Source organism: Candidatus Falkowbacteria bacterium (genome assembly GCA_026396835.1).
In the GTDB taxonomy this organism is placed as follows: Bacteria; Patescibacteriota; Patescibacteriia; order Patescibacteriales; family Patescibacteriaceae; genus Patescibacterium.
The window spans coordinates 1-57,671 of the sequence record JAPLWA010000001.1; the positions used below are offsets into that span (position 1 = coordinate 1).

The 57,671-nt window shown below is 37.6% G+C and carries 47 protein-coding genes, 7 tRNA genes and 1 rRNA gene; 15 read left to right on the plus strand and 40 right to left on the minus strand.

The genetic code is table 11. The features are described 5' to 3' along the window. Positions 1 to 311: 311 nt before the first annotated feature. The 10 genes from nrdR to NTY12_00050 all read right to left on the minus strand — a co-directional run bounded on the left by nrdR (position 312) and on the right by NTY12_00050 (position 16,149). Positions 312 to 773 (minus strand): transcriptional regulator NrdR, encoded by a 462-nt coding sequence (gene nrdR / locus NTY12_00005; GenBank protein MCX6792400.1) that lies wholly within the window; start codon positions 771 to 773, stop codon positions 312 to 314. A gap of 204 nt (positions 774 to 977) precedes the next feature. After that, positions 978 to 1,445 (minus strand): hypothetical protein, encoded by a 468-nt coding sequence (locus NTY12_00010; protein MCX6792401.1) that lies wholly within the window; start codon positions 1,443 to 1,445, stop codon positions 978 to 980. Positions 1,446 to 1,892: 447 nt separating this feature from the next. Then, positions 1,893 to 3,065 (minus strand): cell division protein FtsZ, encoded by a 1,173-nt coding sequence (gene ftsZ / locus NTY12_00015; GenBank protein ID MCX6792402.1) that lies wholly within the window; start codon positions 3,063 to 3,065, stop codon positions 1,893 to 1,895. A 144-nt stretch (positions 3,066 to 3,209) separates the two neighbouring features. Next, positions 3,210 to 4,469 (minus strand): cell division protein FtsA, encoded by a 1,260-nt coding sequence (ftsA, locus tag NTY12_00020; protein ID MCX6792403.1) that lies wholly within the window; start codon positions 4,467 to 4,469, stop codon positions 3,210 to 3,212. A 62-nt stretch (positions 4,470 to 4,531) separates the two neighbouring features. Then, positions 4,532 to 4,903: a diacylglycerol kinase gene (locus NTY12_00025; GenBank protein ID MCX6792404.1), complete on the minus strand. Its 372-nt coding sequence runs from the start codon at positions 4,901 to 4,903 to the stop codon at positions 4,532 to 4,534. Further along, entirely contained in the window at positions 4,900 to 5,322 is a 423-nt protein-coding gene (gene ybeY, locus NTY12_00030; GenBank protein ID MCX6792405.1) for an rRNA maturation RNase YbeY, read from the minus strand. The genes NTY12_00025 and ybeY overlap by 4 nt, the downstream gene beginning before the upstream one ends. A 3-nt stretch (positions 5,323 to 5,325) precedes the next feature. Next, complete coding sequence (locus tag NTY12_00035) at positions 5,326 to 6,657, minus strand: hypothetical protein (GenBank protein MCX6792406.1); 1,332 nt, start codon at positions 6,655 to 6,657, stop codon at positions 5,326 to 5,328. A 17-nt stretch (positions 6,658 to 6,674) separates the two neighbouring features. Continuing rightward, the gene (locus tag NTY12_00040; GenBank protein MCX6792407.1) at positions 6,675 to 7,193 is read right to left on the minus strand and encodes a hypothetical protein; all 519 of its coding nucleotides are present in this window, start codon (positions 7,191 to 7,193) and stop codon (positions 6,675 to 6,677) included. Between the two features lie 20 nt (positions 7,194 to 7,213). After that, a complete protein-coding gene (locus NTY12_00045; GenBank protein ID MCX6792408.1) occupies positions 7,214 to 13,459 on the minus strand; it encodes an IPT/TIG domain-containing protein in 6,246 nt (2,081 codons plus the stop codon). A gap of 5 nt (positions 13,460 to 13,464) precedes the next feature. Further along, positions 13,465 to 16,149, minus strand: coding sequence for an Ig-like domain-containing protein (locus tag NTY12_00050; protein MCX6792409.1), 2,685 nt, complete (start codon positions 16,147 to 16,149; stop codon positions 13,465 to 13,467). Between the two features lie 73 nt (positions 16,150 to 16,222). Here NTY12_00050 and NTY12_00055 point away from each other — a divergent pair, with 73 nt between their 5' ends. Next, positions 16,223 to 17,686 (plus strand): RelA/SpoT family protein, encoded by a 1,464-nt coding sequence (locus tag NTY12_00055; GenBank protein ID MCX6792410.1) that lies wholly within the window; start codon positions 16,223 to 16,225, stop codon positions 17,684 to 17,686. Positions 17,687 to 17,733: 47 nt separating this feature from the next. Here NTY12_00055 and NTY12_00060 read toward each other — a convergent pair whose 3' ends face one another. From NTY12_00060 to NTY12_00085, 6 genes are all read right to left on the minus strand, one after another. Continuing rightward, positions 17,734 to 17,970: a 30S ribosomal protein S21 gene (locus NTY12_00060; protein MCX6792411.1), complete on the minus strand. Its 237-nt coding sequence runs from the start codon at positions 17,968 to 17,970 to the stop codon at positions 17,734 to 17,736. A gap of 86 nt (positions 17,971 to 18,056) precedes the next feature. Beyond that, positions 18,057 to 19,403 (minus strand): histidine--tRNA ligase, encoded by a 1,347-nt coding sequence (gene hisS, locus NTY12_00065; GenBank protein MCX6792412.1) that lies wholly within the window; start codon positions 19,401 to 19,403, stop codon positions 18,057 to 18,059. Between the two features lie 10 nt (positions 19,404 to 19,413). Beyond that, positions 19,414 to 19,977 (minus strand): signal peptidase I, encoded by a 564-nt coding sequence (gene lepB / locus NTY12_00070; GenBank protein MCX6792413.1) that lies wholly within the window; start codon positions 19,975 to 19,977, stop codon positions 19,414 to 19,416. Positions 19,978 to 19,997: 20 nt separating this feature from the next. Continuing rightward, positions 19,998 to 22,370: a phosphoenolpyruvate synthase gene (gene ppsA / locus NTY12_00075; GenBank protein ID MCX6792414.1), complete on the minus strand. Its 2,373-nt coding sequence runs from the start codon at positions 22,368 to 22,370 to the stop codon at positions 19,998 to 20,000. A gap of 83 nt (positions 22,371 to 22,453) precedes the next feature. After that, positions 22,454 to 22,771, minus strand: a complete 318-nt coding sequence (locus NTY12_00080; GenBank protein MCX6792415.1) for a DUF4870 domain-containing protein — start codon at positions 22,769 to 22,771, stop codon at positions 22,454 to 22,456. Positions 22,772 to 22,859: 88 nt separating this feature from the next. Continuing rightward, positions 22,860 to 22,944: transfer RNA gene (locus NTY12_00085), tRNA-Leu, on the minus strand. Between the two features lie 107 nt (positions 22,945 to 23,051). Between NTY12_00085 and tsaD the strand changes: the two genes are divergently transcribed. After that, positions 23,052 to 24,077, plus strand: a complete 1,026-nt coding sequence (tsaD, locus tag NTY12_00090) for a tRNA (adenosine(37)-N6)-threonylcarbamoyltransferase complex transferase subunit TsaD (GenBank protein MCX6792416.1) — start codon at positions 23,052 to 23,054, stop codon at positions 24,075 to 24,077. 40 nt (positions 24,078 to 24,117) lie between these two features. Here tsaD and NTY12_00095 read toward each other — a convergent pair whose 3' ends face one another. Next, positions 24,118 to 24,990 (minus strand): hypothetical protein, encoded by an 873-nt coding sequence (locus tag NTY12_00095; protein ID MCX6792417.1) that lies wholly within the window; start codon positions 24,988 to 24,990, stop codon positions 24,118 to 24,120. Between the two features lie 248 nt (positions 24,991 to 25,238). Here NTY12_00095 and trpS point away from each other — a divergent pair, with 248 nt between their 5' ends. The 3 genes from trpS (at position 25,239) to NTY12_00110 (ending at position 27,880) form a co-directional block, all read left to right on the plus strand. Beyond that, complete coding sequence (gene trpS / locus NTY12_00100; protein ID MCX6792418.1) at positions 25,239 to 26,219, plus strand: tryptophan--tRNA ligase; 981 nt, start codon at positions 25,239 to 25,241, stop codon at positions 26,217 to 26,219. 119 nt (positions 26,220 to 26,338) lie between these two features. After that, positions 26,339 to 27,574 carry a Glu/Leu/Phe/Val dehydrogenase gene (locus NTY12_00105; protein MCX6792419.1) on the plus strand — a complete coding sequence of 412 codons (1,236 nt, stop codon included), beginning with the start codon at positions 26,339 to 26,341 and terminating at the stop codon, positions 27,572 to 27,574. A 9-nt stretch (positions 27,575 to 27,583) separates the two neighbouring features. Continuing rightward, the gene (locus tag NTY12_00110; protein ID MCX6792420.1) at positions 27,584 to 27,880 is read left to right on the plus strand and encodes a hypothetical protein; all 297 of its coding nucleotides are present in this window, start codon (positions 27,584 to 27,586) and stop codon (positions 27,878 to 27,880) included. Positions 27,881 to 27,910: 30 nt separating this feature from the next. On the opposite strand, the gene NTY12_00115 is transcribed toward NTY12_00110, so the two are convergent. From NTY12_00115 to NTY12_00165, 11 genes are all read right to left on the minus strand, one after another. Then, on the minus strand, positions 27,911 to 28,540 hold the full coding sequence (locus tag NTY12_00115) for a CDP-alcohol phosphatidyltransferase family protein (GenBank protein ID MCX6792421.1): 630 nt from the start codon (positions 28,538 to 28,540) through the stop codon (positions 27,911 to 27,913). Between the two features lie 69 nt (positions 28,541 to 28,609). Continuing rightward, a complete protein-coding gene (locus NTY12_00120; GenBank protein ID MCX6792422.1) occupies positions 28,610 to 29,977 on the minus strand; it encodes a phosphomannomutase/phosphoglucomutase in 1,368 nt (455 codons plus the stop codon). A 6-nt stretch (positions 29,978 to 29,983) separates the two neighbouring features. Then, positions 29,984 to 30,622, minus strand: coding sequence for a hypothetical protein (locus NTY12_00125; GenBank protein MCX6792423.1), 639 nt, complete (start codon positions 30,620 to 30,622; stop codon positions 29,984 to 29,986). 39 nt (positions 30,623 to 30,661) lie between these two features. Next, positions 30,662 to 30,734 (minus strand) — tRNA-Val (locus tag NTY12_00130). Next, entirely contained in the window at positions 30,735 to 31,136 is a 402-nt protein-coding gene (locus NTY12_00135; GenBank protein ID MCX6792424.1) for a ribonuclease HI family protein, read from the minus strand. 2 nt (positions 31,137 to 31,138) lie between these two features. Then, positions 31,139 to 32,863 carry a single-stranded-DNA-specific exonuclease RecJ gene (gene recJ / locus NTY12_00140; GenBank protein ID MCX6792425.1) on the minus strand — a complete coding sequence of 575 codons (1,725 nt, stop codon included), beginning with the start codon at positions 32,861 to 32,863 and terminating at the stop codon, positions 31,139 to 31,141. 231 nt (positions 32,864 to 33,094) lie between these two features. Next, a complete protein-coding gene (locus NTY12_00145; protein MCX6792426.1) occupies positions 33,095 to 33,400 on the minus strand; it encodes a GIY-YIG nuclease family protein in 306 nt (101 codons plus the stop codon). Between the two features lie 130 nt (positions 33,401 to 33,530). Then, a complete protein-coding gene (lepA, locus tag NTY12_00150) occupies positions 33,531 to 35,309 on the minus strand; it encodes a translation elongation factor 4 (protein MCX6792427.1) in 1,779 nt (592 codons plus the stop codon). 166 nt (positions 35,310 to 35,475) lie between these two features. Then, entirely contained in the window at positions 35,476 to 35,934 is a 459-nt protein-coding gene (locus NTY12_00155) for a hypothetical protein (GenBank protein ID MCX6792428.1), read from the minus strand. A 71-nt stretch (positions 35,935 to 36,005) separates the two neighbouring features. Beyond that, positions 36,006 to 36,248 carry a hypothetical protein gene (locus NTY12_00160; GenBank protein MCX6792429.1) on the minus strand — a complete coding sequence of 81 codons (243 nt, stop codon included), beginning with the start codon at positions 36,246 to 36,248 and terminating at the stop codon, positions 36,006 to 36,008. 213 nt (positions 36,249 to 36,461) lie between these two features. After that, entirely contained in the window at positions 36,462 to 37,646 is a 1,185-nt protein-coding gene (locus tag NTY12_00165; GenBank protein MCX6792430.1) for a polymer-forming cytoskeletal protein, read from the minus strand. A gap of 59 nt (positions 37,647 to 37,705) precedes the next feature. Here NTY12_00165 and NTY12_00170 point away from each other — a divergent pair, with 59 nt between their 5' ends. The 5 genes from NTY12_00170 to NTY12_00190 all read left to right on the plus strand — a co-directional run bounded on the left by NTY12_00170 (position 37,706) and on the right by NTY12_00190 (position 43,016). Beyond that, complete coding sequence (locus NTY12_00170; GenBank protein ID MCX6792431.1) at positions 37,706 to 38,947, plus strand: serine hydroxymethyltransferase; 1,242 nt, start codon at positions 37,706 to 37,708, stop codon at positions 38,945 to 38,947. A gap of 2 nt (positions 38,948 to 38,949) precedes the next feature. Then, on the plus strand, positions 38,950 to 39,768 hold the full coding sequence (locus NTY12_00175; protein ID MCX6792432.1) for a bifunctional 5,10-methylenetetrahydrofolate dehydrogenase/5,10-methenyltetrahydrofolate cyclohydrolase: 819 nt from the start codon (positions 38,950 to 38,952) through the stop codon (positions 39,766 to 39,768). Between the two features lie 228 nt (positions 39,769 to 39,996). Continuing rightward, complete coding sequence (locus tag NTY12_00180) at positions 39,997 to 40,434, plus strand: hypothetical protein (GenBank protein MCX6792433.1); 438 nt, start codon at positions 39,997 to 39,999, stop codon at positions 40,432 to 40,434. 146 nt (positions 40,435 to 40,580) lie between these two features. Then, positions 40,581 to 40,973 carry a CPBP family intramembrane metalloprotease gene (locus tag NTY12_00185; GenBank protein ID MCX6792434.1) on the plus strand — a complete coding sequence of 131 codons (393 nt, stop codon included), beginning with the start codon at positions 40,581 to 40,583 and terminating at the stop codon, positions 40,971 to 40,973. 102 nt (positions 40,974 to 41,075) lie between these two features. Then, a complete protein-coding gene (locus NTY12_00190) occupies positions 41,076 to 43,016 on the plus strand; it encodes a RecQ family ATP-dependent DNA helicase (GenBank protein MCX6792435.1) in 1,941 nt (646 codons plus the stop codon). 284 nt (positions 43,017 to 43,300) lie between these two features. Here NTY12_00190 and NTY12_00195 read toward each other — a convergent pair whose 3' ends face one another. From NTY12_00195 to murI, 4 genes are all read right to left on the minus strand, one after another. Beyond that, positions 43,301 to 44,740 (minus strand): hypothetical protein, encoded by a 1,440-nt coding sequence (locus NTY12_00195; GenBank protein ID MCX6792436.1) that lies wholly within the window; start codon positions 44,738 to 44,740, stop codon positions 43,301 to 43,303. A gap of 14 nt (positions 44,741 to 44,754) precedes the next feature. Continuing rightward, positions 44,755 to 45,435 carry a hypothetical protein gene (locus NTY12_00200; GenBank protein MCX6792437.1) on the minus strand — a complete coding sequence of 227 codons (681 nt, stop codon included), beginning with the start codon at positions 45,433 to 45,435 and terminating at the stop codon, positions 44,755 to 44,757. 130 nt (positions 45,436 to 45,565) lie between these two features. Then, positions 45,566 to 45,856, minus strand: a complete 291-nt coding sequence (rpsP, locus tag NTY12_00205; GenBank protein MCX6792438.1) for a 30S ribosomal protein S16 — start codon at positions 45,854 to 45,856, stop codon at positions 45,566 to 45,568. Positions 45,857 to 45,948: 92 nt separating this feature from the next. After that, the gene (gene murI / locus NTY12_00210; protein ID MCX6792439.1) at positions 45,949 to 46,752 is read right to left on the minus strand and encodes a glutamate racemase; all 804 of its coding nucleotides are present in this window, start codon (positions 46,750 to 46,752) and stop codon (positions 45,949 to 45,951) included. A 102-nt stretch (positions 46,753 to 46,854) separates the two neighbouring features. Here murI and NTY12_00215 point away from each other — a divergent pair, with 102 nt between their 5' ends. The 5 genes from NTY12_00215 to NTY12_00235 all read left to right on the plus strand — a co-directional run bounded on the left by NTY12_00215 (position 46,855) and on the right by NTY12_00235 (position 50,574). Beyond that, complete coding sequence (locus tag NTY12_00215; protein MCX6792440.1) at positions 46,855 to 48,222, plus strand: divalent metal cation transporter; 1,368 nt, start codon at positions 46,855 to 46,857, stop codon at positions 48,220 to 48,222. Positions 48,223 to 48,508: 286 nt separating this feature from the next. After that, positions 48,509 to 48,844: a hypothetical protein gene (locus tag NTY12_00220; protein ID MCX6792441.1), complete on the plus strand. Its 336-nt coding sequence runs from the start codon at positions 48,509 to 48,511 to the stop codon at positions 48,842 to 48,844. Between the two features lie 202 nt (positions 48,845 to 49,046). Next, the gene (locus NTY12_00225) at positions 49,047 to 49,259 is read left to right on the plus strand and encodes a hypothetical protein (protein MCX6792442.1); all 213 of its coding nucleotides are present in this window, start codon (positions 49,047 to 49,049) and stop codon (positions 49,257 to 49,259) included. Between the two features lie 34 nt (positions 49,260 to 49,293). Further along, on the plus strand, positions 49,294 to 50,244 hold the full coding sequence (locus NTY12_00230; protein MCX6792443.1) for a radical SAM protein: 951 nt from the start codon (positions 49,294 to 49,296) through the stop codon (positions 50,242 to 50,244). 18 nt (positions 50,245 to 50,262) lie between these two features. Then, a complete protein-coding gene (locus NTY12_00235) occupies positions 50,263 to 50,574 on the plus strand; it encodes a hypothetical protein (protein MCX6792444.1) in 312 nt (103 codons plus the stop codon). A gap of 64 nt (positions 50,575 to 50,638) precedes the next feature. On the opposite strand, the gene NTY12_00240 is transcribed toward NTY12_00235, so the two are convergent. The 8 genes from NTY12_00240 to NTY12_00275 form a co-directional block, all read right to left on the minus strand. Beyond that, positions 50,639 to 50,713: transfer RNA gene (locus NTY12_00240), tRNA-Gly, on the minus strand. A 118-nt stretch (positions 50,714 to 50,831) separates the two neighbouring features. Then, positions 50,832 to 50,902, minus strand: a tRNA-Pro gene (locus NTY12_00245). 77 nt (positions 50,903 to 50,979) lie between these two features. Then, positions 50,980 to 51,053: transfer RNA gene (locus NTY12_00250), tRNA-Ile, on the minus strand. A 205-nt stretch (positions 51,054 to 51,258) separates the two neighbouring features. Beyond that, positions 51,259 to 51,330: transfer RNA gene (locus NTY12_00255), tRNA-Phe, on the minus strand. Positions 51,331 to 51,355: 25 nt separating this feature from the next. Beyond that, positions 51,356 to 51,428: transfer RNA gene (locus NTY12_00260), tRNA-Met, on the minus strand. A gap of 223 nt (positions 51,429 to 51,651) precedes the next feature. Further along, positions 51,652 to 53,137 (minus strand): 16S ribosomal RNA (locus NTY12_00265). A 447-nt stretch (positions 53,138 to 53,584) separates the two neighbouring features. Further along, positions 53,585 to 54,511, minus strand: coding sequence for a DUF4931 domain-containing protein (locus tag NTY12_00270; GenBank protein MCX6792445.1), 927 nt, complete (start codon positions 54,509 to 54,511; stop codon positions 53,585 to 53,587). Positions 54,512 to 54,520: 9 nt separating this feature from the next. After that, a complete protein-coding gene (locus NTY12_00275; protein MCX6792446.1) occupies positions 54,521 to 57,127 on the minus strand; it encodes a chromosome segregation SMC family protein in 2,607 nt (868 codons plus the stop codon). Positions 57,128 to 57,671: the final 544 nt, after the last annotated feature.

Sequence of the window (57,671 nt, forward strand, 5' to 3'; positions counted from 1 at the left end):
CATCGTGGGAATTATGAAGGGTAAATCTTCGCACTGGTTAAAAAAGAAAACCAAGAAAATACCACCTGGTAGTTTCTGGTGCCGTGGCTACTATGTTTCTACCGTGGGTTTAGATGAAATGACTATTCAACGCTATGTTCTCAACCAACAACATCACCAAGTAGAAATGCCAAGACTTCCACTACCGACTTAGCCCGCGTAGCGGGCAAGAAAGAAACCGCCAGCTTATTGCTGGCGGTTTTCATACTAACCGCGAAAAACGGCTAGACAAGCATTGGGGCAAAATTAGTGAACTCGTCGCTGAATTTCCGTTACTTCTTTTTGGAATTTATTAATTTGTTTAACTCTCTCTTAAAAGTCTGAGCATCCTTAAATGACTGGTACACGCTAGCGAAACGAATGTAAGCTACTTGATCAATTTTCTTTAACTGTTTCATAACGATTTGACCAACCTGTTCAGAAATTATTTCGCTCTTACGCAAGGCCTGAATATCTCTTTCAATCAAACTAACTAACTTTTTAAAACGCTCATCAGTAATAGGTCTTTTCTCAAAAGCTCGGCGTAAACCTTTAATCAACTTTTCTCGATTATAACTTTCTTTACGACCATCTCTTTTAATAACTGTTAAATCAAGAATTTCCACTTCTTCATAAGTAGAAAAACGAAAACTGCATTTCAAGCATTCTCGGCGACGCCTAATAGACAAACCATCAGCGGCGGCTCGTGAATCAACTACTTTAGTATCAGCAAAATAACAAACCGGGCATTTCATAAATCTTTATAACAAAAAACATCCGCAACAAGCCGCTAGGCTTGAGACAGGATGTTTTGTTTTAGACAATATTTTTTTATCACAGTAGTAGTAAGTAACCCTTAATTTATAAATGAATCCTATCAGATATAGAATAAAAGTCAAGAAAAAATAGCGTTCCCTCAATTTACTGAGTTAACGCTATTAATATTAAAACAGAGAACTTTAGATAATAGAACCTGCAGCAGTAAAACATCTGACCGCTACCCCTGGCATTATACTATAATGCCTAATCTTAGGTACTCCCTCGAAATAATAATATGAAAAGCTAAAAATTTCGCCTTCTTTTGAAAAAAAATTTACAGAAAAAACTATGCTATGATTTTCAGCTTTCAGACCATCAGTCACCGGCCCACTACAAAAAATAACCGTTTCCAATCTCACCAGCTCCTCTAATAAAAATTCCCAATTTTTTCGAGGAAGAAGTTTTATAACTTCATTTTCTAAAAGATTATTACCGACTTTCTCATTTGAGCCTAGTTTTAAAACTAGTGCTGAATTTTCTATTATTTTTATAGGGATAAGATATCTTTCTATGCATTTGCATATTTCTACCTTTAATTTCTTTGATTCTAAACCTTTTAACCTATTATTTAAAGATTTATCCCAAAAAATTGTGCTTTTCTTTAACATGGCGTGATTTCTCCTTTCAGAGTGGGTTCATTATGACCCTTTTAAATTTTGAAAAAACTATTTATTACAAGGCTAAATTAGCATAATTTACTACCAAAGTCAACGATCCCACCCCCACTCAGAGGGACAACTAAATAAAACACTTTTGTTTTAAATTTTATAACTTAATAGTTGCTAGGATCTTTAACGAACCAAGGGGTTTGGGGGCTGAATTGAGCGCCATGATTGGCGATATAAAAGGTGAACAATGATAATAGCGAATTGAAGACCCCAAAACTTTTGTTGCTTTTGGTTACAAAAGCAAGCCCCGCGGCAGCGTTAGAGATAAATATGTTTTAATTATTTAACTAATGCAAAAAAATACAACCAGTAAAAAACTTACTAGTAGCATTAAATATTTCTAAGTAATAATGGATCCTGAAACAAGTTCAGGATGACACTTGCGTGTCACATCATCTTCTTTCTAATAAAAGTAGGAATCGATAGCTCATCATCATCTTCTTCTTCAGAACTAGCCTTTTTAATAGCTGGCTCAGCCTGAGCAATCTTTAAAGCCGAAGCTTTTGATTTACTGACTGGCTGACGATGTTCCTCTGTTTCTTCAATAAATGGTGTTGGGCTATAGCTTCTATCAGGAGCAACCGAAGAAGTTCCGATCGGACGCTTACTGCCATTAAAGCCGGTTGCTACAACCGTAATCTTAATCTCATCCTTAAACTTAGGATCAATAACAGCTCCGAAAATAATCTTGGCATCTTCGTCAGCGGATGAAGTAATAATCTTAGCGGCTTCATTTACTTCATGCATAGTTAAACCAGCACCACCAACAATAGTAAAGAGAATTCCACGAGCGCCTTCGATCGACATTTCAAGTAATGGAGAATTGATAGCCATCTTAGCAGCTTCAATTGCTTTATTTTCACCGCTAGCTTGACCAATACCCATCAAAGCAGAACCAGCACCAGACATAACAGCTTTAACATCGTTAAAGTCGACGTTGATCAAACCTGGAATAGTAATTAATTCTGAAATACCCTGAACACCCTGACGCAAAACTTCATCAACTACCATAAAGGCATCAAGGATAGAAGTTTTCTTTTCAATCACCTGCAAAATTTTATCGTTTGGAATAGTAATAATCGTATCAACCTTGTCAGTTAATTCAGCAAGTCCACGATCAGCTACTTGTCTTCGTTGTGCACCTTCAAAAGCAAAGGGACGAGTTACAACCGCCACAGTTAAAGCACCAATGTCGCGAGCTAGTTCAGCTACGATTGGTGAAGCACCTGTTCCAGTACCACCGCCCAAACCACAAGTTACAAAAACCATATGAGCATCTTTCAAAGCATCACGAATTTCATTCTGTGCTTCTTCAGCTGCTTGACGACCGAGGTCAGGATTCATACCGGCACCTAAACCGCGAGTAATATTTTTACCAATATGAATTTTCTTAGTTGCCTTATTGTAATGCAAGGCTTGGACATCAGTATTAATTGCAATAAACTCAACGCCTTTAATACCAGAATCAATCATCCGGTTTAAAGCGCTACCACCAGATCCACCAACACCAATGACTTTTATTTTGGCAAAACTCTCAACTAATGGTTTAACTTCGGCCATATGAATAATGTTTAAATTATGTAATCCCGAGACAAGCTCGGGATGATTTTGCTTTTGCAAAATCAAAAAACTGCTTACTATTATTATAGTTCGCGAAAAACTAAATAGCAAGCAGTTAGTACAAGATTTGTGTACAGCAAAAACTTATGGCTTTAAGGCAGAGAAAATATTTCTAATTTTATCCATAGTTTTTTGCAAAGGTAATTTACTCAAGAAATTACCACTAGGCTGGAACTTGGTCAACTGTTCTCCCCAAGAGATTAAACCAAGAGCTGTTAAATATTCAAGATCATTAACTTTATCAACGACCGTAGCGACGGTGCGATTAGTCCCAACTGAGGCCGGCAAACGTAATTTCTTTTTGGCAACTTCAACAATATCAGATAGTTTTGAACCACCACCAATCAAACAAACACCAGCTGGTAGCATTCCACTGCGGTCAATCTTTTTAAGCTCAGCATCAATCTTCTCAAATATTTCTTCAACGCGAGCTTCAATAATTTCAGAAACGTAACGTTGAGAAATAACAGTAATTTCATCAGTCAAATTCTCTTCCTGAACCAAATCAGAAATATCGATTTCATCTTTCTTGGAGAATTGATCAGAGCGAGCACTGCCGTAGCGAACTTTTATTTTTTCAGCCAAATTAATTGGGCAACGAAGACCAATCGCGATGTCAGAAGTGATGTGAGCTGAACCAATTGGCAAAACTGCGGCGTGTAACAACTCACCCTCTTCAAAAACAGCTAAGCTAGTAGTAGCCGAGCCAATATTAACAATAGCCACGCCTAGTTCTTTTTGCTTGCTTGTTACAACCACGTTAGAAGCGGCTAGAGGCGAGAAAACTAAATCATCAATACTTAGACCAGTATGGTAAATTGCTTTTGTTAGGTTCTTGATTTGACTAGAAAGGTTTTGAATAATCAAAGCCACAACCTCTAACCTAATACCAGTCATACCTACGGGATTTTTTATGTCTTCCTGAGAGTCAACAATAAACTTAGAAGGAATAACATGAAGAATCTCATAGTTCGGTGGAACAGCTAAAGCTTGTGCGGCCTCAATAACGCGCTGCACATCTTCTTGATTTATTTCACTATCCGAACGGCTCACGGCAACGACGCCGCGGCTAGACTGACATTTTAGATTTGGTCCATTAATACCAACCCAAACATTAGAAATCGGAGCTCCCAAAAGGCGTTCAGTTTTTTCAAGTACGGCGGAGATGGATGCCGTAGTATCTTCAATGCTGTTTATAATACCTTTGCTAACACCTTCAGAAGGCATTGCAACGGCACCAATAATTTGAATTTTTTGTCCTGCATCTGTATCAACTCGCTGACCAACGACTAATCTGATCTCAGAGGAGCCAATATCAAGTCCGGCAATTAATTTTTCGTTCATAAAATATCAAAGACTGAAGTAATAAAATAAAAAAGCTACTTTATTATACCAAGAATCATTAATTACTGCCATAGTAAATTAATGATTGGCGGTAATAGCAAGAAAAGTGCCACGCCAATCGAGCCCACAGCAGCTACGGCGACCGCCGCCGCGGTTAAATCCTTAATGTATTTCACATACTGATCCAATCGAGGCTTTAAAACATCACTAATCAATTCAATCATGGTGTTAATCAGCTCTAAAGCAATAACCATTGAACAAGTCAATATTATTACAGCCACGCCAATAAAATCTACCTTTAGCAACAAGGCTGATAAAATTACAATAAAGGCCGTAATAATTTCCCAACGAAAATTAGGCTCATCATGCCAAGCCTTAGCTATGCCACGACCTGCAAAATTAACACTTTTTAGAAAACGTTGGGCGGAATTCATATAGTAATTTTTTTAATTAAATTATTACCTAAACGCTCCATCTCTAAGGCACCCCTTTTTGTTTCGTCTTCATAACCAATCAGGTGAAGCATGCCATGAATAACAATAAAAGCTAATTCCCAGGCCGCTGAATGCTTCAGAATCTTAGCCTGTCTTTTTATCTGCAACCAATCAATCACTATTTCCCCAATAAAAGTATTATCAGGAAATTGACTATCGGCTTCTGAAAAGGAAAGAACATCAGTTGGCTTATTTTTGCTTCGGTATAGTTTGTTTAATTTCTGCATTGCCGCATCCCCTACTATTACAACAGAGACATTACCTTCTTGCTTAGCAAACTTAAGAACTTTTTTAACCGCTCGCTCAATGAGCGAACGGTTAATATTGCTTCTAGTCTGATTAGCAATTTCAATGGCCATAGATTAGGCGCCTAGTTTTAGATTACGAACCATCATATCAAAAATATTTTTGTAATCTAAAACTTTTGTTGACCCAAGATTATAAGTTATTACAAATATATAGCTCTTGTCCTTATTTGTTAGATACGTTGTTAATCCGTCAGTTGTCTTAACACCGTCCCAGGTTTCATTAATAACCAATTGATTATTAGGTACGGTCACAACATTGAAGGTTGATCGATACCAATTTACGATGTCTTCCTGATTAGAATTTGGTTGTACCAAAATTTGAATAAACTGTTTATTCGGAGCCGTAAAGATTACAGAATCATCGGTTGAAGCGATTGTTCTATCCCACTTAACAGGATACAACAAACTAAAATTAAAGGTTGTATTTAAATAGGTTCCCAGACTCGCATTAGCTGATAGCTTGCCAGCACCTGCTGGATTATAACCATTATTAAATTCTTCAGCGTCCTTATAATTATCACCATCAGAATCAGCGATTTTAAGATTCGTCCCCAAGAGAGTTTCTTCTAAATTACTTAGTCCATCCTGATCATCATCAGCTGAGGCAGTTGGGGTACTATTTTCAGTTTCACTATTATTAATGCTCTCCGCCCAACTTTCATCTGATATTTTCCACTGACCATTTTCAGGCAAAAGTGTAATGGTCCCTATACTTCGACCGCTGGTCTTCGAGACTGTCAAAATAGCCTTCTGGTCTGTTATGTTCTCGCTTATATTCTCCGTGCCATCAAGCACCGGAACTAGAGTTCCGCGCAAAGCTGCTAAAATATCACCCTGGCCTCCAACTGAGTCTAAATTAGCTTTCTGACTATTTAAATTAGCTTGCTTAGCAGCTGTTCCATATCTTACAAAAACCGCTAAATACTTATCAACCGTATCAGCCAGCTCTAATTCGCTACGAAAAGCCAGATAGACATCTTTTGGCGATCCTATCGGACGAACACTTGTTTCTATTACGGGAGTGACTGGCTTAACTGTTTCTGTTGGAATTGCGGTTTCGGTTGTATTTTGGTTTGATTTAGAACCACTGAAAATATTACTCAATAGATCAGGCTGAATCAAATAAATATACAAACCTCCTCCCAAAATTATTAAAAATAAAATACCTAGAATCAAAACAACAACGCCCGACACATTTATATTATGGCCTGCTACTTGATTGTTTTTTTGAAAATTCTCAGGCATATAATAAATATCCGTATTCTCAAGTGCAGGTTTTGTCACAGCTGATTGTTCACTAGTCTTCGGAGCTGATTTTGCTTCGTTAGTAGGATCAATATTAGGTAGGCCGGAGCCAGCTTGCTGTAGTTGCTGTTGGTTGAACATAATTCAATAATTAATAATTATTTTTTTGTTGATAAATCATTTGGACGCGGTGGCCACTCGGCGCTTGGATTAGCATCAAGTGGGTTGCGACGTAATTTAATCTCTTGTCCATCGCTCATACCATCGCCATCAGTATCAATCTTTAATGGATCAGTTTTATACACCTTAACTTCTTCTCTGTCGCTTAAGCCATCTCCATCAGTATCTATTTTTTGAGGATCTGTTTTATAAACTGTGGCCTCCTCTTGATCTGACAAACCATCTTTATCAGAGTCTTGATTATTATTTGTATCAACCTTAACGGTTCCTAAAACGCGATCGACAATAGAACCATTATTATCTTCTTGATTGACCGCGGTATTATCAACATACTTAGTAATTTCTTTTGATCTAAAAAGATATACACCAAAAATAATTGCTAAAACTATAATTAATATTGAAATTAAAATTATGCCCAACTTAAAATTCTCTCCGCTGCCATTATTAGCTTCGGACATCATTTGATTTAAGCGTGAATTACTATTGTTATCCAACATATTAAATATACTCTTTAGAACTAGTTACCAATAGAGCCAGCGGGAGTAACTAAAACTGATTTTTCATCAGATGGAGCACTAAAATTTCCATATTGATCAACCGCCTTCACGGAAACATAATATGTTGTCCCGTTATTCAAACCATTAAAGGTTGCTTTAGTTGTAATCGTCTGAGTGCTCGTTGAATAATCTTTTGAGATTAGACCCAGATAAGCAATATATCTTGTAGCCTCAGGAACAGCATCCCAGCTCAAGGAAATCTTTTTGTCCCCTCCAGTGGCGTTTAGTTTAGGGGCGGCTGGTGGAGTTGTGTCTGCTGGCTTTAATACTTTTTCATTAGAGAAAATACTTTCCTGGTTCTTGTCAGATAAAGCGGTGACTGCAAAGTAATAATTTAAACCATTAACTAGGCCGTCAATTGTTCTAGTAATCTTAGTATTGCCTGCCGGTACATTAACAGTATACACATACTGACCAGAGCTTAAACCATAGTAAACCTTATAACCATTGGCCGAGTTAGGCGTTGGATCCCAGCTTAGAGTAACCTTCTGTCCTAAAGGATCAGCTGAGCCATTAATCTCAGGAATACCTGGCTCAGTTTCCCTGAAGAAGAAAAATTCTTTTAGCACTTCCGGTAAACAGCTACCAGATAAATTATTACAGTTAACATCGGAGCTACAAGTTCTTCCCGCGTTGCCACCAAACATACATATTTTTCTAGCGGCATCCCTAGTAATTGGTGGGTTGGTTAGAGCTGGTAAATCATCAATTGTTCCTACGCCAGACTTATCACGACAATAGTAAAATTCTATGCCACTAGCGGCATCTTTCCATGGCCAAGAATACCCTGGTGGGAAAGGTGGATCAGAATAAAAGACTGGCCATGGATTCTCACATAAGAAAACTCTCAGCAAAGCAGTCCCCTCGCGAGATTGACCCTTTGTTGAAGGCTTATTAGCAGTATCAATCGTAATAGTGGCTTTAGCTCGAGCCAGTGTTTGTGCGTCTTGCTTAGATCCAGCTTTAGCAGTAGCTTTATATTCTTCGCCTATTCCACCCTGTTGAACTGTCGCTACATCTTTGTTGTCAGATACCCAGTTCCAATCCCAGGCATAAAAAGTTGCAATCGGTTGAATTGGAGAATTGTTTTTATCTAAAGCCTCGGCTTCTAAAATGGCTTCCTGCCCAGAGCGCTGGAATAATTGAAACGCTGGATTAACACCAACTTTTTCAAGTTTACAAACATCTTCTCCTGTGGAGAAAGTCCAAATTTCAGCATTATCAAAAATAGTTGTGTTGAATTGATTTACGGCTGGTCTTTTAACTGCACCAGTCATACCAATCTTGTAAGCACTGCCAATATTTGCGTTATAAAAATCTTTATTTTGTTCATTAGAAGCTAAATCTGGATCACCTTTAAGAACAAGATAATAATTAATATTTTGATCAAGCGCCTTAGTGAGACGGAAAGAAACTTTTGATTTATTTGAAATAGTGTCAGAAGCAACAACAGAACCGGTAACATAGCAAAGATGACCAAAGTCAGCAAAGGCTGATTTAGTGAGTAGAGAAGGAAATACTTTAACGAGTAAGCCTTTAAACGAATGAACAATTGAAGCTAGTCCAGTCGTGGATTGTTGAGCTCGAGCAACCGTGCTATAGCCATAATCTGAACATAGTTTGTTGTAATCACCAATCAAGAAAACATTATCGCTAAAACTAGTCATATCCATTTTTTGATCAAAAACCGCCTCAATAACAGTGTTTCGGCAAACATTAGTCGAATTAACCTCTGGTGTGCGGCTTTCAACTGTCGGTCTAGTTCTACAACAACGATCAACTGTACTACAGCCAGTTGTGGCAACGTCGCCGCATTGGTCATCTCTAGAACAACCACAGCACAAACCTCTTTCCCTGGCTGGGCTAGTGCACGGTTCCTTATCAGGCAAGCAGCTTAAATTATCATTAATTGCTTTACAAGAATCTTTATCTCCTGGATTAACAGTTGGTTTACAACAACAGCGACACGTATCTTGCGAACCGCTAGCATCTATACCATTGCCAGCATTATAGGCCGTCGGCAGCATGCATTGATAACCGCTGGTACATGTTCCATGACAATTACCCAGCGGGTCTTTACATGGCTCACCAGGACCTGGATCATTTGTTTTGCATTCACAAGTTTTAATATCACATCGCAATACACCAGGGCAGTAATCATCAGTACACTGTTCATTATTTCCACCTCTGCCACACTTAATCGGTTCCGTAGCACAGGACTGGTTGCAAGTATTTAAAACATTATAAACACCAACTTTCTCAGCAACCCCCTTACAAGTATTTGGGTAAGTATTGGCACAGTTATAGTATGCGCAGAAGAATAGGCCACCACCAACTGGACCACCAACCTCCTGAAAACGCGTACCATTTTTGACTACGCTAGTACACTTATTATTATTTTTTCCATCAACACAGCATTGTTCATGTTTAGAGCACTCTGTTGGATCTGTAATAGATGAACAGTCGTTACAAACGCCGCGTGGACTTGCGGCAGCGTCACAATATTTACCAGTCGCACAAACGTTACAAATTCCATCATCTGGCACACCATTGACCACGCATCCCGTACAGACACCGAGATTCTTGTCTTGAGAACCACAGCTTCCCTCGCAAGTTAAGCCCGTCAAATCGCTACAACAATCCTCATTAGAATTAGTCTTACGACAGCAGCAATCACATTTACCTGTATCTTTTTTCTCACACTTTTTATTTGTGCTATTACAGGTAGAGCCACTAGAACAAATTGTTTCGTTAATAGCGCAGGTTCCCAGCTTACCTGACAGCTGACAAGAAAAAGGGCTAGCACACTTAGTACACTTACCATTAATATCTGTATTATCAACACAAATATTACTTGTTGAACGAACCCATCCTGTAGGACATGATTGAGTATGATTAATATACCAATGGTTAGAACCACTATAGGGACCACACTGTCCAGTTACTGGCTGGTTATTTACCTTAATTGTTCTTCCTAAAGAATCAACTAACTCGGTCTTTTTACAGGAATCAGTATTATTTTGTACACAGCGATTAAGCGCAGCATCATAATGGCAAATATTACCACCCGTTTTATTCTTACAGCCAGCCTTAGCCAAGCAGGCATCGTCGCTGCAGTCTCCAGTTTCAATTGGATTACCAGTCCCGGGATAAGGTGAGCAAAGACCTGGTGAATTAGGACAATAATAGCCCTCTAAACATTGATTATAGGAATAGCCTGAACAAGAAACTGGATCTGGACAGTGGCTCGGATTTCCTTGGCAGCCCATATTACAGCAGTTACCATCGCCGCATTCATTCATACCCGACAAACATTTTAGACATTTATTTGGCACCTTAGGATCGCAAGCCCCAGAACAACAAACCGTACCGCACCTTTGCTGATCAGCAGCACAGGCTGATTGATTACCAGTTGAGAAACTCCACTCATAAACGCTAGTAGCAACCGAGCCATAACATTCATTTGGCTTAACTTTACATTTACCAGCTTCTGGTAATCCAGCTGCACAGCAAGTTGTACCAATCTCGCTACCGCAGTCAGCATCTTTTGTACAGCTACCAACAATAAAATTTAGGGCATTACTTATTTTTGAATTTAACAATACAACTGGACCAGTTTGAGCATCCTTAGGAACAGTTGTGATAACCTTCCACGGCTTGATACCCGAGGCGGTTTCATCAATATTCCAAAAAGTAACAGCTCCACCCTGTTGACTTACATTATTGTAAAAACGAATCGCACTATTGACATCTTTGTTCCCAAAATATTCTCCCCAGAGCATTACCGGACTATTAGTCTGACCTAAAGATGGCTGTAAACGACAAACACCAGGATTTGGTGTTCCAGCAACAGTAGAAAAATTTTGATCATTTGAATCAGCATCAGCAAAACCGCTGCGCTGTAGAGTTATCTTATAATCTGAATTTACGGCGACGCCCTTAGGCACCTTAATTACAACCTGATTATCGCTCCAAATACTTTGGGCACAAATATCAGGGAAAGCGTAATCAGCTTCTACACCGCTTGATGATGTTCCGAAGAAAACTTTGCTAGTCGAACGGCTAGAACCAAATCCTGAACCACGAACTGTAACATACTGGCCAACAGGACCAGTAATTGGTTCAACGGAGACTATAACAGGACCTTCATATGGCTCATTGTCTTTAGTAAATGGCAAAAAATTACTTTCAATAGAATCTTTAAGAACAAAGGTGGTGGTAGCGCCGGAATTAATATTTGGAACAGTTGCTGTGCCTTGCTTAGGTGCAGTAAAATTTGAAACTAAAGCTTTAACATTATTAGATAGATTACCGTAATATGCTTCTGAAGCAGTTAATTTAATACCAGCATACTGAACGGAATCATTTATTTTTCCTTTAGCAGGTGTAAGCGCACATACGCCAGGTCGATCGATCGTATTAGTTTTAAAATCATTAATTAATGCGCCATAAGCATCATCAGTTGTATCTTTGGCTCCCGTCGATGTTTCAATAGAGATTACTCCATTATTACTACCAGCCGGAACAATAGCAATAATTTGATTATCTCTCCAAGCTGAGGTGTTGCAAGCTGGATTCCCCTCACCTACATCATCTGCTAGTTTAACTTGAACACCAGCAATAAAAACTTTACCGCGTGTAGTACCAAAGCCAGAACCAGCAATAGTTATAAAGTTTCCTGCGTTACCATTTGGTGTACCTAAATCACAAGCAGCATTCGTGCCGCAGTCTTTAGCTTCAGTTGACTGACGACAAGGAGTGTCTGGCTTGTTTGAACAAAAGCCACCGGCTGGGCTCACCCAATCAATTACTGGACGTGATTTACAAACACAACAGCTAGTTGTGCCGATTGGATAACCAGCATTAGTACAATCTTCCGCTGTGGTGCCAGAAGCATTACAGAAACCAGATTGGCATAAAGTATCAGAACATTGTTTTGGTTGACCAATATCAGCAGCACAGGCTTGTCCAGTACAAGACAAACAATCTTTGCCACCACAGTCTTTACCAGTTTCATCTTCATCTTGAGTTCCATTACAACAGTGAGCGGCTGATAATTTAATTGTTTTTTCAGCAGTTGCACTATTAGTATCAAGATCAAAAGCTGTAGCCTTCAACTTAACTGATTGGCCAACCGTAAAACCATTTGAGTTCCAAGGCGTTTCAGCATTGTAAGGACTGCCAACAAACGGATTGGAATTATTTATACTTGAGCCAATTAAATTATCGGCTACATAAAAATCAATTTTAGAAACACCATAATTATCAGTACTACTTGCCTTGAGCGTATTGTCAGAAGCAGCACAAACTTGTTGACTGGTAATGTTTACCTTCGGCGCATCAGTATCAACTATTTCACCGGTTGTAAAATCTAACAAACAGCGAGAGGTGCCGCCGCAAACCAACTCTTTACCGTCAACACTAATTATACCAGAGCTGCCACTTTTTACTTCGGCAGAAATAGTAGCATTTTTTGGAAAACATTTTAGAGTTTCATTTGGTGTATCACAAGCAGCAGTTGGAACAAATTCAACATAATTTCCACTAGCTGACCTTACGCCATCAATTCCGGTGCCGCCGCTAACTATTGTAAAATTAGAATTAGTTACCGAAGGCTGACGGACGCCACTATTAAAGCGAAAACGAATTACTGCGTTACGAGGAACGCTAACTGCTTGATGAGCTGGCGTTGTTCCTGTGACAAGAAAAGCATTGTTTCCACCACCAATGTTGTTACATGGCGTAGCCTGACAAGAATTATTACAACAATACTGACCAGAAGAACAAGCCGGGCTACACGAACCACTACCAGATCCCCCGCCTGTTGCACCTGATAAACGACTTATTATGTATGAAGCAATTCCGAAAGAAGCTAACACTATTACCAAGCCAATTACGGCGCCAATCATGATTTTTTTAGCATTCTCTATTTTTTCTTCTTCACCCTTAGCCGTCATCCAAATAAAACCAGCATACATTATTAAGCCCAACGCTAATACGCCTAAAAAGCCTAAAATGATTCTTATTATATTTGCAATCGCTACTCTTGGATCCTGATTAGACAAGCCAGTCCCGTTAACATAGTTTATCCCAGTATCTAAGCCTTGAGCGTGAACTAGATTTGAACCAATAAAAAACCATAAAGCTCCTGCTGTAAGAATTAAAGCAAGAGATGCGAATACAAATTTTTTATTTAATCTATTCATATAAACTATGGGCAATTACCGTCAGGAGTAAGGTTTGTAGTTGGAACTAAGTTATAGGGAGCTACTTTCTCTCGGCAACAAGAAGGCTGCAGAGGATTTGCTGCGCAGTTTGGACCAGTAGATGGTTTGTAGCAATTCTGATAAATATCCTTAACACCTGATCCAACTTGAGCTTGATATTCTGTTGAGTCACTAAATGACCCATGATTTAAGAAGGCACTGGTTCTATCAGGTTGGCCATCCAAAGGAACAATGTCGCGATCTTCTTTACCAATCCAATAACCGATTGGATTATTAGCTAAGCTCCATAAATTAATTAATTTATGAACGACATCTTCAGTACCATTGTTAACTGTAATTGTTCCGGTGCTTAAACTAGAGGACATCATTAACTTTGAAAAAATAATTTCAATCGCTTCAGTTAAATTAACCCCGGGGTGATTATTACTAACACTTGTTGAGGTGATTGTTGGCGGAGACAAATCAAGCCGATCACTAACCCAAAAAGACAAAAGGTAATTATCACCGCGACCAGAATTATCTTGCGGGGTTTTATTTTCATCATAGAAATCAGCCTGGCCCTGAGGATTATCATTACGATTTCCGTCTAAAGAATTATCTGCTAAATCAACAATACCATTTAGACTTGGAGCAGTCGGATAATTTTTACCGGTTGTTGAATCTTTACAAACATTATTATCACAGATACCAAAAGGCGCAAAAGTACAATCATTATTCGAAGTACAAGCTTTAAGACTGGCCGCCTTCATTTCAACTTTTAAATTGCTATTAGCTGGCAAACAATAAATATTTTCTCCACAGCCATTTACACCACACTTAACGTCTGATGTAAATTCAACTGTTCTGTATTGATTTGAAATAGTAAAGCTTCCAGCTATCTGGTCACCTTCACATTTTCCAGCTGTGCACTTATATGAGCGACAAACATCATTACCGACGCAGTCTGCTCCGCCAGCTAAGGCTGGCTTTTCTTTTGTTCCAATATTTACAACTCTTAAATTATCTTTTACCTCAGAGCTAGTGCCTGACACCATTAATGGATTAACAGCCTCATTAAAGTTGATTTGTATAACAGTATTTTTAGGTTGATCTTGCTTGTCTTTAACTTTGTAAGTATTTGATAGATCTCTTCCGCCATGCATCTGACCTAAAGCAATTGCAACCTGATTAGTTGTTGAGAGTCCGATGCTATTACCAGAGCTACCGGCAACCTTAGCTTTTATATTGATAAGCTTACCGCTAACTGAATCGATTTCAACTTCAGGGTGAATAAGGTCAATAGCGTCAGCGATGTTTTGCGCTGTAATATCATTATTAGCACCAACTAAAATCTGACCGGCTCCTGGATTAGAGCTTACAAAAGAGTAAACCCTTGAACCAACCGTTAACTTATCAGAACTTTTTTCTGCTACTACATCAATTCTCCAGCTATGACCAGCCTTAAAGCCAGCTTCCAAGGACAAACTAATACCACAAGGAGTAATATCAATTTTATTGTTTATAATATTTACGTCAGCTGGCAGTAAACCAGGCTGACTATAGCCCAAACGAGCACTTATTCCGTTGGTTAATATTGAAACAGTTACGCTGCCGTCTGAACAACGATTTGTTCCACTAACTGAGGCTTTTTTGGGGTCTAATGGCGGAACTAAGCGCTGTAAATCAAAACCTGATGCTCGATAGGCGCTTGGTGCGCCATTAATAGTAATTGATCCAGTGGCGGCAACTGCCTGTTGAACACCGCTGATAACATCAGCCTCATTGTCAGGCACTGGGAACATTCCACCATCGCCAAGATTCTTAATTTTTGGGGAAGTCAAATCTAGTAAATTATTAACCTCAAAGGTCCAATAAAAATCCCCGAGTTTAAATGCATCACTGCCGTCAGCTCTCTTTACGTCACGAGTAAGTTTAACGGTATAATTTGTTGCCTCGGTTGGCGAGCCCAAATAATTAGGAGCTGCAGGCTTAAAAATAAATACTTTATTGTCAACCGAAGTCACGGTAACGTTGTTTAAGTTAGTTGTTGCATTGTCGCCTACCGTAGTTTTAAAGATCTTGATACTCAAGGGTTTTATTTTAGCGCCAGGCGAACATTTAGCTGGCGATTCATTTGTTACAAGGTCGCAAATACTTGAAGCTAAAATTGGTTCGCGGAAGCTAACAACAATACTAGTGTTGCGAGGAACATCTTTTTGAAACGGTTCTGGGTAAACACTCTTAACAATTCCGTTACCAAGCGATCCGATGCCTCCCCCATTTTCATTTCCGTTACCGTTTCCATTTCCTCCGCCACTACCTGTTGCACCCATCAAACGACTTAAGATAAAAGATACAATTCCAAAAGAAGCTAAAATAATTATTAAACCAATTACGCCATTACGCAAAACAAGCTTTGCTTGAGCAATTTTTTCTTCATTACCAGCCGAAGTCATCCATAAGAAGCCGGCATACATAGTTAAACCAATTGCCAAGATACCTAAGAAGCCAAGAATGATGCGAATTATTTTAGCAATCGTAATTCTAATATCTTGGCCAGACAAGCCAGTCTGAGCTGCAAAATCTAACCCGGTATTAAGATTAGCGGCATTAACAGAATGAAGAAAAAATAAACCAGCCGCTACAAGAGCGACGGAAAAGACTAAAATGCGTAAATAGCGTTGTTTCATGTATTTTTTTGACTAGCTGAGCTAGTACTTTTATAATCATAATACCACATTATTTCCCCACGATGCAACGATTATGACAATAGAGCAAATCATAGAACAAGTTTCTAAGAACCAGCCCGAAGCGGATACTAAACTAATCCGCCAAGCTTATGATTTTTCGCTGGCGGCTCATGGCGACCAAAAGCGTAAAAGCGGTGAACTCTATATCCAGCACCCACTAAATACTGCCTTCATCTTATCTCAAATCAGAGCTGACATACCTACTATTATGGCTGGGCTTTTACACGATGTACCTGAAGACACAAGTACTACTTTAGAAGATATTAAAAAAACCTTTGGCGAGGAGGTAGCTAAATTAGTTGAAGGCATAACCAAGTTAAGCAAAATTAGATATCGCGGCATCAAACGCTATCGAGAAAGTTTACGCAAAATGTTTTTAGCCATGGCTGAGGACTTACGTGTCATTTTAATTAAATTCGCCGACCGACTACATAATTTAAGAACGCTTGATGCCTTGCCTAAAGAAAAACAAAAGCGCATTGCTCAAGAAACTTTAGAAATTTATGCGCCAATTGCCGGACTACTTGGTATTTGGAGTTTACGTTGGCAGATGGAAGATATTTGTTTTAAATATTTACAACCTGATGACTATAAAAAATTAGAATATAAATATGAGATTGAACGTAAAGCAGAATTGAACCAATACATCGAACAAATTAAACAAACCGTTGATAAAAAATTAAGTTCTGAAAAAATAAATCATCAAATTGATGGGCGCTTCAAGCATCTATATAGCATCTGGCAAAAGATGCAAGAAAAAAATCGTCAGTTTGATGAAATCTATGACGTTTTTGCTTTACGTATTGTAGTTGACACTGTCGCTGATTGTTACAAGGTTCTAGGCATTATTCATTCAATCTGGAAGCCGAATTATAATCGTTTTAAAGATTACATTGCCGTACCTAAACCAAATGGCTATCGCAGTATTCACACCACTGTTTTTGGACCTGAAGGCAGACCGACCGAGTTTCAAATTAAAACCAAAGAAATGTATGAAGAATCGCTTTATGGAATTTCTGCTCACTGGTATTACAAACAAAAGAATTCTGAAAATAAAGAAAAAACGCCACACTGGGTACAGGAAATTATGGAAATACAACGTGAGGCTAAAAACAGCCAAGAATTTTTAAAAGAAGTAAAACTAGATATTTTTAAAGATAGAATTTTCGTCTTTACACCGAAGGGCGATGTTTATGACTTACCTTCTGACGCGACGCCGGTCGACTTTGCCTATTCAGTTCACACTGATATTGGCAATAAATGCGTTTCGGCTAGAATCAATACACGCATGGCGGCACTGGATGCAACACTTAAAAACGGCGATATGGTAGAAATTGTAACCGACTCTAACCGCGCTGGCCCAAACTACGATTGGTTAAAATTCGTTAAAACCAGGCGTGCTCAAAATAAAATAAAAGAATTCGCCAAACGGTCAAGACTGGCGACTATCAAGCGATTTATTCCTGGATTTAAATAAAACAAAAACCCTGAACCGCAAAGGTTCAGGGTTTTATAATCAATAAATTACCAACGTCCCATAAGCTCATCTTTGAGCTTGCCAGTACGTCGCATATATTCTTTTTTCTCGCGGAGTTCTAATCCGATTAAGGCGCTTTTACGCTTAGCTGTTTCATTCTTTTCTTTTTTGTGGTATCGGTTCTTTCTTGCTTCGTATAAGCTACCACTTTGCTGCAAACGCTTATTAAAGCGACGCAAAAAGCTTTCAAATGTTTCGCCTTTTTTTCTTTTGAATTCAACCATGGATTTACCTACTTTCTAGAAATATATAAATAAGATGTTAAGAATATAACCTATTTAAAGAGGCCTGTCAACTATAGCTTAATAAGCTATTTAGAGCCCAATCTTTTCTCAATCTCGTGAATAATCTTCTTGGCATCAACCACTTCTTGAGCACCTGATTCCATGTCACGAATAATTATTGTACCGTCCATCAATTCTTTCTGTCCCAAAATCAAAGTGTAGCGAACATTCATTCTCTGGGCTTCTTCAAGTTGATGTTTTAAGGCGCTATGAAGAAAGCCTTGGCTAACCTTAAAACCAGCCTTACGTAATTCTTCAAACATGGCCAAAGCTTTTTGTCTTGGCTGATCACCTAACTGAGCTAGATAAATATCAGACGCTGGATCTTCAACCGGTAAATTCAAATTTCGGATGCGGCTAACGGTTCTTTCTAGACCAATTGCTAGACCAACGGCGCTAATTGGCTTACCGAATAAGCGATCAAATAAATTATCATAACGACCACCAGATCCAAGCACAGTTTCTTTACGACCTTCTTCTTCTGGAGAAATAAATTCAAAAACTGTTCGGTTGTAATAATCCGTAGTCCCGCCAAATAATTTTGAGTTAAGATTATATGGCACACCAAAAGCATCAAGATGTTCGATAATAGCAAAGAAATGATTTTTTGCTTCTTCTGATAAGAAATCAACAATTGCTGGAGCGTCTTGATTAATTTCTTGTAACTTTTCATCAGTCGAAGACAAGCCTTCAATTGGATGCTTAGCTAATTGTTTCTTTAACTCAAGCGGTAATTTAATTTTTTTAGTTTGCTCTTTATAGAACTCGGCTAACTTAGCTGAGTAAGCGGCACGACATTCAGCATCACCTAAACTATTAATATCAACTCTAACTTCAAGTTGTAACTCTTTGAAAAAGTTATAACCAATCATGATTACCAAGGCATCAGCGATTGGTGATAGATTATTTATAACATCTAAAGACCACTGAGTATGCTGTCTTAACAAACCAGATTGAATGCGGTCATAACGGAAAACTGGACCAAGCATACAAAGCTTAGCAAATTTGGTTTCATCAATTAAAGCATGCTCCATGGCAGCCCTGACCAAAGATGGTCGAAGTTGTGGGCGTAGAGCTACTTTATCATTATCATGGTCAAGGAAAGAATAAAGATTTTTTGTAACCATATCGCTTTGCTTTCCGAAGGCACGTTCAAACAACATCAATGGTTCAAGTAAAGGTGTTTCTAGGCGATCAAAATCATAAATCTTAGCTAGCTGCAAAGCTTTATCAGCCACAAGTCGCCAATAACGCCATTCTTCAGGAATGATATCTTTAGTTCCTTTAAGCTTTGTCGGTGGTTCACCTCTGCGAGATGAACGCGGAGCTGGATTGGGAACTTTTTTCTTAGCACCAAATGTTCGTGAGGGCATATGAAATTAATTATTTTGACAGCCCAGAAGCGCCGCCATTAATTAAACCAAAGTCGCTAACTGGCCAACCGCGTAAGAAAACTCGGCCAATAACAAAACTTTTTTTAACTGGACCAAAACTACGTGAATCTTTAGAACCATTACGATTATCACCCATCATATAATATTCATCCGGACCAAGTTTAACTGCGCCTTCAGTTAAGGCGACGGTTGTAACATAAGCTGGCAAATATGGCTCTTCAACCTTAGAGATTAAGCCATTTTCTTCAGTTATATAAACTGAGCCATCTTTGATTTCAACTGTTTCGCCAGGCAAACCAATTAAACGCTTAATGTAATATTCTTGTGGATCTTTTGGATAGCGAAAAACGATAACGTCGCCGCGTTGCGGGGTCTTAAAACGATAAGAAATTTCGTCAACCATTAAATATTCATTTTCATGAAAATTTGGCTCCATTGAAGCACCCTTAACGTAAAAGGGTTGAACCAAAAAATAACGAATCGGAATAATAATTGCTAAAGAAATAACAATCATTTTTACCACATCAAAAACAAAGGAAAGAAATTTTTTCATAATACTTCAAATTATATTACTTATCGCTTAAGACGCTTCTCAGTCTTAAGAATATCTATTGTTGTCTTGATAATAGTATCAGGGTTTAGGGAGATACTGTCAATTCCTTTCTCAACCAAGAAGCGAGCAAAAGACGGTATATCGCTTGGTCCTTGACCACAAATACCAACCTTAGTATTAGTCTTTTTGCCAACTTCAATCAAATAACTAATTAATGACTTAACAGCTCCATTTTCTTCATTGGCCACACCAGCAACTTTCAAAATACCAGCATCACGGTCAATTGCCATTGTGAACTGAGTTAGGTCGTTTGAACCAATTGAAAAGCCATCAAAAATTTTAGCAAACTTTTCCGCCAAAATTATGTTAGTAGGAATTTCAGCCATAGCATAAATTTGTAAACCTTCTTTACCTTGCTTCAAACCATGCTTTGCCATAATCTCAATCACCTTCTTGCCTTCTTCGACAGTACGGCACATTGGAATCATGATTTTCAAATTCTTTAAGCCCATAACATCACGAACTTTTTTCAAAGCTAAACATTCTAGAACGAAAGCTGCTTGATAAGCTGGATCATAATAACGACTAGCACCACGCCAACCCATCATTGGGTTTGATTCAATTGGCTCATAAGCCCTACCACCAACTAAGTTGGCGTATTCATTAGTTTTAAAATCCGACAAACGAATAATAACTGGTTTCGGGTAGAACGCCGCGGCGATGATCCCGACTCCCTGAGCCAACTTATCAATAAAGAATTGTTTTTTATCATCCCAACCTTCAGTAATTTTTTCAATTTCTTTTTTAGCTTTTTTATCGGCGATATTTGGGTAATTTATTAAAGCCATTGGGTGAGCTTTAATATAATTGTTAACGATGAATTCTTCTCTCGCTAGACCGACGCCGTCATTAGGAATAAAGGAAGAGGTAAAAGCAATTTCTGGTGTTCCAATATTCATCATCATCTTAGTCTTTGGTCGGCCAAGCGATTTAATGTTAGTTTTTTTAACTTTGAAAGGCACAATACCTGGATAGACAAAGCCATCATCACCAGTCGAACAATCAACTGTAATCTTGTCACCACTCTTAATAACATGGCTAACATTTTCAGTTCCAACTACACAAGGAATACCTAACTCACGAGAGATAATCGCGGCGTGACAAGTACGGCCACCTTTATCAGTCACAATAGCTGAGGCAATCTTCATAATTGGCTCCCAATCTGGGTCAGTCATATCAGTTACCAAAACCTGACCTTTCTTGAACTTAGATATTTCTTTAATATCCATTATCTTATTAGCTTCGCCTGATCCAATTCTTGAACCAACACTCTTACCTCGAACAACTGGATGAGGGTGAGAAGCTAACTGGTACTCTTCAATAATATTATAATCGCGCATGCTCTGAACTGTTTCTGGACGAGCTTGAACGATGTACAATTTGTTTTCATTACCATCTAAAGCCCATTCCATGTCCATTGGTTTTTTATAATGAGCTTCAATCATCATAGCAGCACGTGCTAATTCCTTAACTTGAGCATCAGTAATGGAAAACTTAGTTTGTTCATCAGCCTTAACCGGCACATCTTTGACTGGATTTTCACCCTTAAAATTATAAATCATTTTGATGCGCTTGCGGCTGTGATTTTTAGAAATAATTTGTCCGGTTGGCTTGAAAACTAAAAATTCATCAGGGCTGACTTTGCCTTGGACAATGTTTTCACCTAAGCCATAAATTGAGTTAATCAAAACGACATCCTTAAAACCTGATTCAGTATCAATGGAAAACATAACACCGGAAGAAGCTAGATCTGAGCGAACCATTTTCTGAATACCGGCTGACAAGGCGATTGAAAAATGATCAAACTTTTTATCAACGCGGTAAGAAATAGCGCGGTTGGTAAATAAAGAAGCAATACATTTTTTAACAGCAATCAAAAGTGCTTCGTGGCCGCTTATATTAAGGTAGGTCTCTTGCTGACCTGCAAAAGATGCATCTGGTAAATCTTCAGCAGTGGCTGAAGAACGAACCGCAACGTGTAAATGCTTAGTTTTATGCATTTTAGACAACTTGTCATAAGCTGTAGTGATTTCACGCTTTAATTCCGCTGGAAATTCTGCCTTAATAATTATTTCTCTAATCTGCTTACCACGGCGTGCAAGATCGTTTACATTATGAGTATCAAGTCCTTTCAAAATCTTTCTGATTTGTGCTTCTAGCCCCGTAGCTTTGAAAAAATGTCGGTAGGCCTCGGCAGTAGTAGCAAAACCATTTGGCACACGAATACCTTTAGAGGTAAGCGTACGATACATTTCACCCAAAGAAGCGTTCTTACCACCAACGGTTGGAACGTCTTTAATTCCTAAGTCCTTAAAAAATTTTATAAAAGTCATATGATTGTCATCCCCGTGAAAACGGGGATCTTTAGGTTTTTATTTATTTTAATTATTTATTTTTTAGAAATTTTATAGAAAGATTAAATCTTGATTTTTTCACTCCACTTATAAATAAAAGGTAATTTCCACCATTCACCAGAGTAGGCCTTAACAATACCAGCGACTGCCAAAACAATTGTAGCTAAGAATAAAACTTGACCAATCAAAGGCACCCACATTATTAAGCTAACAATGAATTCAACAATGAATAAAACTAAGCCTTGCTTAGCATGAAACTGAGCGAATTTTGAATCACGCTTTAGAAGCAAAGGAATAAGAAATAAAATCCAAAAATAAGACAAAGCTGCAATCAAGCGTGATGACTGAACATCTGGATCAAAAACGATTGGTTTAGGCATATTAATTTAATAAAATTATATTTTGAAACGTAATTTATTATACCATAAACAAAAAACTCCCGCGAAGCAGGAGCTTAAAACAATTACTTGGTGCGGATGGAGGGACTTGAACCCTCATGCCTTGCGGCACCAGCTCCTAAGGCTGGCGTGTATACCAATTTCACCACATCCGCCTACGTCCGCCGAATCGGCGGACTACGGCGGACAGGTCCGCCATAGACATTATTTTAATACTGCCATATTAGCACATTTTTTGCTATAGTAAAGCCTAGGTAAATATATGTATATATTAGCTATAGAAACAAGCTGTGATGAGACTGCGGCATCCGTCGCAGAAGGCTCTGGAAATAAGCTTAAAATTATTTCAAATGTCGTTTCCTCACAAATAAAAATTCACCAAAAATACGGCGGGGTTGTGCCTGAGGTAGCTGCGCGCGAACACGTCATCAATATAATTCCTGTAATTGACGAGGCTTTGAAGAAAGCTGGTTTAGATAGAAAAACTGCATCTAAAAAACTTTCCGCGATCGGCGTCACAATTGGGCCAGGCTTAATCACCTCTTTAATGATTGGCGTCGAAACAGCTAAGTCTTTGGCTTATGTTTGGAGATTACCGCTCGTGGCGGTTAATCATATTGAAGGTCATATCTACAGCAACTTTATCGACCGAGAAAAAACTAAATTCCCAACAATTATTCTCACTGTTTCTGGCGGACACACACAATTAGTTTTATTAAAGAATCATCTTAGCTATAAGACTATTGGCGAGACACGAGATGACGCGGCTGGCGAAGCTTTTGATAAAGCAGCGCAACTTTTGGGTTTAGGTTATCCTGGTGGACCGATTATTTCTAAATTCGCCGAGATGTTCGACGGTAAAAAGACTATTGCCAGCTTACCTCGACCGATGCTGGATTCTAAAAATTATGATTTTTCTTTTTCTGGCTTAAAAACCGCTTTACTGTACGCCACACAAAAAGATAAAAACTTTAAAAAGAAAATTCCTGAGTATGCTTTTGAATTTCAAGAAGCAGTTGTCGATGTTTTAGTCACCAAAACAATTCGCGCCGCTAAAGAATATAAAGCTAGGTCAGTTTTCTTAGCAGGCGGAGTGGCGGCAAATATTAGATTGCGAGAAAAATTAGCTGAAGAAGTAAAAAAAATTGACCTAGAATTTTCTATGCCAAAAATGGAATACACAACTGATAATGCGGCGATGATTGCCTCAGCCGCTTACTTCAAATTTAAATCTAAAAAAACTGTTCCCTGGCAAAAAATTAAAGTTGATCCAAATTTGGAATTATAAAAGGATATTGCTCGGGCAATATCCTTCTTTGAACTAAGAACTAAAAAACAATTTTTCGACTCAACTCATTAAGCCGTTCTACATCCGATCTCATAAACATCCCCATTGTAATCACTGAATTCTTTGATGACTCCTCTATGTTTGCTTTAATTGACTCAATGTTACTTAATGTATTTTTAAAAACAATCGTACTACCGATCCATTCGTACAGATCTTTTGTGTTACCAGATTCAGAAAAGAATAATTTAACTTTATTCTCCCTATCCTCCCTAGCAGCTGCATCTTGTTCTGAATCAAGAACAATCCCGTCTTGTAAGTATTTAGCAAGATTAAAATATTTGCCAATAAACAGCGGCTCTTTTCCGCTTTCTAAAAAAGGCTGAACCTGCTTTTGCTTAATTAAATCATATAGTTCATTTGCGCTAAACTGATATTTTAGTTTTATATCGAAAACGAACAGCATAATTGCTACGGTAGATAGATAATCTAAATAAATTAATTTAGATATTTTAAAAGCAGCTCCTGGACTATCCTCCCAGTTTTCAGGTATCAGGAAAAACAACTCCTCTCCCTTGCCCCAAGTAGTCTGGCCTTCTTTCACTTTTACTAATGAGCCATCGTTCAATTTAACAATTTTTTCAGCCGTTAATTTCTTACCCAGGTAATATTGAACATCTCCTCTAATAAACGAGATGTATTTCTTCTCGATATAAGAATGAATTATCCCGACTAAGGTGAATAACAGTACCCAAGTTGAACTTAAAATCATTGAATACTTATCGCTGAATCCGGCAGTAATAAGAATGCCAACAGTAAAAAGAAAGAACAAAATACTGAAAAATAACAAGGAAGACCAGCGATCAAGTGGGCTCTTTTTTGACAAATTAAGCCAAAAGCCTCTAAAAATTTTCATTACAATACCCTCCTTCGGGTTATATTAATATTTATATTTGAAATAACTACTTAATTATCCTGAAATTAGCAAGTAACACGCATTTTGTCAATCCAAAACTCACCCCTAGCCCCTCTCTGTGCTTGCGCACAAAGAGGGGAAGTTAACTGCTAGCTAACCCTCTCCGTCAAAGATGGAGAGGGTGGACGCCGTAGGCGGCCGGGTGAGGTAGATGACAAAACTTGAATTTTTTTATACACTAAGAACATATGAAAACATTATTTTCGGGCATACAGCCCTCAGGCAATTTACACATCGGCAACTACATTGGCGCCATTTCCCAATGGACAGAAATACAGAAAAATTATAACTGTATTCTTTGCGTGGTTGATTATCACGCTATTACAGTTAAACAAGATCCAAAGACACTAAATAAAACTATTTTAGATTTAGCGCGTATTTATTTAGCTGCTGGTATTGATCCAAAAAAAGCTATTATCTTTCAACAATCTGATGTCACTGAACATACCGAGCTAGGTTGGATTTTAAGTACAATCACTAAGGTTTCGGAATTAGAAAAGATGACACAGTTTAAAGATAAGACAAAGAATCAAGGTAAAGAAGGCCCTAGCGTTGGCTTGTTTAATTATCCAACTTTAATGGCAGCTGATGTTCTATTATATAACACAGATGTTGTACCAGTTGGTGAAGATCAAACTCAGCATTTAGAAATTACTCGGGCTTTGGCTCGACGCTTTAACAATGAATTTGGCCAGACTTTTAAAGTCCCTGAAACAATTGTCAGAAAAGAAGGCGCTCGCATTATGAGCTTAGATGATCCGACTAAAAAAATGAGTAAGAGCTCTAAAATACCTAATAGCTACATTGCTTTATTGGATGAGCCGACTGTAGCTCATAAAAAAATTAAACGCGCTGTTACTGACTCTGGCAATGAAGTAAGATATGACCTAAAAAATAAAGCGGCTATTTCTAACCTCTTAACTATTTATTCAGTCCTAGCTAAAAAATCGGTTAAGGAATTAGAGCTGCTATATGAAAATAAAAACTACGGCGAATTCAAAGAAGATCTAGCCAATCTGGTAGCTAACTTCTTAGAAGATTTCCAAGCCAAATATAAAAAGTATTCAGACAAAGATGTGCGTAAGATTTTAGACAATGGTGCTAAACAAGCAAAGAAAATTGCTGAGAAAACAATCAAACTTGTTAAACATAATTTGGGAGTTAATTAGTCTCACTGTCATTCCAGCGTAAGCTGGAACCTAGGAGTAAAGCCGCTACGGTGAAACCCTGGGTCCCCGCTTTCGCGGGGATGACAATTTTATTAACATTATAAACACAAAACCATATGATGCAAGATAACCTTAAACAACTTGAGGCCGCTTATGAAATTATCAAAAATAATAAGCTGATCGAAATAGATGAAAAGAAAAATGACATTGAAATTTTAAGACATGCTAAACGTTTAGTACGTGTTAGCTTGCCGATTGTAATGGATAATGGAAGCATCCGAGTTTTTGAAGGTTACCGCGTACAATACAATGATGCTCGTGGACCATTTAAAGGTGGCCTTCGTTATCATCCTGAAGTTGATGAAGATGAAGTCACTTCACTTGCCTTTTGGATGGCAATAAAATGCGCTGTGGCTGACATTCCTATGGGCGGTGGTAAAGGTGGAATTATTGTAAATCCAAAAGAGTTATCTAAAACTGAATTAGAAAAATTAACTCGTGCTTTAGCTCGCGCTTTAGCGCCAGTTGTTGGTCCGCTCGTTGATGTTCCAGCGCCAGATGTTTACACCACACCAGAAATGATGAGTTGGTTTAAAGATGAATATTCTAAAATTGTTGGCGTAGACAGTCCAGCAGTTATTACTGGAAAACCTTTAACAGACGGCGGTTCAAAAGGCCGCGATAAAGCGACTGGATTGGGTGCAGTTTATGCCTTAGAAGCTTACCTAGAAAAGACTGATAAAAAAGAAATTACAGTTGCCGTACAAGGCTTTGGCAATGCTGGTTTACACTTTGCTGAGCTATCTCATCCGGAATGGAAAATTGTCGCTGTGTCTGATTCTAAAAGCGCAATCTATAACGAAGCTGGCTTAAATATCGCTGACTTAATCAAGCACAAAGAAGAAACAAAATCAGTGGTTGACTTCCCTGGATCTAAAAACGTTACCAATGAAGAATTATTAGCCTTGGATGTTGATGTACTTGTTCCAGCAGCTTTGAACAGTGTAATCACGGAAAAGAATTGGGAAAATATTAAAGCTAAAACTATTGTTGAAATTGCCAATGGTCCAATTGCTTTGCCGGAAAGTAAAAAACTAGCCGACAAGGGCATTGTTATTATTCCTGATGTTTTGGCTAACTCAGGCGGCGTCGTAGTATCTTACTTTGAATGGCGACAAAACCTTGATAAAGAGAGCTGGGAGACTGATGATGTTAATGCAAAATTAAAAGATAAAATTCGCTCTGCCTTTGCAGCCATTTGGGATGCAAAAGAAAAACATAATTTAGACTTACGTACAGCGGCTTATGTTCTAGCAGTGGCTAGAATCTTAGAAGCTGAACAAAAAAGAAATTAATTTAATCATATGGAATTAGAAGATTTATTTACCATTGCCAAAGAACACGATAGTGAATACTTCAGGCGCAAGTTAAATGACTTTGTTATTCAACATCCGCAGTTTTCTAATCTAAGCCAAGATAATAAAAAAATACTCCTTGATCTAATTCATAAACACATTGATATGATTAGAAAAGGAGTTGGTATCTCAGCCTATGTTATACAACAAGAAACACACCGACTTTACGAAAATAGATTAAAACTAAAAATAACTGAAAAAGATTTAGAAGACATTAGAGAGATCATGGGTTTATTTAAAAAATAAATCATGGAAATGAAAAAGACAGTTGCAAATTTATTCGCGACTGTCTTTTTTTAAACCCTGCTTTCTATCTGACCAATAAACAGATCTATAAATAGAAAACCTTATTAAGGAAAAAGCGACTAAAGCAGAAAGTAATATTATTTCTAAATTAGCTGGAAAATTAAATAATCCAGTTTTATTTAAATATAATAGTCCAACTGAAAATAGCTGATACATCGTTATGTCCTTGCTACCGAAAGCAATAAAATGCCCGCCTCGGTCATCTTTATTTCTAACTGAGTTAGAAAAATAAGAGCCACCAAGCTCAAGCATCGCAATAGCAACGCAGACATAAGGATTAATAACAAACAAAACTAACAACAAGGCTTTATCAGCCGTTGGATCCATTATAGCGCCAAGCACTGATGAAGATCCCTGACGACGCGCCAACCAACCATCAAAAAAATCTGTAATTGAACCGATAATGATAACAATTAAAGATATCAACCATTTATTTTTACTAGCAAAATAAATAGCCAAAGCGGTTGAAACGAATCTTAAGGCGGTCAAAAAATTGGGCCAGGTAAAGACCAAATTATTATGACCTTCCATTGGTTTTCCGAACTTTACATTTTTCAAAGCTCTAAACCAAAGCAAAAGTTTACTTTCCTTTTTCATCATCCTACTATTTATTTTGCGAAGAACTACGCTTAATTATTTTTGATACTTTAAGCTATTTAACTAGTGCTGTCAAGAATTGATTATTTGAATAATTTCATCTCTTTTAACTTCCATAATCTCTTTGCTGACTGCTTCTAAATTCAAACGAAGTAATGGTTCAGTATTGGAGGCACGCACATTAAACCAATAGTCATTATATTCAATACTTAAGCCATCTAACTCATTAATTTTGCCGCTTGAGTATTTTTCTTTTAATTCAATTATTTTCTCTGCCGTATCATTAACCTTAAAATTTATTTCACCGCTATGAAAATATTTCTGATACGGTTTAACATATTCTGAAAAAGTTAAATTAGCACGCGATAATTCAACTAATAATTTTAGTAAAACAATACCTGGTACTTCATAGCAACCTTCATTCATCATGTTAAGCATAAAATGACCGCTTGATTCACCGGCAAAATAAGCACCATTATCAATCACGGCTTCTTTGATCAATGAGTGTCCAACCCGCGTTACGAGTGGCTGCCCACCGTTAGCTATAATCGTGTCATAAGTAATTCGTCCTGGACGAATATCATAAGCAATCGTTGATTGAGGTTTATCAATTAAAAATAAGCGACACAAAATTGCTCGCGTAATACCAGGCTCAATCGCTTGTCCCATTTCATCTAAAAAGAAAATGCGATCAGAGTCGCCGTCAGTCGCCACGCCTAAACTAGCTTTAAGCTCAACTATTTTTTCACCCAGCTGTTTAACGTTTTCTAACTTATAAGGATCAGCCTCATGAACCGGGAAAGTTCCATCTAAATTCCAATTCATTTTTTCAATACTTAGCTGCGGTAAATGTTTTATTAATTCATCAAGATACAAAGCACCCATAGCGTTAGCTGTGTCAATCACAATTTTTAATGGCTTTATATCAGCAACATTTACATAGGCTAAATCATATTTAACCTGATCAACTAAAATATTTTCTTTTTTAGTAAGTTCACCTTTTGTGTGATGAGCTGATAGGCCGCCAGCTAAAATTAAATTTTTCAAATCATTAATTCCCGAGCTCTCACCAATCGGCGCTGCCATTTGTCTAACTAATTTAAAACCATTATATGCGGCTGGATTGTGTGAGGCGCTAACAATAATTCCACCATCATATTTATAATGCGCGACTGCAAAATAAAAACTCGGCGTCGCCAACAGTCCTACGTCAACTACGTTAGCTCCGCCATCAATCAAACCCCTAATTAATTCTTTGTATAAAATTGGACTAGATAAGCGCATATCGTGCGCGGCAACAATGTTAAAATTATCGCGACCTAGTTCTTCTCGTCTTAACTGGCAATAGGCTAAGCCTAATTGATAGGCAAAGTCGTCATTAAAATCAGCGTCATAGACGCCGCGAATGTCGTAGGCTTTGAAAATTGATGGGTTTATCATATATATTTAATTATGCCACATAATAGGATTATTGCGAATATACCGACGTATGTTGTCCAAGGCACGTTGTTCACGAATAACATGTTCATAATATCGTGGTTGCCATAAAAATGGAATATTATTTTTATTCGCCAATTTGGTTATGGCGCCCTTGAAATGATTAATAATCATGGGCAATGAACCATTTTTCGGTTTTCCAAATTGATTGCGTCGTTGTAGGCGCATGCCGCGGCATGCGCCTACCGAATCACGATGTGCATTTACATTATCATGATATATTAAAACATTGTTGTAACGTTTCCCTGCGGCATCGGTATCCACAATTTTTTTATTGATAATAATTATTCCATGTACATGGTCTGGCATAACAATAAATTCATCCAATTCAACAAATGGGAACTGTTTTTTAATTTCGCGCCATTGTTCAATAACGATATTGCCTAAATAATTAAATTTAATTTTACCACCAACAATTTCCCCAAAAATATCACCACGATTTTTTGTACAAATTGTAATAAAATAATACCCATTACGACTATAATCATAATTGGCCAACCTAATCGAACCATTTCGATGCAATTTTTTATTTTTATTTAAAAACATTCCCTCCTGTTTTTGTAGATCTGAATGGACTCGCCCCGTCATTCAACGGTTCGACCAGTCGGATGACTGGTCGAACCTGTGTGGTCGTTACTAGACTCGAACCAGTGACCTCTGCAATGTGAATGCAATGCTCTACCAACTGAGCTAAACGACCCTAAGCATTGTCTAGCGCTTTATTTACCAAACAATCTGCTTCTTTATTTTGTTCACGTCTAACATGAGTAAAAGAAATTTTCTTAAACTGTAATGACAAATTATGTACCTTAACAAATAAAGGTGCTAAGTCTTTATTTTTAACTTTGTATTCATGTCTTAATTGCTTAACAACTAATTCACTATCCAAAAAACAATCAACCTCTTCGCCACCTAAGTTTTTTACTGCTTCAAGCCCCGCTAAAATTGCTTGATATTCAGCTTGATTATTAGTTGTCTCGCCAATTGTTTTGGAAATTTCTTGAACTAGATTATTGGCTTCATCTTTAATCACGGCGCCGATCGCGGCAGGGCCAGGATTACCACGCGCTCCGCCATCAGAATAAATAATATATTTTTTCATAACTAAATAGACTTAAGATCAATAATTTTTAATTGTGCTTCTCGGCGGCCATTAAAGATATTGAAACATACTGTATAAACAACGTCAATTTCATCATTAATTTTTAAATCCTTAAACAATTCAGCGCGACTAAAAGCTAGGGCCCATTTACCGTTCAAACGAAATTTAATGTGTGTTTTTTCTTTTCCCATTACCATAATTTCTTCAATTCTAGCGCGTGACAAAAAGATTGGTTCTGGATTGTCTTGGCCAAAAGGCGCAAAACTCTCAATCGTTTCAATAAAATCTTCGTTAACTTCACTTAATAGCATCTCGGCATCAATTCTTAAAACCGGCGTTAAATCAACTGACTTAAGCTCGGTTCTTGCTTGAGCGCGAACGATCTCAATAAACTTAACTAAAGCTGCTTCATCTTTCAGTGAAAAACCGCAAGCCATTTTATGTCCGCCATAACGCGTAAGTTGTTCATGCGCGGCCTCTAGGGGCGATACAATATTAAATTGTTCAATACTTCTGCCTGAACCTTTTATCTGATTTTCACTTTTAGTAATCACCATGCAAGGTCGGCCAAATTTTTCGCATAATCTACCAGCCGCTAAACCAATCACGCCTTCATTCCAGGCTGAACTTTCTTTGGCTTCGCTTAAATCAGGCGCCACAGCAATTACAATAAATTCATCTTTCTGCTCCTGCTCGATCATTTTAGTTGCTTCATTAACAATCAACTCTGTCATGCGCTGACGTTCAATATTTTTTTCATTTAACTCACGAGCAATTTGCTGCGCTTCTTCTACTGAGTCAGTGATCAATAATTTATAAGCTGTATTTGCATGATTAAGTCTGCCGGCGACGTTCAAACGCGGTACTAATTGCCAGCTTAGATTCCATTCTGTTAAATCACCGACCGGAATATTGCAGACATTCATTAATTCTCTCAACCCTAAACGTGGACGACGATTAATAATCTTTAATCCTTCAATCACCAATAATCTATTTTCACCTAAAAGCGAAACACAATCAGCCACTGTTCCAACAGCCGCTAAATCTAAAAATTTTTGATCAAGTTTTTCTTTTTCTTCAGCTGCTAAAGTTGAGGCATTAATCAAAGCAGAAGCAAACTTATAAGCGACACCGGCGCCGCACAAATATTTAAATGGATAAGTTTCTTCTTTAAGAATTGGATCAATTACTAAACAGTTTGGTAAATCATTATTATCAAGTGGCCCTTCGTGGTGATCAGTAATAATTACATCTAAACCAATTGATTGCGCGTATTCAACTTCAGCCTTAGAGCGAATACCATTATCAACCGTAATAATCAATGAAAAACCATTAGCTTTAAGCTCTTCAATAATTTGTTTATTTAAGCCATAGCCCTGACCAAAGCGAGATGGAATCCAAACTTCAACTTCGCCCTTTAAGCTGCGAATAACTTCGGTCATAATAGCTGAGGAACTGACACCATCAGCGTCATAGTCGCCGCAGACAGCAATTTTATGGCGCGCTTTAATATGACTAATCGTTAATTGAATAGCTTCGTCCATGCTCCTAAATGAATTAGGTAGATATTGCTTAAGATGTAACTCAGTATGAAGAAAATGATCAGCTTCTAATTTAGTCTTTAATCCACGATTAAATAAAAGCTGGCGAACAACAGCTAATAAATCTGTATGTTCACTTAAAAAATCTTTTGGCATGGCGGGCAAGACTTGCCACTTCTTTGCCATATTAGATGGCAAAAGTCCAGGCCAACATGGAGAGAATTATAAAAACACAAAACACAGCCCAGATAATTTTTAAAACTTTTCTTCGTTTCATAGAATTTATTTTTTTAATATTTTAACAAAAAAGTTAACTGTCATAGCAAGATATTATATTTCTTCATCACTGCAAACTATTATCTCTTTTTTTGTCATCCCAGCGCAAGCTGGGACCCAGGAGAAATTAATAAAAAGTTTTTAGGAGGAGCGAACAATTTCATAATATAAATCGCGCCAAGTAGGATTTTCTTTTTCTATCAAATCAATTTTCCATTGCCTACACCAAGCTTTAATATTCTTTTCCCTATTAATCGCTGCTCTAACATCATTAAAAATTTCAAAATATACCAACTTTTTAACATTATATTTCGCTGTAAATCCACTATATATGTTTTTCTTATGCTCGTCTATTCTCTTTAACAAATTATTTGTAACTCCGGTATAAATCGTACCATTTCTTTTACTAGCTAATAGATAGATATAATATACTTTTTCTACTATCATAATTTTACCCTAGCCATATTTTTGAGAAAAATCTCGTTAATACGGCTCCCTCCTGGGTCCCAGCTTGCGCTGGGATGACAGTATTGTAGTACTTTACCTAAATAAACATAATTTTATTTTTGTTATTATTTTATTTTTTTAATATTTTAACAAAAGTGTCAGACGGAATATCAACTCTACCCTTACCGGCGGCCATCATTTTCTTCTTACCTTTTTTCTGCTTTTCTAACAATTTACGCTTACGTGTAACATCGCCGCCGTATAATTTAGCGGTTACATCTTTACGCATAGCCGAGATTCTCTCTGAAGCAATAATAGCACCACCAACAGTTGCTTGTAGTTTAACCACGAACATTTGTTTAGGCAAACTATCTTTTAAAGTTTCAACAATTTCTTTGCCGCGTTTATGAGCTTCATCTCGATAAACAATAACTGACAAAGCTTCAACTGGATCTTCGGCAACTAAAATATCCATTTTAACCACATCGGCCGGACGATAATCTAGATATTCATAATTGATAGAGGCGTAACCTGAGGAAACGCTTTTTATACGATCATAAAAATTTGTTAAAATCGTAGCCATTGGAATTTCATAATGCAAAACTAGTCTTTCAGGATCTAAATATTCAGTCGTTAAATAAACCGCCTTTTTTTCTTGCACTAAATTCATAATCGGACCAATGTAACTTTTTGGTGTAACAATATCTAGCTTTACCCATGGCTCTTCGGTGCGCTCAATTCTAGAAGGATCAGGCAACATGTATGGACTACGCACAATCAATGGTTCTGGTTTGGCTTTTGTATAAACCTGATAAGCCACACTCGGAATTGTTACGATCAAATCTAGATTATATTCACGCTTTAATCTTTCTTGAAAAATTTCTAAGTGCAATAAGCCCAAGAAACCACAACGAAAACCTAAGCCTAAAGCCTGTGATTGCTCTGCCTCATACATTAAGGCTGAATCATTTAATTTCAATTTATCAATCGCGTCACGAAGCCGTCCGAATTCATTACCCTCGCGAGGAAAAATTCCAGCATACACCATTGGTTTAACTTCATGATAACCCTGCAATGATTCAACATGAGCTTTGGACATCGCAACCGTATCACCGACGCGGCACTCAGCCACGCTTTTAAATCCAGTCACAATGTAGCCGATGGAACCGGTTTTTAATTCTTTGGTTGGAAAATAATCTGGCTTAAAAATTCCTATATCTAGGATATCACTGTGAGCACCAGTCGCTAAAAGTTTTATAGCTTCATCTTTTTTAAAAGCGCCATCAAAGACACGAATATAAGCAACCACACCTTTATATTCATCAAAGTTAGAATCAAAAATTAAAGCGCGCGCTGGTTTTGATTCATCACCTTTAGGCGATGGTACTAATTCAATCACGGCGTCCAAAATATTTGCTACGCCCTCACCAGTTTTGCCTGACGCCAAAATGATTTCTTCTTTTTTACAACCTAATAATTTTATAATTTCTTTAGAAACGCGTTCTACGTCAGCCGCTGGTAAATCAATTTTATTTATGACTGGAATAATCGTTAAGTCTTGTTCAATTGCTAAATATAAGTTAGCTAAAGTTTGCGCTTGAATACCTTGGCTAGCATCAACCAAAATAACTGCGCCCTCAACGGCTGCTAAAGATCGAGAAACTTCATAAGTAAAGTCAACGTGGCCAGGCGTATCAATTAAGTTCAACTGATACTGCTTATAGTTCATGGCCACTGGAGTTAATTTTATTGTAATACCGCGCTCACGTTCAATATCCATTCTATCTAAGAGCTGAGCTTTCATTTTGCGCTGTTCAACTGTATGGGTAATTTCAAGCATGCGGTCAGCCAAAGTGGACTTACCGTGATCAATGTGAGCAATAATGCAAAAATTCCTAATATTATCCATAAAGATTATATAGCCGGTCGGATGACTGGCCAAAAATTTCGAATGTTTTCCATAAGGGTCTTATCAGAACACTATACTTGAAATATTGGCAATAATCAAGCCAAAAATAAAAAATAACGGCTGCTTGGTAACAACCGTTATGTATATTCAGAATGGATTAAAGAAATTAATAACCAAGTTCTTTAACGTAGTTTTTAATATACTTTTTAATCTCTACGATTCTTTTGTGTGGCATGGTAACATAAATATTTATATTACCATCACCCGGATCGCTGGACATTTTTCCGGCCTTACAACCAATTTTCTTTAAATCAGCTTTTAAAGCTTTGAAATGCTTTTCAGGGAAACGCAATTCATACTTATGACCGAGAAACTTAAACTTTAACTTTGGTCCAGGTTTTTTCTTACTATAATTATCAGCATATTCCCTGATACCGATTTCTACTGCTTCTACCTGCTCGTAAGGTATAGTTGTACGTAGATGGGCTCGGCCAGTGACATCGCTGCAATGTAAATAATCTATAGAGCAGCTATAAATATTGAGGATATCACCAATACCGTTGGACAATCTTCTGGAGAATCTGGTTACGTAGACATCGCCAATATAAGAAAACATTAAGTTCATAACTAATTATTCCTTTCTGCCTTTCTGTTAAAAAGACAATAATTTTTATATTTTTTTGTTTATACAATTTTCTAAAAATCAGTTAGATCTAGATTAACTTTTTCTTTTAACCAAGCAATAAAATTGACATGATTATCTTCAGGTACGATAAGGTGAAAACCAACTAAGTCCTCTTTATTATGGTTATGCATGTCTTCAATAAGACAACTATACTCAATAAGTATTTTTTTCTCAAACCCATCATCAATTAATTTTCTAGGGAAAGATGACACGTAATAAAGGCGTAACTTATTGCCTCTTTTGGTTAATACCATAGAAGTTTTTATTTCCACAAATAATCCTTTCATTCCTTCTAGGGAATTATTTTAATTAGTAAATTAGCTCTATTCCCCGAGGGGAAACAGGGATAATTTACTAATATTTTTTAAATGAACTAGATACAATATTAAATCAGATATCTTTGATTTAGTAAAGAGCCAAACAAAAACAGCCTATTTCTAGGCTGTTTTATTAGACTTTTACTTTACTTAGGCCTTTAACCTGGCATAGCGCCAAACTCCACCCATTCCCCAAAGTATAGCTACGAAACTCAAAAACCATCCAATAACCGGAATTGAGAAGATTAGCCAAGCAACAATAATACCAAAAATCATTGAAGCAATTAATGACCCCTTATAACGTTTTAGAAGACGACATTTATCTGTAATTTTTCTACCAAGCATAATCGCAACTAAAATCTTAGCTGGATACATAAGTAGAATCCACAAAGCCAAAAGTGTTAAGCCAATTGGCAAGCCAATCATGGTGATCATTAAAATAATAACCGCAAAAGGAGTTAGGAATAAGACAGCAAAGCCCCAGCCGATCGCTGGCCATGGTTTAGCTAACATTAAGTCACTTAAGCCCTCGATTGTTTTTGGCATCAAACTAACAACTACTAAACCAAAAGCAACAGCCGCAAAAATTGATAGAACAATATACCACAACCAAGCAATGGCCATGCCACCTTTATCTTCAGTTTTCTTCTTATCAAAATTTAAAGCTTTCTTTTCTACACTTCCTTTTATAGAACTACCATCTTCAATCTTGGCATCGTTCTTAGCATGGTAAGTTAAACTTCCGTTAATAGCTGCTTCTTTTGTGACTGTCAAAGTTGGACCTTGATTATCTTTTTCATTCTGACGATTATCATCAAGCATTAAATAAACATTGCGACCAACATTGCCAGCAATTATCGTGTTGGCACCAGCGCCATCGACGTCGCGATTAACTTTACCGCGAATTTCTGTCATGGCTGAAGCAAATTGTAAGTCCCAACCAATTTGAGCATTAGGAGCAAGGCTTACGCTTGCACCGGCTGCCATAACGTTACGAGAAACTTTCCCGGCAATAACAATGCTGTTACCAGCCGCGCGAACAGTGCCGCCGACATTACCATTGATAGTAATACTTTGTCCGGCACAAATAACATCACCGTCAACTGTACCGTTAACAGTAATACTCTGACCGGCGCAAATAAGATCGCCTTGAACTTTTCCGTCAACCGTGATTGAGGAACCAGCTGCAAACAATGAACCGCTGACAACCTGATCTTTGGCGATATAGGTTGAGTCATCGGCTTTGAACATAATAGCCTTGGCTGACAATGGTATAACTAGAACCATTGCGAGTGCAGCCAGGCCAATAAGGAAACTAATCCTTGTTTTTGACATACATTTGTGATTAAATGATTATACAATTATTATACTAAAATTAAGCTAAATTTTCCACTATGATATCTTATAATGAGCTTAGTAAAAACGACTCTGAAGTGGCTGAAATTGTAAAAAAAGAAGGTTTAAGACAGGCTAATGAGCTAGAATTGATTGCCTCAGAAAATTATGTTTCTGAAGCAGTTTTGGAAGCACTTGCCTCGCCTTTAGCTAATAAGTACAGCGAAGGCTATCCAGGAGCTCGTTATTACGGCGGCAATCAAGTAATTGATGAAGTCGAAAATTTGGCGCGCGAAAGAGCTAAACTATTATTTCAAGCCGAGCACGTCAACGTTCAACCTCTTTCAGGCTCGCCGGCTAACGCAGCGGTTTACTTTGCTATGATAAAACCCGGCGATAAAGTCATGGGCCTTAGACTTGATCATGGCGGACATTTATCACATGGTCATCCAATTAATTTTTCTGGTTTACTTTATAACTTTGTTCAGTACGGCGTCGGAGCTGATGGTAGAATCGATATGGAAGAAGTTCGCCGTGTAGCCTTAGCTGAAAAACCAAAGATGATCGTCGCGGGTTTTTCTGCTTATTCACGTGATATTGATTGGCAAGCTTTTAAAGATATTGCTGACGAAATTGGTGCTATAACTTTTGCAGATATTTCTCATCCAGCAGGTTTAATTGCGGCGGGATTATTGAAAAATCCAGTACCAATTTTTGATGTTGTCATGACTACAACTCATAAAACTCTACGCGGACCACGCGGCGCTATTATAATGTGCAAGGAACAATTTGCTAAACAGATTGATCGCGCTGTTTTTCCAGGCATGCAAGGCGGACCACATGATAATATGACAGCGGCTAAAGCCGTAGCTTTTGGTGAAGCGCTAAAACCAGACTTTAAGATTTATGCCGCTCAAGTTATTAAGAACGCTCAGGCCATGGCCAACAAATTTATTGAACTAGGTTATGAAATTGTGTCTGGCGGAACTGATAACCACATGTTCGTGATTGATTTAAGAAATAAAAACCTAGTTGGTAAAATTGCAGAGATTGCTCTGGAAAAAATTGGTATTTCAATTTCACGCTCAACCATTCCGAATGATCCAAACCCACCAATGAATCCCTCAGGTATTAGAATTGGTACGCCAGCCATTACAACTCGTGGTTTAAATGAAAAAGATTGTGAGCTAGTTGCTGAATTAATTGATCAGGCAATTATAAATAGTGAAAATGAAAGCATGCTTGAGAAGTTAAAAAGTGATGTTAAGAATTTGTGTGCTAAATATCCATTAAAGTATTAGTCATGAAATTAATCGACGGCAAATTACTTGCTGAAAAAATTAAAGATAAAATTGCGTTAGACATACATAACTTAGCAGGACCTCGCCCAGGCCTAGCGATTATTTTAGTTGGTGAGCGCCCTGATTCAACACTTTATGTAAACCTAAAAGAAAAACAAGCTGGCGCCGTTGGAATTGATACTCATGTTTATCGTTGCCCAGAGTCTATTAGCCAAGAAGAATTATTAAAGACCATTGAATTTTTAAATAACGATAATGAAGTTGATGCGATTTTAGTTCAATTACCATTACCAGCTCAGCTCGACACTGACACAATCGTTAATGCGGTTAAGGCTGACAAAGATATTGATGGCTTTACTATGGAAAATATGCGCCGCTTAATGGGTGGCTCTGACGAAGTTGGTTTAATGCCTCCAGTTTATGCGGTTATTATTGCTATGCTTGAAAGTATTAATTGCGAGATTGCTAATAAAAAAATAAATCTAATTGTTAACTCAGATATTTTTGAAGAGCATTTAGTTGAAATATTAAAATTACAAGGCGCTATAATTACTGACAACATAAAAGAAGCTGATATTATTATCACAGCTCAAGGTAAAGCTAAGGCAATTCATTCACAAATAGTTAAAGATAATGCGGTGATTATTGATATTGGCATAAGCCACGATAAAGACGGCAAAGTTGTCGGTGATGTTGATGCTGAATCTATGAAAGATAAGCCAGGATATTTATCGCCAGTACCCGGCGGCGTTGGACCAATGACTATTGCCATGGCGTTTTTAAACACTTTGATTACGTTTAAAAAGCAAAAGAACTTGTAGAGACGCGCTATGGCGCGTCTCAGCAACGCACGTTTTTCTTAATAATAGGCCAAAATAGGCCTATTTTTTGTTATATTCTTGACAAAACAGCCTAAATGTGATATTTTATTATGTACAATGAACATTGAAAAAACGGATTTATGGTTAATAACTTGCCTGCCTTTAAAGAAGATAGACAAATTATTAATCATAAATTTAAAATACTAGCTAAAGCTAGAGGGAGTAAATGTGGAAAGATTAAAAAACAAAGCAACGTTCCTGCTGTTTGCAATATTTATCATAGGTATCGTATCAGGATCGCTCATCAAAATACTCTCAGATCAAAAAGATAGTATTAAGAAAGAAAAGGATTCTTGCGAAACAGCTAATCATTCTAAAATATTCAAACTTGAATATAATAGAGATCTTGCGCTTAAACTCGTCGCCCATGACTGGCAAATGCTTGATAGATATACAATTAGCAGGGAAGAAAACGGGAAAGAAGAGGTAATACACTTCGAAAATCCAATAAATACACTAGGAAGATTCATAGAACAACCAATACCTAGAATAAATACAAGAATAAAGTTCTATGTTCCAAGCAGGGAAGAAATTGGATCTTTATGCGGTTATGCAGATGATTATTTGCTCTGTGATGGTTTATTATTATGTAAAGTTATAAATTAATTTTCTATTAAATTAAAAAAGGGAACACTTTGTATAATTGGTTTGTTAGCTATTCGAGAACCGAGTGGAAAGATAAATTACTAATTCCCAAAATTTTTATTACATTAGTTATAAATTATTTTTTCGTTCGTGGTTCAATTTTTGTGATGAATAACGTATTTCAAGTGACTCCTACAACAAAAGGAGTTCAAGAATTTGCGAAAATGAATCCACTTGAATTATTTTTTTCTGGCGTTATTGTTGGACCGTTTATAGAGGAGGCTGCATTTCGCTTTTTGCCCTTACTTGTTGTAAGCGCGTTAACACAAAAGATTTATCCTATAATAATCACTGTGCTTGTATCCTCATTTATTTTTGGATTCCTCCATGGCGATTTATTAAATGTTTTTGTCCAAGGTTTTTCTGGTTTATTTCTGTGTTTTATCTATTGGAAATCCGGAGCTGCCGAGGATAAGCATTGTAAAGCTCTTTCGTATAGTTACTTAAGTCATGCATCATGGAATTTCGCATGTTGTATGCAACTATGGCAAATTTTTTAATGATTATAAAGCCGAGTACCATTTGGGAAAGGCTTTTTTTATTTTCCTCAAATCCTTGATTATCCCCTAAATTTAAGCTAAACTAGTCTGATAAATAATCTAATGTCAGACAAAGAAAAACTACTACAACTACTTAAAGAACACTATACTTTCACCTCTTTCCGCCGCGGGCAGGAAGAGGCAATTGATAATGTCTTAGCCGGACATGATACTTTAGTTATCATGCCGACCGGTGGTGGTAAATCTTTATGCTACCAGTTACCTTCTTTGGTTTTACCTGGATTAACTTTAGTTATTTCTCCGTTGATTGCCTTAATGAAAGATCAGGTTGATAGCTTAAACGCGATAGGAATTCCGGCGACCTTCATCAATAGCTCTATTTCACAAGATGAAGCAACACAAAGACTTGAGGAAGCAGCTAGTGGCGTTTATAAATTAGTTTATATTGCGCCAGAAAGATTTTACAATGCTGAGTTTATAAAACATTTATCTAGCTTAAAAGTTAGTTTATTTGCGGTTGATGAAGCGCATTGTATTAGCCAATGGGGTCATGATTTTAGACCAAGCTACAGAAGATTAGATTTGGCCGTTGAAGCTTGCGGTAAGCCGCCGGTCATTGCTTTAACTGCGACAGCCACGCCCGAGGTTAGAGCAGATATTATCACGCAATTAAAATTAACCACTCCAGCCCAAATCGTAACTGGTTTTGCGCGACCTAATTTACAATTTGGCGTAATCGAAACCACTGATAATGAAAAACCACGCATTGTCATTGAAGTTATACAAAGCCTAGGCGAAGGCACTGGCATTGTTTATGTTGGGACACGCGCTAAATCAGATCGATTGTTAGAAGCGCTTCTCGCTGAAGGCATTGAGGCAGTTGGCTATCACGCTGGTATGACAATTGATGAAAGAAAATGGGTACAAGAAAGTTTTATGGCAGGACGAGCGCAAGTTATTGTTGCCACCAATGCTTTTGGTATGGGTATTGATAAAAAAGATATTCGTTTTGTTATTCACTATGATATACCAGGCACAATTGAAGCTTATTATCAGGAAGCAGGACGTGCTGGCCGCGATAATCAACCGAGTGTTTGTTTATTACTTTATCATCCACGTGATAGATATTTGCGAGAGTTTTTTATTAGAGGAGATAACCCAACACCAGAACTAATTCGCGACGTCTACCGCTATCTAACTAAGTCAGGCGAAAAAAGCGTGCTTATAACTTATGCTGACATTAAAGCCGCAACGGATGACGAATCTCCGGAAATGGCAATTGGTACCAGCGTAAAAATATTAGAGCAATCAGGTTTAATTAGACGCGCCCGCGAAAAAAACGGCCAAGCCTTTATTAAATTAATTGGCACACTTGATGAAATCACCAAGGCTTTTTCTAATCGCGCTTCTAAACAGCGCGCAGCATGGGATAGTTTAGTTACTAAATATGAACAAAATTTAATTGATGGCTGGGAAACTAACTTTGAAGAAATTTCGGCAATCTTAAAAGTTTCTAAAGATTCATTGCTACGCGTTTTCAAAAAATTATTAGCCTTAAATTTAATTGATTATAAACCACCTTTCAAAGGAACTGAAATTGAAATTCTAAAACAGGTTGAACCTTATGATATTGAAATTGACACTAAGTCATTAAAGGTTAAAGCGGCTCGGGCTTATGCTAGATTAGACCAAATGGAAGAATATGTTTTCACCAATACTTGTCGTCAAAGATATTTATTGGATTATTTTGGTGATGAAGATTTGAAGCGTTGTGAACGCTGCGACATTTGCTTAAAAGGCGTTCGTCACGAAGAAGCCAGTATTAATAGCGTACAAGTTAAAAAAACCAATAAGCTTTCAACCAAGCTGACTCAATTAGAAACCTTGGATCTTCTACAAAAAGGTTCGAGTATTGATGAAGTGGCCGCAGAACGCGAGGTTGATAGAAAGGTTATTGTTGAGCATATTAATTTTTTGATTAAAAAAGGGCTGGCGCTGAATTTAGATAAACTACTTAATAAAAAAGATAGAGCTGAATTTTAGATATACCCTACCCCCAGCCCCTCCCCACGCAGAGCGCAGGGAGGGGTGTAACATATACTCTTGTAAACACCATCACAATATAATTTTTTATACTAGACAGTGTGTAGAAAATTAAAAAAATATATTAAGACTATAATATAAAACTATAATCTATAATCTCCCCTCCCCATTCCGTATAGCGCAAGCTTTTACGGAATGGGGAGGGGTTGGGGGTAGGGTGTATGTATTAAAAAACTAAAAACAAAAAACCGCCCTAATCAGGACGGCTTTTTTTCTATAAAATCCTATTTTTTAACCCCTGAATAAGCCATGGCTCTAACCAAATTCCAATGCCAAGCTAATTTTGGACTTATCTTAAAAATTTTCGCGAATTTACTGAGTGCTTCTTTCTCAGCTTTTAAGTCACGGGCTTTAGTTGCTCGCACACCATAACCAATCATCTTTAGAGCATTAACATCAGTTGAGTTTTTCATATTTGGATTACGACCATAAACTTTCTTGAAATTTGTATATGCCAAAGATTCAATTTTTTTGCTAACCGCTAGTGGCCAACGACCATTAGCAATATTTAAAACATCAGCCCAATTGGCTTCCGTTTTAGGAGCTGCTCCATAAACTCCTTTATAGGAACTGAGGGCAGCGCCGCGTTCACCGGCGCCGATATTTTTCGTTGTCGCTGTTCCGTTATCAATAAAATATTTTTCTTGGTTTGATTGACTTGCGATTTCTTTTTTTTCCTGAGCAATCCTTGATACTATATCACCTTCTTCAGCTGAATTGCCTATGGCAGCTTCTAGATTTTGATTAACAGTTATATTCTCTGATGCTTGCGCAGTTTTAATTAAGGCAAACATTGTTAAATGATTAACTGAGAATCTCACTTCTTTGTTAACTGCATCAAAAGTCGGATTCTCAACTTTCACCCAAGTCTTACTCGTTTCAGAATAATAAAATACATCGACGTTAGTCATGTCCAAAGGCCAATTAGCCAATTTTATAGTCATGCTTAATGGCGCTAAAAAGCTATTTACCGCCTGGCTAGAGCTATTGGCTGCCGTAATCGAAAAAATCTGATTATTTACAAAATAACTTGCTGTTGGCGGCACAAAAACCACTGGTAATTCAGTAATGCGAAAAGTTGTTGACCCAGTAACTGCGCCAACTGGTACTTCTAGCTCTAACGAAGTATTGTTGCTAAGATTTTGTAGTAACTGACCATTCTGACTTGCTCCAATTGTTAATGGAGCTGTCTGTGAGTTACTTCCAACTGCAGAAATATTGATTGGTGCGGCTGGACTGCCACCGCCGCCACCTCCACCACCGCCGCCTCCACCGCTACTTGGACAACTTGAATTGGCTGATGGCTCGATAGTATAAGTGCCGCTAGCTATTGGCACGGTTAAATAACTTGTACCTGGAATTAGATTACTTTCGCAAGCGACAGTTATATTATCTTTTCGAGCAATAAAAGCTTTAACTGCAGTATCAGCTGAACCTACCTTAAATAAACCAGGATTAACAATCGAGAAAGATCCGCTTGATATACCAATACTATCTGAAGTTGAGCTATTAAAGACAATAAATGTAGTAGTGCCGCTATCAAAAGAAATATTTTGCATTGTTATATTTCCACTTGCAGTAAATGAGGCAAAGCTAAGATTTGAAGGGATTGAAAATATAACTACGAAAATAAAACTCCAAATTACTTTTTGAAAAAATTTCATAAAATAATTTTCAATTAGTAAATTGTTCTCCAAGCGTAAGCATTGCTAGCGTCTTTTGCGCAAACTTCAACTGAGTCCGCTACGCCGGTACCACCCTGAGTGACCCAAAAAGTTCCTCGGTTAGTGGCATCACTACAAACTGGCTTAGCTGTTACAGTATTTAGTTTTACGCCACCATTAACTTCTAGTTTTGCAGTAGGAGTGATTGTGCCAACACCGAAGTTACCACCGGTGCTAATATAAGAGTTCTCATTATTATAGGTTGTAATTTGGAACCTATTGTCGGCATCTTGATAACCAGCTAAATATTTTTCAGATACATTAATGAAATTTCCTTCATTACTCGTACTTCTTAGAGACAAAGCCTCCACGCCTGAACCCAGTCTGATGTCTGGATACATAACATTACTAAACCTTAAATTACCATGAATATCTAAAGCATCCTGTGGATCAGCCACGTTAATACCAACATAACCATTGTTGTCATGATATTTGACCACAAAGCCGCTATCATGGACAGTAATACCTCCATCCAATTCTGATAAACCGGCAACTATTAACTGCCCAGCAGTATTAATGTCATTACCGATTGAAGTACTGGCCCTTACAATACTAATAGTAAACACACTAACTATGATAATAGCAGACAAAGCTAAAACTAGTTTGCTCTTGAAAAAACCATTTAGTTTCTCCATAAAATATATATTAAATATTAAATTATAAACATCTTCATTATACACCCCCCCCCCTGAAAAAACAAAAAGCCGCCCTAATCAGGACGGCTTTTTTAATTCTTAATTTATAGACCGAAGCCTTGGCGCAGGTCTATTTCTTTTCTTCTTTCTTCTTCTTAGCAGTTCTAGCAGCTCTGGCCTTATTACCTTCAATAATTTTTTTAGAAACTAATAAATTATTTACAGTGTCAGACATACCAGCGCCTTTGGAAATCCAATGTTTAATACGATCAGCCTTAACTTGCAATTCCTTAGAGTGAGGATTGTAAGAGCCGAGAATTTCTAAAGCACGGCCGTATGGATCGCGGGCCTTTTCAGAGATAATCAAACGGTAAGTTGGAAAACCCTTTTTGCCTACGCGTGAAAAACGGATAGTTAACATAGGTTATTTAATATATTAGATTTAGATCCTGAATCAAGTTCAGGAGAGCATATTTGACGATGGAACAATAATAACGTAAATATTGATCCTTGTCAATCTAGCTTAATTACTTTTAACTTAGCATTTTTAGAAAACCACTTAGCAGCCAAAACCTTAATATGACTAGTCATATCAGTAACTAAAATATCAACTTTAGCTTTATGACTTAATATCTTAGCAATTTCTGGATGATTCCTGAGATATAGTTTTAATTTTTTAGGAATTATTTCATCTTGTGAAATAACCTTTATTTTTTTGGTGACCAAACTACGAATAATATTTTTTACAATCGGGTAGTGAGTGCAGCCAAGCAGTAGGACTTCAATCTTATGAACTTTAAAAAACTTAAGATAATCTTTCAAAATTGCTCGCGCCCATTTCAAATCATTATTTTCAATTAAGGGTACAAGCAAAGGTGTGGCTAAAGAATAAACTTTTATTTTCCGATTACGCTTATATATTTCTTTGTCATAAGTGCGGGAATTTACCGTAGCCTGTGTGGCAATAATGCCAATACTTTTAATTTTTTTATTATCAATAACCTCTTCAACCGTTGGTACAATTACGCCTAAGACACGACGCTTAGGATAGTGCTTAGGTAACCAATCTTGCTGAACTTTTCTTAAGGCCCGAGCTGAGGCTGAATTACAAGCGACAATAACTAAGCCAGCGCCTTGCTTAAATAAATAATCAACGGCTTCACAAGTAAATTCAAAAATGGCTTGCTGTGAACGATTACCATAAGGCACTCGTTTAGTGTCGCCTAAATAAATATAATCATAAGTCGGCAAGGCCTGTTTTATAGTTCGCAAAATAATTAAACCGCCAATACCTGAGTCAAAAATTCCAATTTTCATAAGCTTAAATTTAATCAAAGCTTCTTCAGTATATACAATAAGTTATAAAAACTAAAGATAAATGATATAATAAGACTACTTATAATTATCTTAAAGCTTACTATGGTTAAATTCCCTGATGAAATACTAAAAGAAGCTGAAGAAAAAGCGTCTGAAATCCATAAACCAACTAGCCATAAAAAACGCATAAAAATTGGCCGTTTTTTGCGTATTTTAGGCCCTGGCATTGTTACTGGTGCGGCCGATGATGATTGTTCTGGAATTGCGACTTATTCTCAGGCCGGTTCCCAATTTGGCTTAAAGTTGCCTTGGACCATGCTTTTCACCTTTCCTCTAATGACCGCTGTTCAGGAGGCTTGTATGCGTATTGGAGCTGTCACTGGTAAAGGTTTAGCGGCTGTAGTTAGAAGTAATTATTCTAAAAAAATTCTTTATCCGGTTGTCTTGCTAGTTGTTTGTGCTAACACGCTAAATATTGGTTCTGACATTGGCGCCATGGCGGCTAGTACTGAATTGATTTTCCCAAATATACCTTTTGCGGTTTTAGCCATAATCATTGCGCTACTCATAATTACCGCAGAAGTCTTGATTCCTTATCGCATGTACATCCATATTCTAAAATGGTTGGCCATGGCATTGTTTGCTTATTTTATAACTGCCTTTTTAATTAATGTTCCCTGGAAAGAAGTTTTGACAGCTACGCTTATTCCTCAAATTGAATTTAATACTGCCTTTCTCTATATTATTGTCGGTGTTTTTGGTACAACAATTTCTCCTTATTTATTCTTTTGGCAAACTAGCAACGTAGTAGAAGATGAAATAGCTAGCCACAGACTAAGCTTAAAAAACGGTGTTCCAAAGTTATCAAAATCATATTTAAAAAAATTGCGAATTGATACCGTGGTTGGAATGTTATTCTCAAACGTTTCAGCTTGGTTCATTATCATCGTCGCCGCAGTAGTTTTAAATCGCGCTGGCGTTACTAACATCAGCAGCGCAGCTGATGCAGCTCGGGCCTTAGAACCCTTAGTTAACACTTTCCCGCACGCTGGATTTTTAGCTAAACTAATCTTTGCCATTGGCGTCATTGGAATTGGTTTTCAGGCTATTCCAGTCTTAGCCGGATCATCTGCCTATGCTGTTGCTGAGACTTTTAGTTGGAAAGAGGGTCTATATCGCAAATTCAAGCAATCCCGCAACTTCTATTTTGTTATTATTTTAGGTACTTTAGTCGGACTTATCTTCAATTTTATTGGCTTTGATCCAATCAAGGCCTTGGTCTTTACTGCAGTGTTTAATGGAATTGCCGCTGTTCCGCTAATTTATCTTATTACGAAAGTTTCTAGCCGCGAAGATATTATGGGCGAACACAAAAGCCACTGGCTATCAAAACTTGGCTTATGGACAGCCTTTGTTGTAATGGGAATATTTGCAGTAGCACTACTACTATCTTTCATACCTTTTAGCTAGGAAATACACAATAATTCTATTAAAATACTAAGGTGAAATAAAATACGTTTACGTTAGCCCTTGACAAAACAAAACAATTGTGATAATGTGCAAATATACATATGAAACACACACAAGTCTACAATTTATTCAATAACTTTTATACATCCCAAGAGGGTTGCGTTTTGTTATGATTTTTTTGTAGATAACTATACATTTTATAACACTGACAATCCTCTTAACAGAGGATTTTTTGTTTATGCGAAATGTGTAATTTTTTAAAAATTAAATAAGAAAGGTTAAAAAAATGGAGAAAGAGACAGAAAAAGCTCCAATCAGCGGATTACCATTCATGATTCATCTGCTGGGCTGGGAACTACCTCGTGAAGTAATAATCAAAGACGGTTATGTTTACTTCCAGGTCGCAGGAGAAAGTCACTGTTCTGGCTGCCAGAGCAGGATCAAGTCAATAAAATCTATTGATAGCCCCGAGATTAGATATGCTTACCTCGGCTCTGGCTCGTTCATAGAACATTTCAGAGGAGTCAAGATGCTATGGGCGGGCGTACCTATAAGCAAAGATGCTACTAGGTCTGATGCTCTTGCCGCTCTCAAGAAAACGTTCAAACTATGTTTTTTATAGACTTGAGCAAACAAAAAAAGACCAAATAAAATAAAATTAAAATAAATTTGGCTAGGACGGTTGCTACCTGAAACTGAAAAGCAACACTCACCGTTATTTAAAAGCCGATTAAAAATTGATCGGCTCCCTTCTTTAGTAAATGACCTGTCGTTTATTTAAGAAAGGAATGTTCTTTAAAAAATAAAAATTGAAAGGATAAAAAATGAGAAAGAAATGGTTCTTTATTGCTTTTATTAAATCTGATTCTGGTGCAGCAAGTGATGATCCGCGCTACGGAGCTGCCTTTTATGGTGATGACGACTGGGCTCGCACCATGATTGATGCATTAAAACGTGAACATCCAAAATTCAGGATAGATGAGCTATCTCCGGATGGTGGCGTAACAACTAGATTTGATTTAATGAAAAAAGATTAAAAAATTTAAAAACAAAACAAAAAGAGGATTAAAAATGGAACTAAACAAACCTAAATTCGCTTCCTGGGAATCAACCCTGTCTTGTCCACTAAGGTGCAAGCACTGTGGTTTACTAGGCGGGAAGCCTCGCTTAAACGAATTATCAACTGACAAGGCTATAAATATGCTAGATAAATTAAGCACCTTTGGAGTAAAAAATCTAATCATTTCGGGCGGTGAATTCACTCACAGAAAAGATTGGTTAGTTATCCTTGAAGTAGCCTTAAGTTTATTTAAATTAGTAAGAATAATTACTAGCGGTCATCAAGGCAAAAAATTGTTTACCGAGCTAAGCAAAATAAATAAAACCGCCAATCTAGTTGTCTCGGTTAGCTTGGACGGAGCTATAAAAAATCATGATTTAAGAAGAGGTCGGGGTTCATTTAATTCAGTGATGGAAATTATAAATTTCCCTACGCCTATTACCAAACATGTTTTAACAACCGTAGACAAGCTAAATATTATTGACTGCCTAGACGTACTGAGAATTTGTCTACAAAACAAAGTCTCATTATGGAGCTTACAAATTTCTTTACCGGCCGGAAGAATGAAGCCTGGGTTATTTTTAGGGCAAGACAAAATAATTCTATTGGCTGAGCAAATTAAAATCTGGAAGGAAGCTTTCAAGAACAAGTTAGAAATTTCACCTGATGATTGCTTTGCGAATCTTTTTCCAAAAAGATCATGGGGAGACTGGACAGGTTGTCATGCCGGAAAAAATCTCATAACAATCTTAAGCGATGGCTCAATAACTGGCTGTCCGACAATGGGTGATACAATTGCTGGCAACATTAAAACAGACACGCTTGATAGTATTTGGCAGTCAAAAACCATGTCAGAAATACGAAATTCTGTCCCAAAAGAATGCCTTGAGTGCGGTCAATGCGCGGGAGGCTGTAAAGCAGTAAATAAATTATTTAAAAAACAATTTTGTTCACCAAACTAAAAAGAAAGGAATAAAATCATGAACAATCCATTGTTATTATCATTAGCACTTTTAATTTTATCTATCCCGATATTAGTTCCTGATATAAAGAGACTAGTATTAGCTATTGGCAATTTAAATTTCTCTACCAATAGCATAACAGGAGGAAGAAACTCCCGCGGTAGTACTAAAGAAACAAGTCTCAAAACAACCGACAAACAAGAGGAAGAAGAGTTATCAGATAGCGATGAAGAAATATTACAACAGCAAAAGAAAAAATTAACCGAAGAACTTGAAAAGGTTGAAGAAAAACTACTTAGCCTAGAAAAAAACAAAAAAAATACAGGCTAAAAAAGTAAAGGAGAAATAATAAACTTAAAACAAAATAACCTCAAAACTGAGGTTATTTTTTATTTGGAGCGGGTAAGGGGAATCGAACCCCTATCTTAAGCTTGGAAGGCTAACATAATAACCATTATACGATACCCGCAAAGGGCAATTTCAAATTATAAATTTCAAATTTCAAAATAAATGGCCACAAATTTTTAATATTAAATCATCAAAAATTGTTTTGAAATTTATAATTTAAAATTTAGATTTGCTATATGTCGGGGTGCTGGGAATTGAACCCAGTCAACATGCTCCCAAAGCATGCGTACTACCGGTATACGACACCCCGGATGACAATTTCAAATTTCAAATGATAAATTTCAAAATAAATTGTAATTTAAAATTTAGAATTTAAAATTGCTCCTGTGGGCATACATGGACTCGAACCATGGACCTCCACATTATCAGTGTGGCGCTCTAACCAACTGAGCTATATGCCCTCACAATATTTCAAACATCTTAACTCTGTTGTGGCGCTCCTCGCCTCGCTTCGCTCGTCGAAGCAGGTAACCAACTGAGCTATATGCCCGAATGAAATTTTTAATTTTCAATTTCAAATTTTCAAATAAACGGCTACAAATTTTTAATATTAAATCATTAAAAATTGTTTTGAAATTTATAATTTGAAATTTAGAATTGCTCTTGTGCCTTGAGTCAGAATCGAACTGACGACACGAAGCTCTTCAGGCTTCTGCTCTACCACTGAGCTACCAAGGCTCGCCTTCGCATAAGCGAATGAGTGTTGCGGGGGTCGGATTCGAACCGACGACCTCCAGGTTATGGGCCTGGCGAGCTGCCAACTGCTCTACCCCGCGATAAAAATTAAAAAACTAGCTACAGGGCTAGTTAGTTATATAAATAGCCCATAATACTATTTTTTCAATCAATCAAAAACTTTTCAATTTTCAACGCTAATAGGCGCCACTTCAGAGGTTCAAATTATTTACCGAAGCAAATAAAGTGACCAGTCAATTTACCAAATTGATAAATTGTCGACATGTTCTATCACTCGAAAGTGAAGAACAGTTTTCTCCCTAGAAAGGAGGTGATCCATCCACAGCTTCCGCTACGGATGCCTTGTTACGACTTCACCCTTATCATCGGCTTCACCTTCCCTGCCGCACTGGCAGGTTCGGGCGTCTCCGACTCTCTTGGTGTGACGGGCGGTGAGTACAAGACCCGAGAACGTATTCAACGTGGCGTGGCTGATCCACGTTTACTAGCGATTCCAGCTTCATGAGGGCGAGTTGCAGCCCTCAATCCGAACTGAGAGGATTTTTACGGGATTTGCTCCATCTTACGATTTGGCGTCCCTTTGTAATCCCCATTGTAGCACGTGTGTCGCCCAAGGTGTAAGAACCATGCTGATTTGACGTCATCCCCACCTTCCTCCTGCTTAAAGCAGACAGTTCCCTATGACACGTAAAACATAGGGTAGGGGTTGCGCTCGTTACCCGACTTAACGGTACATCTCACGACACGAGCTGACGACAACCATGCAGCATCTGTCTAGCACCCTCGAAGGCTCCCCTGTTTCCAGGGGTCTGCAGCTAGATGTCAAACCTTGGTGAGGTTCTTCGCTTATCGTCGAATTAAACCACATGCTCCACCGCTTGTGCGGGTCCCCGTCTATTCCTTTGAGTTTTAGCCTTGCGGCCGTACTCCCCAGGCGGAATGCTTAAGGTGTTAACTTAGATAGACAGCACCGAGAGGGTCGAAACTCCCGATGCTCAGCATTCATCGTTTACGGCGTGGACTACTGGGGTATCTAATCCCATTCGCTCCCCACGCTTTCGTACCTGAGCGTCAGAACTGTCCTAGCAAGCTGCTTTCGCTTTTGGTGTTCCTGCTGATATTAACGGATTTAACCCCTACACCAGCAATTCCGCTTGCCTCTTCCAGTCTCTAGCTTATCCATATCTCCTGCAGCCCCAAGGTTGAGCCTTGGGATTTAACAAGAGATGTTACAAGCCGCCTACGTACGCTTTACGCCCAATAAATCCGGATAACGCTTGGGGTACTCGTATTACCGCTGCTGCTGGCACGAGTTTAGCAACCCCTTATTCATTTGGTACCGTCATAGTTCTTCCCAAATAAAAGCAGTTTACACCCCGAGGGGCTTCTTCCTGCACGCGATGTCGCTCCTTCAGCCTTTCGGCCATTGAGGAATATTCTTGACTGCAGCCTCCCGTAGGAGTCTGGGCAGTATCTCAGTCCCAGTGAGACGGGTCATGCTCTCACACCCGCTATCCGTCGTCGCCTTGGTGAGCCATTACCTCACCAACAAGCTGATAGAACATAGGTCTCTCTCGAAGCGTCGGAGCCTTTAAGTGGGAATGACTTTTGTCCCCCCACTACCATCGGGTATTATTCCACCTTTCGGTGGGTTATTCCCGTCTTCGAGGTAAGTTACCAATGCGTTACTCTCCCGTTTGCCAAGCCGGTATTGCTACCAGCTTTCGACTTGCATGCCTTAGACACATCGCCAGCGTTCATCCTGAGCCAGGATCAAACTCTCAAATATATTTTTACTAGTTTGTTTCTAGAAAACGTATTAGCCCGAAAGCGTAATAAATTTTAATTTTGCCCCGACAAAATGTCGGGATCGATTCACCGGGGAGGTGAACCAGAGTTTTCCTGAATTGACGCCTATTAGCACAAAAAACTTGTCCCGGACTTGATCCGGGATGTCCCAGATATCGATCTGGGTTCCATTGATTTATTCTTGATTGATTGTCATATTCTGTTATCAAAGTTCCTTTTCTCTCAAACGCGAAAGAAAAAACAGAGACACAAACGAATAGGTTTATATCACTGTTTTTTCTTTTACGTGTTTTCAAATTTTCGCTTAAATTATGTATAGCCGATAAGCAAATAACTAAGCAGATTAGTAAGATAATTGTAGGGTATCTTGGAAAAAGTGTCAAGAGTAAGCGTAAGCTATATTTTAGAATTTATAAAATGTCTAAAATTAGCTATTTTTAAAGGCTTTTCTGTACATTTTAGCTGCATCTTCTGGCACTACCCAATTGACTGTCATACTTGAATCAAGCTCAACTCCTGACCAAATATGTGCTCGAGGTTGAATTCGTAAACAGATATGCTCTGGAGCTGATCCTTTAACAGCATGGAAAAAGTAATTATAAGGCGCATTCATTTTTTTCAATGGTTGTAATAAATATAACAAAGCTTTAGCCATTGAGTTTAATTCGGCGCCGGTCAACTTAGTAATATCAGCCAGCTCTCGCTTAGTAACAATCCAGACCTCATTTTCATAAGCACTAGCATAAGGGCAAAAAACAGCTAAATTTTTATCTTCAAAAATTCCGCGTGGCGACTTCATTTCCTTCTTAATAATGTCTTTATAAAAAGAATGACCATGTTCAATCTTATATTCACTTAAACGATCTTTGGTTTCAACGATTCTCAAGGGTACGACTTCAGTCGCAAAAATTTGTGAGTGGGCATGCGAAATCGAGGCACCAGCATCTAACCCCTCATTCTTGAAACAAATTAAATAATTAAGTTTTGATTTTTTCAACAAAAATTTAGTACGCCTCTGGTACATGGTAAACAAATCTTTTACCTGTTTAAGACTTAAATCAGCCAAGCGCGTGTTTGGACTAGGCGTTTCAACAATCACCTCCTGAAAACCATAAGCTTTAGGGTTATTTGGCGTGACTGCCGGAAACCTATTGGCAATAGCAATAATTCTGCTTGCAGCTTTGCCGATAGAATCTAAAATGGCTCCCTTTTTTATCTTATCAGTCGTAAAAGGACTGTCGGTATGAGTTTCAAAAATCTGTTGGCTAAACTGATGTGGTCGTTTTTTTCGGCCTGGAGCAATAATCACGTAACGATTAGATAAATAATCCTTTCGAATTTCTGATTTTTTCATAATATTTTTCTACCTAAATTTAGCTTCGTCTAATTTAATGCTTAGCAATTTTGAAACACCATCTTCTTGCATAGTAACGCCATAAAGCACGGCTGCTCTAAGCATTGAAGCTCGATTGTGAGTAATAACAATGAATTGAGTCTTATGGGATAGATCATCTAAAATCTTAGCTAGTCTTTCTGAGTTAGCTTCATCTAAAGCAGCGTCAACTTCATCTAAGACCACAAATGGTGATGGGTTGGCGCTGATAATTGCGCAGATCAAAGCGATCGCGGTCAAAGCTCTTTCACCACCCGATAACATAGTAATCGATTTAATTTTTTTACCTGGCGGAGTTGCTTGAATTTCAATACCAGCCAAACCAGTTGCATTATACTTTTGCAAGTATTTAATGCGTTTTAATTTAGTAGCTGAGGCTGACATAATAACTGGCTCTGGTACTTCTTCTTTAGTATCATCTTTTTCGTCATTCTCGTCATCAGCCATGACTTTAATAATTTTAGCGATACCACCATTGAATAAAATCTTAAAGTACTCTTCAAACTTCTGAGAAATAATTTTAAACTCCTTATCAAAACGTTCCTTAATTTTAGCATCCAACTCTTCAATGACTTGTTCTAAGGATTGACCAGTGGCTAATAAATCATCAACTTGATTCATTAAGAAATCGTGACGTTCTTTAGTAGAAATATATTCACTTTCGATTTCTGGATCAATGCCGCCAATCAATTCCATTTGACGCTTAAGTTGCATGATTTTATCTTGAACCGAAGAACGATCAAGTGACTCTTTAGCACGTTCATCACGTACTTCTTTTAAGCCACCCAAATCCTGTCTAATACCATTTTCTAAATCTTCTAACTTAGTTTCCTGACGAGCAGCCTCGACTTTATTTTCATTAAGTTCGTTAGCAATTGAGTTAATTTCATTTTGCAAAGTCTGAAGACTACTTTGTAAAGCAAAGAATTTCTGCCTAGCTTCAGTTTGTTCATTAGTATAAACACTAAGTCTTTGCCTAATTGAAGTTAATTCTTTATCAATTGCAGCCAAGTTTTGCTCAACGGCCTGACGGTCAGCTGGATTAGCACCAGTGTCAGATTTTACAGTATTAGCAATTGAGCTTAACTCTCTTTCTATATCTTTGCGCTTGGTTTCTTCTAAGCGAAGTCTCTCCTCGTTAACCGTTAAAGTGTGGCGACTATCAACTAAACGCTCTAAAATCGCTTCTTTGCGTTGTGTCAAAGCTACTAAGGAACTCTGTGTTTTCTTAGACGAAGATTGAGTTAAGTGCGCGGCTAATTCAGATAGCTCGGATAGTTCTTTCCTTAATTCTGTTAAAGCACGTTTGATCATGACAGGATCTTCTAATTGTTCGGCGACGCCCAACATTTCCAAAGACTTATTAAGTCTTTTTTCCATCTTAACTAATTCATCATCACGGCTAATCGCTTCATCTGAACCTAAAGCTTCGTGCAAAGCTGTTATTTCTTTGGTTAATTTTTCACGATCAATTTCTAGAGCATCAACGTCTTTTTTAGCACTTACAACCGTTTCATTTAGTCTAACTAATTCTTCATCTAATCTAATTTTTTCTCTGTCCAATTCTCCTTGGCGACGTTTTAGGAAAGCTGTATCAAATTTACCAGCGCGCTCTAAGCCAACCTCAAGACGAGCATCAATCTTAGCTAGCTCAGCTGCTATCTTTTCTTTTTCGACTTGCTTCTCAGCTAAAGTTCTTTGCAAAGTATTAAATTCTCTGTCGGAAGAAGAATTACGCTCTAAAGATTCTAGTTCATTTTGTAAACTAATTAATTTCTTTTCTTTAACTTGCTTATTTTTTTCTAAAACTAATAATTTTTCATTGGCTTCCTTAAAACGATCATTAAGTTCATGCCAAACGGTGCGATAATACGCCAACTGAAGTTCTCTTAACTCAACTTCAACTTCGCCGCGCTTTTTTAATTTTGTCACCTGGCGAGTTAAATGACCTAAACGAGGTTCAATTTCAGCCAACAACATTTCAGCTTGGCCTAAATGTTCTAAACTAGAGCGAAGTTTATTAAGTGAGTCGTCACGTTTAATTTGAAATTGTTTAACACCAGTTGCTTCATCAAAAAATTCCTTACGTTCTGATAAAGAAGTGTTCAAAAATCCTTCAACTGTACCTTGGCCAATAACGCTATAGGTTTTCTGCCCAACGTTAGCTTTGGCCAATAACATCTGCACGTCTAATAAACGAACCTTGGCATTGTTTATTAAATATTCACTTTCACCATCACGGTAAAGACGACGCGTTAAAACAAAATGTGAAAAATCTAGCGGCGCCTGTCGATCTTCGTTATTAAAAAATAAAGACACCTCAGCCATACCGAGCTTGCCTTTTTTGTCAGAACCAGAAAAAATAACATCTTCGGATTTTTTACCACGAAGTGTTTTCATACTTTGCTCACCCAATGCCCAACGCACTGAATCAGCGATATTTGATTTACCTGATCCATTAGGTCCAACCACTGCCGTTAAGCCGCGTCTATCCTGATCAATAATACCAGGGAAAACTAGGCTATTTTTATTGGCAAACGATTTGAAACCTTGAACTTCTAGCTTTTCTAAATACATGCTTAAGCTTATACATAAAAAGAAACACAAGCTGTGTTACCTACAATTATAGCTTAATTTCTAAATAAAAAAAACACCTTGTTATAAATAGCTTTGCTCCTCAACAGGCAGAGCAGGCGGTTTATAAAAGGTGTCTTTGTTTCTGATAAGATCGATGTGTTTACGCCTACATTGATATTAAGAGCCTTCATTACTTTAACCAGCGTCAGCTAGCTAGTTTAAAAATAATTGAGATTACTCCCTATCTTTGAATCGTCTTTTAGCTAGGTTATTTTAACCCTTGGAACGTTTATTGTTCCCGCGCTATCTAATTATCAAAAACATTTATTACTCTCGCTCAATTGTATAACTAAACACTAACTAATTTCATTGCCGATTATTTCATCCAACAACTAATTAATTATAGTTATACTATTTAATGTACTGCTTAGGTACGTTAAGTAATATCAATGAATATCACTTAATAGACAAATTATCATAAAGCTAAGCAGTCGTCAATACATAAAAAACAGAGCGCTAGGCTCTGTTTAATATTTACTCTCTT

Coding starts and splice junctions, on each gene's coding strand:
- NTY12_00040 (MCX6792407.1), bottom strand. CDS start 7,193: ATGTTGGATAACAATAGTAATTCACGCTTAAATCAAATGATGTCCGAA.
- NTY12_00185 (MCX6792434.1), top strand. CDS start 40,581: ATGAATAACGTATTTCAAGTGACTCCTACAACAAAAGGAGTTCAAGAA.
- NTY12_00110 (MCX6792420.1), top strand. CDS start 27,584: ATGGAATTAGAAGATTTATTTACCATTGCCAAAGAACACGATAGTGAA.
- lepA (MCX6792427.1), bottom strand. CDS start 35,309: ATGGATAATATTAGGAATTTTTGCATTATTGCTCACATTGATCACGGT.
- NTY12_00200 (MCX6792437.1), bottom strand. CDS start 45,435: ATGGAGAAACTAAATGGTTTTTTCAAGAGCAAACTAGTTTTAGCTTTG.
- NTY12_00095 (MCX6792417.1), bottom strand. CDS start 24,990: ATGAAAATTTTTAGAGGCTTTTGGCTTAATTTGTCAAAAAAGAGCCCA.
- NTY12_00045 (MCX6792408.1), bottom strand. CDS start 13,459: ATGAATAGATTAAATAAAAAATTTGTATTCGCATCTCTTGCTTTAATT.
- NTY12_00275 (MCX6792446.1), bottom strand. CDS start 57,127: ATGTATTTAGAAAAGCTAGAAGTTCAAGGTTTCAAATCGTTTGCCAAT.
- NTY12_00055 (MCX6792410.1), top strand. CDS start 16,223: ATGACAATAGAGCAAATCATAGAACAAGTTTCTAAGAACCAGCCCGAA.
- NTY12_00050 (MCX6792409.1), bottom strand. CDS start 16,149: ATGAAACAACGCTATTTACGCATTTTAGTCTTTTCCGTCGCTCTTGTA.
- ppsA (MCX6792414.1), bottom strand. CDS start 22,370: ATGACTTTTATAAAATTTTTTAAGGACTTAGGAATTAAAGACGTTCCA.
- trpS (MCX6792418.1), top strand. CDS start 25,239: ATGAAAACATTATTTTCGGGCATACAGCCCTCAGGCAATTTACACATC.
- hisS (MCX6792412.1), bottom strand. CDS start 19,403: ATGCCCTCACGAACATTTGGTGCTAAGAAAAAAGTTCCCAATCCAGCT.
- NTY12_00270 (MCX6792445.1), bottom strand. CDS start 54,511: ATGAAAAAATCAGAAATTCGAAAGGATTATTTATCTAATCGTTACGTG.
- NTY12_00195 (MCX6792436.1), bottom strand. CDS start 44,740: ATGAAATTTTTTCAAAAAGTAATTTGGAGTTTTATTTTCGTAGTTATA.
- NTY12_00060 (MCX6792411.1), bottom strand. CDS start 17,970: ATGGTTGAATTCAAAAGAAAAAAAGGCGAAACATTTGAAAGCTTTTTG.
- rpsP (MCX6792438.1), bottom strand. CDS start 45,856: ATGTTAACTATCCGTTTTTCACGCGTAGGCAAAAAGGGTTTTCCAACT.
- ybeY (MCX6792405.1), bottom strand. CDS start 5,322: ATGGCCATTGAAATTGCTAATCAGACTAGAAGCAATATTAACCGTTCG.
- recJ (MCX6792425.1), bottom strand. CDS start 32,863: ATGGCAAAGAAGTGGCAAGTCTTGCCCGCCATGCCAAAAGATTTTTTA.
- NTY12_00135 (MCX6792424.1), bottom strand. CDS start 31,136: ATGAAAAAATATATTATTTATTCTGATGGCGGAGCGCGTGGTAATCCT.
- NTY12_00145 (MCX6792426.1), bottom strand. CDS start 33,400: ATGATAGTAGAAAAAGTATATTATATCTATCTATTAGCTAGTAAAAGA.
- NTY12_00160 (MCX6792429.1), bottom strand. CDS start 36,248: ATGGTATTAACCAAAAGAGGCAATAAGTTACGCCTTTATTACGTGTCA.
- NTY12_00155 (MCX6792428.1), bottom strand. CDS start 35,934: ATGAACTTAATGTTTTCTTATATTGGCGATGTCTACGTAACCAGATTC.
- NTY12_00105 (MCX6792419.1), top strand. CDS start 26,339: ATGCAAGATAACCTTAAACAACTTGAGGCCGCTTATGAAATTATCAAA.
- NTY12_00120 (MCX6792422.1), bottom strand. CDS start 29,977: ATGATAAACCCATCAATTTTCAAAGCCTACGACATTCGCGGCGTCTAT.
- lepB (MCX6792413.1), bottom strand. CDS start 19,977: ATGAAAAAATTTCTTTCCTTTGTTTTTGATGTGGTAAAAATGATTGTT.
- NTY12_00010 (MCX6792401.1), bottom strand. CDS start 1,445: ATGTTAAAGAAAAGCACAATTTTTTGGGATAAATCTTTAAATAATAGG.
- NTY12_00125 (MCX6792423.1), bottom strand. CDS start 30,622: ATGACGGGGCGAGTCCATTCAGATCTACAAAAACAGGAGGGAATGTTT.
- NTY12_00115 (MCX6792421.1), bottom strand. CDS start 28,540: ATGATGAAAAAGGAAAGTAAACTTTTGCTTTGGTTTAGAGCTTTGAAA.
- NTY12_00170 (MCX6792431.1), top strand. CDS start 37,706: ATGATATCTTATAATGAGCTTAGTAAAAACGACTCTGAAGTGGCTGAA.
- NTY12_00230 (MCX6792443.1), top strand. CDS start 49,294: ATGGAACTAAACAAACCTAAATTCGCTTCCTGGGAATCAACCCTGTCT.
- NTY12_00220 (MCX6792441.1), top strand. CDS start 48,509: ATGGAGAAAGAGACAGAAAAAGCTCCAATCAGCGGATTACCATTCATG.
- ftsA (MCX6792403.1), bottom strand. CDS start 4,469: ATGAACGAAAAATTAATTGCCGGACTTGATATTGGCTCCTCTGAGATC.
- nrdR (MCX6792400.1), bottom strand. CDS start 773: ATGAAATGCCCGGTTTGTTATTTTGCTGATACTAAAGTAGTTGATTCA.
- NTY12_00225 (MCX6792442.1), top strand. CDS start 49,047: ATGAGAAAGAAATGGTTCTTTATTGCTTTTATTAAATCTGATTCTGGT.
- NTY12_00080 (MCX6792415.1), bottom strand. CDS start 22,771: ATGCCTAAACCAATCGTTTTTGATCCAGATGTTCAGTCATCACGCTTG.
- NTY12_00165 (MCX6792430.1), bottom strand. CDS start 37,646: ATGTCAAAAACAAGGATTAGTTTCCTTATTGGCCTGGCTGCACTCGCA.
- NTY12_00235 (MCX6792444.1), top strand. CDS start 50,263: ATGAACAATCCATTGTTATTATCATTAGCACTTTTAATTTTATCTATC.
- ftsZ (MCX6792402.1), bottom strand. CDS start 3,065: ATGGCCGAAGTTAAACCATTAGTTGAGAGTTTTGCCAAAATAAAAGTC.
- NTY12_00025 (MCX6792404.1), bottom strand. CDS start 4,903: ATGAATTCCGCCCAACGTTTTCTAAAAAGTGTTAATTTTGCAGGTCGT.
- NTY12_00175 (MCX6792432.1), top strand. CDS start 38,950: ATGAAATTAATCGACGGCAAATTACTTGCTGAAAAAATTAAAGATAAA.
- tsaD (MCX6792416.1), top strand. CDS start 23,052: ATGTATATATTAGCTATAGAAACAAGCTGTGATGAGACTGCGGCATCC.
- NTY12_00035 (MCX6792406.1), bottom strand. CDS start 6,657: ATGTTCAACCAACAGCAACTACAGCAAGCTGGCTCCGGCCTACCTAAT.
- NTY12_00215 (MCX6792440.1), top strand. CDS start 46,855: ATGGTTAAATTCCCTGATGAAATACTAAAAGAAGCTGAAGAAAAAGCG.
- murI (MCX6792439.1), bottom strand. CDS start 46,752: ATGAAAATTGGAATTTTTGACTCAGGTATTGGCGGTTTAATTATTTTG.
- NTY12_00190 (MCX6792435.1), top strand. CDS start 41,076: ATGTCAGACAAAGAAAAACTACTACAACTACTTAAAGAACACTATACT.